Here is a 54,440-nt window from a genome sequence, read left to right as displayed (position 1 = left end):
ACGACGCGCGGCGTCGGGTACGCCCTGCGGTGAGCGACTGACTCACCTTGCTCTCGGAGGGTCACGGTGCGAACATACGTTCGTGTCCACTGTGGCATCGATCCTCCACGCCGACCTCGATGCCTTCTTCGCGGCCGTCGAGCAGCGAGACGATCCGGGGTTGCGTGGCCGGCCGGTGATCGTCGGGTCGGGAGTGGTGCTGGCGGCCAGCTACGAAGCGCGGGCGCACGGCGTGCGGTCGGCGATGGGTGGCGCCCGCGCGCGACGGCTGTGCCCGGAGGCGATCGTCGTCTCGCCGCGGTTCTCGGCCTACGTGCAGGCCAGCCGTGACGTCTTTGCGATCTTCGAGCGCACCGCGCCGGTGGTCGAGGCGGTCTCGATCGACGAGGCGTTCCTCGATGTCAGCGGGCTGGAGCGGATCAGCGGGACGCCGGAGGTCATCGCGCGGCGGCTGCGGCGCGAGATTCGTGAGCAGGTCGGCCTGCCGATCAGCGTCGGCGTCGCGACGACCAAGCACCTGGCCAAGGTTGCCAGCAGCGCGGCCAAGCCCGACGGGCTGTTGATGGTCGCACCGGGCGAGGAGCTGGCGTTCCTGCATCCGCTGCCGGTCGGGCGGCTCTGGGGTGTCGGCGCGGCCACCGAGGCGCGGCTGCGCGAGCACGGCATCGTCACGGTCGGCCAGCTCGCGGGTCTGCCCGAGCGCGTGCTGATGACGATCCTCGGCCGTGCGGCGGGGCGCAAGCTCCACGCGATCGCCCACAACCGCGACCCGCGGAGAGTGCGGCGAACCCATCCCGCCCGCCCGCGCTCGATCGGCTCGCAGAGCGCCTTGGGCTCGCGCCGGCGCACGCCGGAGGAGCTCGACGCGGTGGCGATCGCGCTGGTCGATCGCGTCACGCGCCGGCTGCGTCGCGGCGAGCGCGTCGGGCGCACGGTCGTCCTGCGGATGCGGTTCTCGGACTTCAGCCGCGCAACACGTTCCAAGACGCTGCCCCGGCCCACGGCGGCGACCGCGACGGTGTTGATCACCCTGCGGGCGCTCTTGGCCGCCGAGCGCGAGACGATCCGCCGCCAGGGGCTCACGCTGCTCGGCGTCTCGATCACCAACCTGGAGCGCGCCGACGGCGGCGTCCAGCTCGAGCTGGCGGTCGACGGCCAGCCCCCGCCGGCGCTGGATGTGACGCTCGACGCGATCCGCGACCGCTACGGCACGACGGCCCTGCAGCGGGCCACGCTGCTGGGCAGAAACGACCGGATGTCGGCCTGGTTGATGCCCGGCGACGGCCCCGACGGCATGCCAGAACGCCGCTGATCCACGCCGGAAACCCGCTGACGGGCCGTCAAATCGGGCTTTTTTGCGTCGAATTGGGCGTTTCGAGGCCCGCACACTGACGGAAATAGCGCCTTAGACGGCCTCCGACACGCATTCCGGCCTCCCCGTCTGCGAGCCTGTCCAACTCGATTCCGGCATCACGCCGTCGCACAGACAGGAGAAGCCTCATGGCCAACATCACCAAGACGGACCTCACGACGCTTGTCGCCGAGCAGACCGAGTTGAGCGGCGCCGACGCCAAGCGCGCGGTCGAGGCGGTCTTCGACATCGTCTCCGCTCGTGTAGCGGCAGGCGACGAAGTCGCCATCGCCGGCTTCGGCAAGTTCACCGTCGCCCAGCGTTCCGCCCGTCAGGGCCGCAACCCGCAGACCGGCGAGACGATTGAGATCGCCGCCTCCCAGGCACCGAAGTTCAGCGCCGCGAGCGCCTTCAAGAACGCCGTCAAGGGCTAGCACCCTGGGCGTCGGCGGCAACGCCGGCGCCCAGCCTTGCGGTTCTTGCCGCTCGGCCCGGCCCGCGGTAGACGTCCTGGCCGTGATGCGGGGCGTGGCTGGCTGGTCGGCGTCTCCGTGATGATCGCCACCTCCGCTCCGCTCGCGCTCAGTCGTCGTGGTGCCGAGCGTTGGGTGAAAGTTGTGCACTGCGATCTGAGCTCGGTTCGTGTGGGCACCGAACACCGCGCTTCCGCTTCGCGTTCGGATGTCGACATCACGGATCGCCTCCTCGGTTCAACGCGCTCGCGCCGCCAACGAGCGTCGCGCGATTCGTGTCGGAACGGCGAGGAAGCTGTCACGAGACACCAACGCCGCCGGGGCCACGGCCGGCGATCGCGCGCGGTCGAGGTCCGGGTCGCCTCGTGATCAATAATTCACCACCAGACGTCCCGCATCACGGATGGCACTTAGACGTTGAACGTCAATGTCTAGATGCCAGCCGTCTGCCAAACGCACACCGAGCCGCCGACCCGGGCGCCGACGGATGACGAGCCAGCGCCGCGAGCCACCGATCCCGCTCGCCCCCTCGGTGCCAACAGACCACGCCGCACACCCCGACCCCGGTCGCGCTGAACGCCCAAACACCCTGCGCCCAGCGTTGTTGATGCTGTCGCTCACCGCACGCGCCACGCGCCATCAGCGCGTCAGCAGCTCGGCCAGCTTCCCCCGCAGCGACTGCTTCATGAACCGCGGCGCCGCCGGGTCGCCGGCGGCGATGGCGTGGGTGATGGCCTTGGCCTGCTCGAAAGAGATGTGTGGAGGCAGGGGCGGGACCTCCGGGTCGGTGAGCACATCGATGACCGCCGGCCGGCCGGCGGCCAGGGCGCGGTCCCAGGCTGGGCCGACCTCCTCCGGGGACTCGACGCGCTCGCCGTGCAACCCGAGCAACCGCGCGTAGCCGGCGTAGTCGACGTCGGGCAGCACCTGAGAGGCGTCGAGCTTCGGGTCGCCCGAGAGCACGCGCTGCTCCCAGGTGACCTGGTTCAAGTCATGGTTGTTGAGCACGCAGATGACGACGCGCTGGTCGGGCCACTTCTGCGCCTTGGCGTAGTGCGCGATGTCGATCAGCGCGTTCATCCCCAACATCTGCATCGCACCATCGCCGACGACGCTCACCACCGGCCGGTCCGGGAAGGCCATCTTGGCCGCCAGCGCGTAGGGCACGCCGGGCCCCATCGAGGCCAGCGTGCCGGAGACGATCGCGTCCATCCCCGCCCGCACCCTCAGATGGCGGGCCCACCAGTCGGTCGCCGAGCCGGTGTCGGCGGTGAGGACGACGCCGTCGGGCAAGCGCGGGCTCAGCTCGTGGAAGACCAACTGCGGGTTGATCGGGTCGGCCGGGATCTGCGCCTGCTCCTCCAGGATCCGCCACCAGCGGGCGACGCCCGCCTCGATCTGCTCGCGCCAGGAGCGATCAGGCTTGCGCTCCAGCAGCGGCAACAGCGCGCGCAGCGTCTGGGCGGCGTCGCCGACGAGGTTGACCTCCATCGGGTAACGCGTGCCGATCAGCCTCGCGTCGAGGTCGATCTGCACGCCGCGTGCTTTGCCGGGCTCAGGAAGCCACTCGCTGTACGGGAAGCTCGACCCCACCATCAACAGCGTGTCGCAGCCCTCCATCAGGTCATACGACGGTCGCGTCCCGAGCAGCCCGATCGAGCCGGTCACCCACGGCAGGTCGTCGGGCAGGACCGCGCGCCCGTTCAACGCACGCGCCGCGCCCGCGCCGAGCAGCTCCGCCGCCTCGGCGATCTCCGGGAAGGCCCGGCGCGCACCCGCGCCGACGAGGATCGCCACGCGCTCGCCGGCGTTGATCACCGCGGCGGCCTCCGCCAGCGCGATCGAGTCGGGCACGACGACCGGCTTGCGGATCGCCGCGCTGGAGGACGGCACCGCGCCGTGGGCACGCGGCGGCGCCACGTACTCCAGCTCCTGCACGTCGTTGGGCACGATGATGCAGGTCGGCGCGCGCGTCGCCTTGGCGATCCGCATCGCGCGGTCGATCAGGTGCGCCGCCTGCTCGGGCACCGTGCAGACCTGGACGAACGCGCCCGCGACGTCCTTGAAGAGCGAGACGAGGTCGACCTCCTGCTGATAGTCGGAGCCGAGCGACATCCGCGCCTGCTGGCCGACGATCGCGACGACCGGCTGGTGGTCGAGCTTGGCGTCATACAAGCCATTGAGCAGGTGGATCGCGCCCGGGCCGGAGGTCGCCAGGCAGACGCCGACCTCGCCGGTCAGCTTGGCGTGGGCGCAGGCCGCGAAGGCGGCGATCTCCTCGTGGCGGACCTGCGTGAACTCCAGACGGTCGCCGACGTGGTGAAAGGCGCCGGTGAGGCCGCCGATCCCGTCGCCCGGATAGCCGAACACGCGCCGGACGCCCCAATCGTCGGCCAGTCGTTCCAGCATGAACTGCGCGGTGGTCTTCGCCATGGCGCAGGCCTACCCGGGGCCGCGGGCGGGTAGACGGCGGCGGATGCGCTTCGCCGCCCACGTCACCGCCGTCGTCCTCTTCGCCGCTGCCCTCGCGCTGGCGGTGACCACCACCGCGCCCGGCTGGATCGCCGTCGCGGCCGTGCTCGCCGTGCCGGTGCTCGTCGGCGCCTACGACCTGCTCCAGCGCCGCCACAGCGTCCTGCGCAACTACCCCATCATCGGCCACCTGCGCTTCGCGATGGAGACCATCCGGCCCGAGTTGCAGCAGTACTTCATCGAGCGCAACTACGACGGGCGCCCCTACGACCGCGACACGCGCACCGCGATCTACGAGCGCGCCAAGGGCCTGAAGGACGAGCAGGCCTACGGCACCGAGCGCGACGTCGCCGAACCCGGCTACGAGTGGCTGCTGCACTCCACCGCGCCGCTCGACCCGCCCAAGGAGCCGCCGCGCGTGCGCATCGGCGGGCCGGACTGCACCAAGCCCTATGACATGGCGTTGTTGAACGTGTCGGGCATGAGCTTCGGCGCGCTGTCGGGCAACGCGATCACCGCGCTCAACCGCGGCGCGGCCGCCGGCGGCTTCGCCCACGACACGGGCGAGGGCGGTCTGACCGAGCACCACCTCCACGGCGGCGACCTCGTCTGGGAGATCGGGACCGGGTACTTCGGCGCGCGCACCAAGGACGGCGACTTCGACGAAGCCCAGTTCCGGGACAAGGCCGCACACGACCAGGTCAAGTTGGTGTCCTTGAAGCTGAGCCAGGGCGCCAAGCCCGGCATCGGCGGCGTCCTGCCCGGCCCGAAGGTCACGACCGAGATCGCGCACGCACGCGACGTCCCGGAAGGCGAGACCTGCGTGAGCCCGCCGGGCCATCGCACCTTCTCCACCCCACGCGAGCTGATCCGCTTCATCGCCCACCTGCGCGAGCTCGCCGGCGGCAAGCCCACGGGCTTCAAGCTCTGCGTCGGCGCACGCCACGAGCTGCTGGCGATCTGCAAGGCCATGCTCGAGGAGGGCACGGCACCGGACTTCATCATCGTCGACGGCTCCGAGGGCGGCACGGGCGCGGCGCCCGCCGAGTACGAGGACCACATGGGCACGCCGCTGACCGAGGGGCTCATCATGGTGCACAACGCGCTGGTCGGCACCGGCCTGCGCGACCGCATCCGGATCGGCGCCAGCGGCAAGGTCGCCACGGGCTCCGACATCGTCAAGCGCCTGGCCCAAGGCGCCGATTACACCAACGCCGCGCGGGCGATGATGATGGCCACCGGCTGCATCATGTCCCAGCGCTGCCACACCAACCAGTGCCCGGTCGGCGTCGCCACGCAGGATCCCAAGCGGGCCCGCGCGCTCGACGTGGAGGACAAGTCCAAGCGCGTGGAGCGCTACCAGCGCGCGACGGTCGCCGAGGCGCAGCGCATGTTGGGGTCCATGGGTCTGCGTGATCCCGGCGCCGTCACCCCGCACAACCTGATGCGGCGCGTCGACCACATCACCTCGCGCAGCTACGCCGAGTTGTACGAGTGGCTCGCGCCCGACCAGTTGCTCGACGAGCCGCCCGCCGAGTGGGCGGTGGACTGGGAGCGCGCCGACCCCGATCACTTTGCCCCGCGCAATTCGTGAATTCCAGGCGCCGGCTTCGGGTAGCGCCAATGGCATACCCCGCCGATTCGCGCTCACCTTCGATGATGGTCCGGATCCGCGGTGGACGCCCGCGGTTCTCGACGCGCTGCGCGCCACCAACGCCCGTGCGACCTTCTTCGTCCTCGGTCCCTGCGCCGCCGCGCACCCCGAGTTGATCGTGCGCACCCGCGCCGAAGGCCATGCGGTCGGCGTGCACGCCTATGAGCACGTGCGCCACACCGAGCTCGACGCCAAGGCGGGGGCTGCAGATCTCGACCGGGCGCTGAGCGTCCTGGAGCGGCTCGACGTGCGACCGGAGATCTGGCGGACGCCTTGGGGCGTCGAGGCGGCATGGACCCGTCCGACCGCCGCGGCGCGCGGGCTGCGCCTCGTCGGCTGGAACGCCGACACGCACGACTGGCGCGGCGATGCGGCCGACACGATGCTGGCCGCGGTCGCGCCCGCCATCGAGGATGGCGCGATCGTCCTGGCCCACGACGGCCTCGGCCCGGGCGCAACGCGCAGCGGCTGCGAGGAGACGGTGGCGCTGATCGATCCCTTGGTCGCCTTGGCCCGTAGCCGCGGCATGGAACCGGAGCTCCTGGCATGAGGACCGCAGGCAGGGCCGACCTCCACCTCGACCGCCTCAGCAGGCCCGACGCGCTGGCGCTCGTCGCCGCGGGCGCGGCCGACCGCGACCGCGACACCTCGGGGCGCTTCCCCGACGACACGTTCGGCGCGCTGGAGCGCGCGGGGTTGGCCAGCATCACCGCCGGACCCACCGTCGCCGGCTACCCCGACGAGCTGGCGCTGCTGCGCGAGGTCGCGCGCGCCGACGCGGGCGTGGCCCGCATCCTCGACGGCCACCTCAACGCGGTCGAGCGCCTGCGCGTCCAGGCGCCCGCCGCGCTGCGCCACCGGGAGCTGACCGCCATCGCCGCCGGCCGGCTGCGCGCCGGCGTCTGGGGCGCCGACCCCGGGCCCGACGAGGGCACGCCCGCGCGCCTGGACGGCGAGACGATCTCCGGGACCAAGCTCTTCTGCTCGGGCGCCGGCGGCCTGGATCGCGCGCTCGTGCTCGTCGCCGATCCCGATGGCGCCGAGCCGCCGTCGGCCGCGTGGGTGGACCTCACGGCGCCCGGCACCGTCGAGGTCGACCGGCGCTGGTTTCGCGGCGCCGGCATGCACTCGTCCGCCAGCCACCGCGTCACCTTCCACCGCGCGCCGGTGCTCGCGGTGCTCGGGCCGCCCGGCGCGCTGGCCCAGCAGCCGTGGTTCGCACGCGACGCGGTGCGGACCGCAGCGACCTGGGCGGGCGCCGCCGACGCCGCAGTGGAGGATGCGCTGCGCCACCTCGCCGCCCGGCCGCAGAGCTCTGAGCTCGAGGCGCTGGCCGCCGGACGGCTGTTGACCTGGCAGCACGGCATCGACCTGTGGCTGCAGGACGCCGCGGCGGCGCTGGCCCACGCGCCGAGTGTGGTTGAAGCCGCGCGCACCGCCACGCAGACGCGGGCCGCGATCGCCGATGCCGCGCGCGCGATCCTCGACGAGGCCGAGCGCGCGACCGGCTCACGCCCCGCGGCCGCCGCCGCGCCCCTGGATCGCGCCGCGCGCGATCTGCGGCTCTTCCTGCTGCAGCACCGGCTGGAGCCGATCGTCGCGCGCGCTGGGCGCGCGGCGTTGGAGGAGCGGCGGTGACCGCGGACTTCGAGGAGCGCTACCAGGCGGATCCCGACCCCTGGGACACGCTGACCGACCCCTATGAGTCCGACAAGCGCGAGCGGACGCTGGCGGCCTGCGGTGAGGGACCGTTCACCGCGGTCTGCGACCTCGGCGCCGGGACCGGCCTGCTCGCCGCCGCGCTCGCCCGCCACTGCGAGCGGCTGCTCGCCCTTGATGGCGCGCCGACCGCGGTCGCCGAGGCGCAGCGACGGCTCGCGCCGTTCCCCGGCGCCGAGGCGCGTGTCGCCACGCTGCCCGACGGTCTGCCGGACGGGCCTCTCGATCTCGTCGTCGCCAGCGAGATCTTGTACTACTTGGACGGCGCTGCCTTTCACGCTGTCCTCGATTGGCTGCCGCGCACGCTGGTGCCCACCGGTCGCTGCGTGGCCGTGCACTGGACCGGCACCGCGCCGGACCTGTGCCGCAGCGCCGCCGACGTCGGGGCCGCGCTGGCCGCGGTGCCGACGCTGCGACGGCTCGATGTGGCCCCGACCGAGGGCTTCCGGCTGGACGTCATGGAGCGCGTGCCATGAGCACCTGCGCGCTGCTCGTCGTCGGCGGTGGCCCTGCCGGACATAGCGCCGCGACCGCGTATCGCGCGGCCGACGGCACCGGCGCGGTGATCCTGCTGGCCGGCGAGGGTCGCGCACCCTACGAGCGCCCGCCGCTCTCCAAGGAGCTGCTGCGCGGTAAGTTGGAGCCCGAAGCGCTACCGCTCGCCGAGCACCCCGCGTACTACGACGAGCGGGAGATCACGGTCCGCCACGACATCGCGCGCTCCCTGCATCCCGAGGACCGACGGGTCAGCCTCGCGGATGGAGCCGGCGAGATCACCTACGACCACTGCATCCTGGCCACCGGTGCGCAGCCCGTGCGACCGCCGATCCCCGGCGCCGACCGCGACGGCGTGCACCTGCTGCGCACCGTCACCGATGCGCTCGCGCTGCGCGCCGCCGCCGCGCCCGCGAAGCATGTCCTCGTCCTTGGTTCCGGCTTCATCGGCTGCGAGGCCGCCGCGTCGCTGCGGCTACGCGGCTGCGCCGTCACGCTCGTCAGCCAGGAGCCCGCACCGCAGGCGCAGCGGCTCGGCGACGAGGTGGCGGCGCGCCTCGCCAGGTGGCTGGCCGAGGCCGGGGTCGAGACGCAGTACGGGTGCGAGCTCACCGTCATCGACCCCGACCTGCGCGCGCAGGTCTCCGATGGATCGACCGTCGACGCCGACCTCATCCTGCTCGCGGGCGGCGTCGCGCCCGACACGACCCTCGCCCGCGAGGCGGGACTCACCCTTGCCGACGGCGGCGAGATCGCGGTCGACACGGCCATGCGCACGAGCGCCCCGGGCGTCCTGGCCTGCGGCGACTGCTGCCATGCCGAGCACGCCATCGCCGGCCGGCCGCTGCACGTCGAGCACTGGGGCGACGCGCTCGCCCAAGGCGAGATCGCGGGCGCCAGCGCCGCCGGACGTGAAGCGGTCTGGGACACCGTCCCCGGCTTCTGGTCGACGATCGGGACCGACACCATCAAGTACGCCGCGTGGGGCGACGGCTACAAGACGACGCACCTCGTCGACCACGGCGGCGGGGCGTTCACCGCCTGGTACGCGGATGCACAGGGCAGGTGCGTCGGCGTTCTCACCCATGACCGCGATCCCGACTACGAGACCGGTCAGCGGCTCATCGCGCAGGGAGCGTCAGCGCCGTGAGCCACCTCCGCGCCGTCGTCGTCATCCCCGCCCGCGACGAAGCCGGGCACATCGAGCGCTGCCTGCGCGCGCTGGCGGCCCAGCGCGGCCTCCACCCCGCTGTCACCTTCGAGGTCATCCTCGTGCTGGATCGCTGCACCGACGCGACCGAGACGGTCGCTCGCACCACGGCGCGCGCCACCGGCCTCCCGCTGCACGTCGAGCACAGCCCCGCCCCCGGCGTCGGCGCCGCCCGCCGCCACGGGATGGACCTCGCCTGCGACCGGCTGTCGGAGATCGAGCCCGACGGGCTCATCGCCTGCACCGACGCCGACAGCGCGGTCGCGCCCGACTGGCTCGCCGCGCAGCTGGCGCTCGTCGACGCGGGCGCCGACGCCATCGGCGGGCGCATCGAGCTCGACCCCATCGACGCCGCCGCGCTGCCGGCCGCCGCGCTGCTGCGCCGCGAGCAGCGTGCGGGTGTCCGGCTGACCGCGGTGCTCGCTGATGACCCGAGCGCCGAGCACCACTTCTTCTCCGGCGCGTCGCTCGGTGTGACCGCGCGCGCCTACCGCGCCGTCGGTGGGATCGACCCCGTCACGGCGCTGGAGGACGAAGGCTTTGGTCAGCGGCTGACTGCCGGCGGCTGGCGCATCGTCCGCTCCGATGCCGTCTCCGTCCGCACCTCGGCGCGCACCCATGGCCGGGCGCCGCGCGGGCTGGCGCGCGACCTCCAGCTCGGCGACTGGCTCGCGCGCCGCCGCTACGACGGCCGCGCCTACACGGCACAGCGGTTGTTGGAGGCCAAGGGCGACACCACCATCTCGGTCGTCGTGCCCGCTCGCGACTGCGCCGCGACCGTCGGCGCCGTGCTGCGCCTGACGGTGATGCCGTTCGTCACGATGGGGTTGATCGACGAAGTGCTGGTGGTTGACGGTCGCTCGACCGACGCGACGATCGCCCGCGCCACGCACGCGGGTGCGTGCGCCGTCGCTCAAGACGACCTCCTCCCCGAGCACGGCCCGGCCCAGGGCAAGGGCGATGCGATGTGGCGTGGCCTGCACGCGACCACCGGCGACGTCGTCGCGTTCCTCGACGCCGACACCGAGGACCCCGACCCGCGCCACCTGCTCGGCCTGCTCGGGCCGCTGCTCGAAGACCAGGATGTTCATCTTGTGAAGGGCGCCTTCGCGCGGCCGTTCCGTGATGGCGAGACCGTTCGCGACGGAGAGGGCGGCCGCGTCACCGAGCTGATGGCCCGGCCGCTGCTCAACCTCCATGTGCCGGAGCTGGCGGGCTTCGAGCAGCCGCTGGCCGGCGAGACCGCCGCCCGCCGGACGTTGTTGGAGGCCTTGCCGTTCCCGGTCGGCTACGGAATCGAGATCGCGCTGCTGATCGACGCGCTGCGCCACGTGGGTCTCGAAGGTCTCGCCGAGGCGCAGCTCGGCACACGCCAGAACCGACACCAGCCGCTGCGCGAGCTCGGCGCGATGGCCTTCGCCGTGCTCTGCGCGGTCCAGGCGCGGATCGCGCCCGGCAGTTCTGAAGCCGTGCCGGCAGGACTCGTCCAGCCGTGGGACGGTGGCGCGGTGCGCGACGTCCCGGTGCTCGAGCGCCCGCCGCTGCGTCAGCTCGGCGAGGAGGAGAGAAACCTCGGCATCGCCGGCGCCGCGTAGGTCAGCTCCAGCGCCGCGCCGTTGGGCGTGCCCGGCCCGAGGATGGCGGCGACGTCGGGCGCGTCGGCGGCGATCGCCGCGAGCATGCGCAGGACGCCGGAGTGCGCGCAGAGCAGGACGCGCAGCGGCCGGCCTTCACGCAGCGCGTCGGCGCGCAGCGCATCGAGCGCCGCTAGGACCCGCAGCCCGATGGTGCGGTAGCTCTCCCCACCCGGCGGCGCGGCGTCGAGGTCGGCCGGCTGCGTCCAGCCGCCGGCCGGCTCGCCCTCGAGGATCCCGAACGAGCGCTCGCGCCAGCACGGGTCGGCGACCAGCTCGATGCCGTGCAGTCCTGCCGCGTCGCAGGCGATCCGCAGCGTGTCGGCAGCGCGCTGCGCGCCCGAGTGCAGGCGCCGGTCGAAGGCACCCGCAACCAGCGGCGCCAGCGCGACGGCCTGCGCACGCCCGCGCGCCGTCAGCGGCGGATCGAGCTGGCCGGTGTAGCGCCCGGCGGCGTTGAGCGTCGTCTCGCCGTGGCGGATCACGACCATCGAGAGCAGCGCGTCGGCCATCGCGGAAGACGATGACAGCCGTCGGTAGTGCATGACCTGCTGGCCCGGTGGGAACGGTGCGGGCGTGACCGACCTCTTCCGCGATCTCGCCGACGGTGCGACGCCGCGGGCGCTCAGCCGTGGCCTCTGGGCGCGGCGAGCGGCCATGACGGTGCTGGCCCTGATCGCGCTGCTCGGGTTGTTGGACATCTTCGGCCAACGCACCAGCCGGTCGGCGGCCGCCGGCGAGGCGGCCACGCTGGCAGTCCGCGCGCCGGCGACGGTGCGCGGCGGCCTGCTGTTTCAGTCCACGATCCAGATCACGGCACGCCGGGCGATCGACCACCCCCGTCTCGTGCTCGCCGACGGCTGGATCGATGGCATGCAGGTCAACTCGATCACGCCCGACGCCGACGGCCAGACGGTCCGCGGCGGCGACCTCGTGCTGAGCTACCCAGCGCTGAGCGCCGGAGAACGGATGACGATCCGGATGCAGTTCCAGGTCAACCCCACCAACGTCGGGCACCGCTCCTACGACCTCGAGCTCGACGACGCCGAGCAACCGCTCACCCGCGTCGACCGAACGATCACCGTCCTGCCCTGACGCCATGGATCTCGTCCTCCGCACCGCCTTCGTCTTCTTCCTCATCCTGATCGTCACGCGCGCGGTCGGGCGCCGTGAGCTGAACTCGATGGAGCCGTTTGACATCATCTTGCTCGTCGTCATCGGCGACCTCGTCCAGCAGGGCGTGACCCAGAGCGACTACTCGCTGACGGGCACGACGACCGTCATCGCAACCCTCGCGATCCTGACGGTCTCGACCGGCTACCTCAGCTTCCGCGTGCGCCGACTGCGCCCGCTGCTGGAGGGCGAGCCGATCGTGCTGATCGCCAACGGTGAGATCCGCCGGGAGGCGTTGCGCCGCCAGCGGATCACCGTCGAGGAGCTCGGTGCCGAGGCGCGCCAGTCGCAGATCGGCTCGCTGTCCGAGATCCGGTTCGCGGTCCTGGAGACCAGCGGCCGGATCTCGTTCGTGACGGACTCCTAGCGGGGAACGTCAGACCCTGCGTCGCCCGCCCCACCGAGCAGCACGCGCAGGTTCAGCATCGACTTGGTGTGGATCTGGCTGATGCGTGACTCGGTGACGTCGAAGACCTCGCCGATCTCGGCGTAGGTCAGGTCCTCGTGGTAGCGCAGCGCCAGGATCGTCTGCTCGCGCCCACTCAGCTGCAACACCGCCGCGGAGACCTGGTTCTCGAGATCGGCGCGGTCGGAGATGTCGGCCGGATCGCCGGCGCTGGGATCGGGGAGGAAGTCGAGCATCGTGGTCGGCGCCGTGTCCGAGCCGTTGAAGCCCCACGGCTGGTCGAGCGCGACCAGCTGGGCGTTGGCGGCGCGCTGCATGCGCGCGTCGAGCTCGTCGTCGTCGATGTCCAGCGCGACGGCCAGCTCGGCGTCGGTGGGCAGCCGCTGCAGCCGGACCAGGAGGTCGGCGCTCGTGCGCTCGAACTCGCGCGCCTCGTCGCGGACCGCGCGCGGCACCCAGTCCAGCGAGCGCATCGCGTCGATGATCGCCCCGCGGATGCGCAGGCCGGCGAAGGACTCGAACTTGACCCCGCGGGAAGGGTCGTAGCGCTCAACGGCCTCGATCAGGCCGGCGAGGCCGTAGGCGACGAGGTCGGCGAGGTCAACGTGTGGCGGCATCCGCGAGGCGATGCGTCCCGCGACGTGCTTGACGATCGGGCTGTAGGCCAACACGAGCTGATCGCGGACGACCCGCTCACCGTCGCGGCGGTAGCGGCGCCACTGCTCGGCGAGCACGATCGCCTTCGGCGCCTGGGACCTGCTGACGGTGGACAGCACTCCGGACCCTATCGGCAAAAAGCTGAGGAACCTTGATCCATACACCACGAAGGAGCCTGCCGTCCAGACACTTCCATTGGTCAGCCCTCTGCCACCGACCTACAGGTCGAACCGTTCGGTACCGATAGAGTGGGACGAAGGTTGCATGTCCGCTGGGAGACGCGACGGACAGCAGCCCGCCCGCTTCCGGGCGCACGATGACCGAGGAGTCGCCATGACCCACCGTCGGACCACGGCACCCTCCAACGGCTCCTCCGCGGTCATCGACCCCCGGGTCGTCCCGCGCCGCGGCGTCGACAGCTTCTGGGAGCTGGCGACCGACCTCTTTGCCATCTGCGGCGCCGACGGCCTGCTCTACGCCTTGAACCCCGCCTGGGAGCGGCTGCTGGGCTGGTCCCGGGAAGAGCTCACCGCCCAACCGTTCACCGCGTTCGTCCATCCCGACGACCTCGAGGCCACCGTCAACGTGCTCGCGCGCACGCACATCGCCGGCGCCCAGATCGACAAGCTCGTCAACCGCTGGCGGCGCCGGGACGGCAGCTACGCCACGTTCGCCTGGAGTGGCGCCTCCGACGGCGACGTGTGGTGCGTGGTTGGGCGCGACCTGACCGGCCACACGCAACTGCGCCTCGCCGCCCGCGAGCATGTCACCGAGCGGCGCACGATGGAGGCCGACGCCCTCAACGCGCGCAACCACCTCGCCGCGGTCACCGACAGCATGGGTGAGGGCCTCTTGGTGCTCGACAGCACCGGCCGCGTGACGCTGATGAACCAGGCGGCCGAGGAGATGCTCGGCTGGACGTTGAAGGACTTGCGCGGTCGCGTGCTGCACGACCTCGTCCACTACCGCCGGCCCGACGGCTCGCCGCAGCCCGCCGCCGCGAGCACGATCCTGCAGACGCTGGAGCTCCGCGCGACGATCCGCGCCGAGGACGAGATCTTCATGCGCCGTGACGGCACCGAGCTGCCCACGTCTTACACCGCCGCGCCGCTGGTCACCTCCGAGGGTCTGGAGGGCTGCGTCATCGTCTTCACCGACGCGACGGTCCGCCAGGCCGAGCAGCGCGAGCTGCGCCGCAAGCTCGAGGCGCTCTCCTGGGCCGGCCGCGTGCAGGACGCGCTGCGCGAGGAGCGCTTCGTGCTCTACGCCCAGCCGATCCTGGACCTTGCCACCGACGAGATCGTCCAGCACGAGCTGCTGCTGCGGATGCGCGAGCCCAACGGCGAGATCGTCGGCCCGGCCTCCTACCTGCAGATCGCCGAAGAGCACAACCTGATCGGGGACATCGATCGTTGGGTGATCCAGAGGGCGTCGCGCCTGGCCGCCCGCGGCTTGCCGGTCGAGCTCAACGTCTCCGGCGGCTCGATCAGCGACCCCGAGCTGATCACCCACATCGAAGCCTGCCTGCGGGAGACGGGCGCCGACCCGGCGCTGATGGTCTTCGAGATCACCGAGACTGCCCTGGTCTCCGACGAGGAGGCCGGACGGCACTTCGTCCAACGCGTCCACGAGCTGGGCTGCAAGCTGGCGCTCGACGACTTCGGCACCGGCTACGGCGGCTTCACCTACCTCAAGCAGCTACCGGTCGACTACCTCAAGATCGACATCGAGTTCGTGCGCGACCTGCGCACCAGCGACGCCAGCCTCCATGTCGTCGAGGCCGTCGTCAACCTCGCCCGCGGCTTCGGGCTGCAGACCGTGGCCGAGGGCGTCGAGGATGTCGAGACGCTCACCTTGCTCAAGACCCTGGGCGTCGACTACGCGCAGGGCTACTACATCGCACGCCCGGGACCGCTCGAAGACGTCTTCACCGATGACACCCTCAGGAGCAACGCACGATCATGACCGACGACCTCATCACCTCCCAGCAGCGCGAGCTTGACCGGGAGCAGGCGGTCGCCGATCTCGATCAGTCGATCGCCTACCGCGAGCAGGCGCTCTCCGATCGCGAGCAGCAGCGCCTCGACGCCAGCCAGACGCAGGTCGACCTCGAGCGTGCCGAGACGCCGGTGGGCGCCTTCGCGGCGCACCTCGCCCTCGAGCACCGCCAGGCCGAGCTGACGCGCACGCAGGACCGCCGCGACGCCTACCAGAACCAGATCGACGACACCCAGGGCGGGCATGACCGCCTGCAGGACACGCTGGAGCTGGGCCAGGATGCGCTCGAGCTGCCGACCTCGGCGCTGGCGCCGAGCACCGAGGACATCATCGAGGCGGCGCGCCGGCGCCAGCAGTCGGCCGCCGAGCGCGCGCAGGCCGCCGTCGATCGCGCGGCCGCGGCGGTGCGGCGGGCCGATGCGGCGATGCGCAGGACCCGCGGCGCGCCACCGGCGTAGTCGGTTCGCGAAAAGGGGGTGCGAGGGCACTAAGCTTGAATCCCTACCCCTTTTAAGGCCATTACCCCAAGGAGCTCTCCATGGCGTTGACCATCGGCGACACCGCACCCGACTTCGAGGCCGACACGACCGAGGGTCGCATCAGCTTCCACGACTGGATCGGCGACGGCTGGGCCGTTCTCTTCTCCCACCCGCGGAACTTCACGCCGGTCTGCACGACCGAGCTCGGCTACATGGCCTCGATCAAGCCGGACTTCGACGCCCGCGGCGTGAAGATCATCGGCCTGTCGGTCGACCCGCTGGAGAACCACGAGAAGTGGGCCCAGGACATCGCCGAGACGCAGGGCACGGCGCCGAACTACCCGTTGATCGCCGACAGCGACTTCAACGTGTCCAAGTTGTACGGGATGCTCGGCGCCGACGTCGAGGGCGACCCGACGCAGCGCACGCCCGCCCAGAACGGCACGCTGCGCAACGTCTTCGTCATCGGCCCGGACAAGAAGATCAAGTTGGTGCTCATCTACCCGATGACCACCGGCCGCAACTTCGACGAGGTCCTGCGCGTCATCGACTCGCTGCAGCTGACGGCCAACCACGCCGTCGCCACCCCGGCGCAGTGGCAGCCAGGCGAGGACGTCATCATCGCGGGCTCCGTCAGCGACGACGCCGCCAAGGAGAAGTACCCCGACGGGTGGGACGCGCCGCGGCCGTGGCTGCGGATCGTCCCCGCGCCGTAGTCAGATTCAGTGAGACGTCCTACGGGGTCGGCGTGAGCACGACCTCGTAGGGCGAGTCGCCGTAGTCGACGGCGAGCCGGAAGCGCCCGTCGGCGCGGATGGTGGTGGTGCCGGTTGCGGCGGCCCGCTTGAACAAGCGGATCGTTCGCGCTGGTCCTGTGCTGACCGCGGTCTCCAGGTGCGCGGTGAAGGGCACCTCGTCGGCCCAGTCCACGCCTGCGCCGTGTTGGGTGAAGCGCACGCGATAGGCGCCGTGCAGCGTGAAGGGGCCGTGCTCGTCGGGCGCGTAGTCACCGCGGACGGTGATGGCGCCGGCGTCCTGCACCGAGCGCTGGCCTGCCGGCGTCGTGCGCACCGTCGCTGTCGGCGATGAGGCGCCACCACAGCCGGCGAGCGCGATTGCGACCGCGATCACGGGTGTGGTTAGATGCCGCCAATGCATAGGTTTATCCTAGGCACGAGTCGGCGCCAGCTCCTGGCCGCCGGCGCCACCGCCGCCGCGGGCCTCGCGGCGACCGCCGCCGTGCCCCAGGCGCGTGCGGCGCTCCCGCCGGCCACGCCGGCGGGCGACGACCTCGGCTTCCTGGCCTTCGGCGCCGTCGCCGAGGGCGTCCTCGTCGCCTTCTTCGATGCGGCGCTGGCGATCTCCGGCGCCTGGTCGGCCGCCGAGCGGCGCGTGCTGACCGAGGCGCGCGCCAGCCATCGCGCCAACATCGATCGCCTCAACACCGCGCTGGGTCCGGACAACGCCGTCACCCCGGGGGACTTCGCCCATCAGGTCACCGTGGGCTCACGCCCCGGCGCGCTGCGGGTCGGCCGCGAGCTGGAGACGCTGGTGGGCGGCACCTACCTCGGCGGCGTGGCCGCATCAGCCGACTACGGCACCCGCCTCCTGCTCGGTCGGCTGCTCGCGCTGTCGAGCAGCCACAACGCGATCCTCACCCGTTGGGCCGGCAAGGCCGCAGGCGGCCTGCCCTCCCCCGTCGACCTCGACGCGGCCGGCCTCAAGCTCGACGCCTATCTCAAGGAGCCAAGGTCGTGAAGCGCCTCCTGCTCAGTGGCACCGCGGCCGCGGCGCTGATGCTCGCCGCCGCCCCGACGGGCGCCAGCGCCCTCAACGTGTCGGCAGCGACCTCGCTGACCAACGTGATGCCGGAGATCAAGCGCGATGTCTCGTACTCCTTCGGCGGCTCCAACACGCTGCAGTTGCAGATCGAGCGCGGCGCGCCCGCGGATCTGTTCCTCTCGGCCGAGCCCAACGAGGCCCAGGCCTTGTACCGCGAAGGCCGCTGCCAGCGGCCCGTGACGTTCGCCACCAACAAGCTCGTGCTGATCGTGCGCCAGGGCGACCCGCAGCAGATCGGCTCGATCTACGGGCTGCGCAAGGGCGGCTTCAACCTCTCGATCGGCAACGCGGCGGTGCCGATCGGCGACTACACCCGCCGGCTGCTGCATCGCCTGCGGATGAGCAGCGTGTTGACCACCAACAAGGTCTCCCAGCAGTCCAACGTCGGTCAGGTGCTCTCGCAGGTGGCCTTCGGCGGTGCGGATGCAGGGTTCGTCTACGTGACCGACGCCCGCACGCAGCCGGACCGGATCGACTCCTTGTATGTCCCCCAGTGGGCGCAGCCGGCCGTGCGCTACCAGGGCTGCGTGGTCGTCCGCGACGGGGCCGACACGGCCGGCGCCCAAGCGCTGCTGGACAGCATCCGGTCCTCGCGCGGCCGCGGCTTGTTGCAGCACTTCGGGTTCGGGCTGCCGCCGAAGGCATGATCCGGCGCGCCGGAACGGCGATGGCGCTCGGCATCGTCGTCGCGTTCCTCGCGGTGCCGCTGATCGCCCTGTTCGTCCAGGCGCCGCTGAGCGATCTCCCGTCGCTGCTGCGCCGCCCGGAGGTGCGCGACGCGATCTGGGTGACGGTCAAGACCAACGTCGCGGCCAACGTGTTGATCTTGCTCTTCGGGACGCCGGCGGCCTGGGTGCTGGCCACGCGGCGCTTCCCGGGGCGCGCCGCGATCTTGACGCTCTGCGAACTGCCGCTCGTGCTCCCGCCGGCCGTCGCAGGCATCGCGCTGCTGGCCGCCTACGCGCAGGGCGGGCTGTTCGGCGATGCGCTGGACGCGATCGGGGTCGTCCTGCCGTTCGGGCCGTGGGCGGTGGTCCTGGCGATCACGTTCGTCGCCTCGCCCTTTTACCTGCGCCAGGCGGTGGCGACGTTCAGCGAGGTCGACGGGGACTTGACCGATGTGGCGCGGACGTTGGGCGCGTCGCCGACGAGGACGTTCTGGCGCGTCGTCCTGCCGCTGGCCTTCAGCGGCCTCGTCGCCGGCTGGGTCCTGGCCTTCGCGCGCGGCGTCGGTGAGTTCGGCGCCACGATCATCTTCGCCGGCAACGTGCAGGGGCGCACCACCACGCTGACCCTCGCGGTCTACCAGGAGCTCGACAGCAGCCTCGACGTGGCGCTCGCGCTCGGCGTTCTGCTGGTGGCGCTCAGCGCGACCGTGCTGCTTTCCTACAAGCTGCTGGGCGCATGGCGGTCCTCGACCTCGACATCACCAGCGAGCTTCGCTCCTTCCGTCTCGCGCTGAGGCTCGCGGTCGGCGATGAGGTCGTCGCCTTGGTGGGGCCGTCGGGTGCGGGCAAGACGACGGTGCTGCGGGCGGTGGCGGGGCTGCACCGTTCTGACCGTGGGCGGATCGCCTGCGGTGGGGACGTCTGGTTCGATCGCGGTGAGGGCGAGCGGACGGTCGACCTGGCGCCGGAGCGGCGGTCAGTGGGCTATGTGCCCCAGCACCACGCGTTGTTCCCGCACTTGACGGTGCGCGAGAACGTCGCCTTCTCGGGTGCTGAGGACGCGACGGTCGATTCGCTGCTGACCCGCCTGGGCATCATCGGTCTCGCCGCCGAGCGACCGGCGCGGCTCAGCGGCGGCGAGCGCCAGCGGGTGGCGCTGGCACGGGCGCTGGCACGGGCGCCGGAGGTGCTGCTGCTCGACGAGCCGTTGGCGGCGCTCGATGCCCACACGCGACGGATCGTCCGCGACGAGCTGGCGAGCGAGCTGCGCGGCTTCGGCATCCCAACGCTCCTGGTCACCCACGATTTCGCGGATGCGTCCGCGCTGGCCGACCGCGTCGCGGTGATCGTCGACGGCACGCTGCGCCAGATGGCCCCGCCGGCCGAGCTGCTCGCCGCGCCGGCCGATCGCTTCGTGGTCGCGCTGACCGGCGGCAGCGTGGTCCGCGGCTCGCGACAGGTTGACGGGCGCGTGTATGTAGCTGCCGGCGGCGAGATCGACGTCGCGGTCTATCCATGGGACGTCGAGGTGCGTCCCGGCACGGGACCGCCGGGCGCGCTGAGCGGGACCGTCGCTGCGACCACGGTTGAGGCGGGCCGCCTACGCGTGCGCGTCGATGGCTGGATCGGCGAGGCCGAGAGCGCCGCGGGGCTCGAGCCGGGCGCCGTTGCGCATGGGGTCGTCCGCCGGCTCCATCCGCTCGGCGGCTGACGGCGCCGAGGCACCAGCGAGCGCGCTGCGCCATCATCGTCGCGTGTCCGCGGCCGACAGCACGCAGCGCGAAGAGCCGCCCGGCCTCATGGAGGCCGTGGGCGGCCCGCTCGGCATCGCCGAGACGTCGCTACCGCCGGTCGCCTTCGCCGCCGTCTACGGGTTCACGGACACCAACACCGCCGCGATCGTCGCGGTCGCCGTCGGCGTGGTCTTCGCGCTCGCGCGGTTGGTGCGGCGCGAGACGCCGCGCCATGCTCTCACCGGTCTGGTCGGCATCGGCTTCGCCGCGTTCGTCGCGGCACGCAGCGGCAAGGCCGAGAACTTCTTCTTGCCCGGCCTGCTGGCCAACGCCGCCTATGCGACGGCCCTGCTGGTCTCGGTCGTGATCCGCCGCCCGCTGATCGGCTACGTCGTCGGCCAGCTCGACGGGGAGGGCCTCGCCTGGCGCGAGGACCCGCTGCGCGTCCGCGCCTTCATGCGCGCGAGCCTGATGTGGGCCGCGCTCTTCGCCTTGCGGTTGGCGGTCCAGCTCCCGCTCTACCTCGCCGGCGCGGTCGGCGCCCTCGGCGTGGCCCGCACCGCGATGGGCCTCCCGCTCTTCGCGCTCGGCCTCTGGCTGACGTACCGCTTGGTTCGGCCGGCGTCAGCCGACGACGACGCGGCCGGCTGAGGCCCACTCGGCCGCGCGCGTGCGGGGCCGGCCGATCATCACGGCGGTGCCGTCATCGAGGATCGGCCGCTGGAGGAGCGCCGGATGCTCCAGCAGGGTCGCGACGACCTGCTCGATGTCCCAGCCGTCTGCTTCGAGCCCGAGCGTCGCGTACTGCTTGTCGCGGCGAATCAACGCATCGACGGGATCGCCGGTGAGCCGTTGTGCGAGGGAGCGCAACTCGTCCTCGTTGAGGCGCTCGGCGACGAGCAGGTACTTGCGCACGGTCACTTCGTGGCCGGCGCCTTCGAGGGCGTCGAGGGCGTGGACGGAGGTGGGGCAGTGGGGGTTGTGCAGGAGGGTGAGGGTCACGGGGCGGGATTTTAGGTCGTGCCGCGCGACGGAGGTCGGCTGAGCCGTTGCCTTGGTGGGGCTGCGAGGCGGTGGGGCGTGGTGCGGGGTGTGGCTGGCTGGTCGGCGTCTCCGTGACATCGCCACCTCCGCTCCGCTCGCGCTCAGTTCGCGTTGCCTGCGGGGTTGGGTGAAAGTTATGCACTGCCTGATGCGTTCGGTTCGTGTGGGCACCGACCACCGCGCTTCCGCTTCGCGTTCGGATGTCGACATCACGGATCGCCTCCACGGTTCAACGTGCTCGCGCCGCCAACGAGCCGCCGCGCGGGTTGTGTCGGAAGGCAACCAGCGTCCCGTTCGTTGCGACTTCTCCACTTTGTGGCAAGTCTTGGGCCCGTCGCGGGGCGTGTTCGTCGATCGCACCTAACCCGCGTATATCGCGGGTTACGTGCGTTCCATTTTGCTGCGCAAACGGACCCATCACGAAATTGCGACCGACGGTCACCAACCACCGACGTCACTCAGCCGTGATCGTCACGGGCCAGCAGGCGACCAGGACGCCGACGACCGAGGTGCTCGATCACGCCGCCGGGTGGGTGGGTGGGTGGGCCCGCAGAGCGACGCATGACGGCCGCAGACAGGGCCCACCGCCCGCGAAGTGCCGGCGAGGAGCGACGTGGGCCTGTACACAGACGCACACCGTCCGCAAACAGGCCCACCCACCCGAGCCAAAGCGGACGACGAGCCAGCGCCGAGCGGTGCCGGTCCCGCTCGCTCCCCTCGGTGACGACAGACCACGTTGCGCACGACGAATACGGTTGCGCTGAGCGCTCTGGCGTCAGCACCCGGAGTTGTTGGTGTGGTCGATCAGCAACGAGAGTGCCAAGAACTACAACAACTCTGCGCAACCCACCAATGCCGTCCGACCCACCGACTAGGCTCCGCCTTCATCCAAATCAAAGACCCCCGCGCCGCGCGAACGGCCGGGGGCATGACCCAAGGAGAGATGAACTCCATGAGTACCCCGCAGCGTACCCACGCTCGCACGATGGTCGTCGTCGACCGTGAGACCGCAGACGTCCTGCGCCTCGAAGCCAAGAAGGTGATGGACCTGGGCCATGAGCTGTTCGAGGACTTCCTCCTCTACGGCCCTGAGGCGCAATACGCGCTCGCGATGCGCTTCTGTGACGCGACCACGCTCATCACCGCCGTCGGCTGGGACCCCGACAACGTCGACGCAGACACCGAAACGTTCGAGGTCCCCTTGACCGACGACCTGATCGAGCAGCTGCGCCACCGCCGCTACGACCTGGCGCTCTGCAACAACGACCGACTCGACGGCCTGCCGGTCGACAAGCCGATCGATCCCGACCTGCTGGCCGAGATCACGCACGACCGCCTGGCGGCCCAGACGCTGGATCGCCTCTTCGGCACCTACGCCCGAGCCACGAAGGCCTGAGGGCCGCCTCGCGATTCCGGGTCGCTCAGAGCTGCCACATGCAGCTCGAAGCGACCCGGATCGGGAGCCGCACGCAGCTCACTCTTCCTCCCCCATCGCCGCGCCGCGATAGCGGCGCAGCGGGCTCGGCGCCGAAGGCACAACGACGGCCGCCGGCGCCGCATCCCGTTCACGCCGCCCCGTCCGCACCACGCGCGAGCCCACGTCGTCGCACGCCTCGCGCGTCCCGACCACTGAGATCGCTGCCCCGGCCTGCACGACCAGATCCTCCCGCGGACGCCACCGCCCATCGAGCGCCAGCACGCGCAGGTCGCGCCGATGATGCAGCGCGCTGATCGTCTCCCCCACGATCTCCGACCCCACGCCCACCGACGTCTCCAGCACCCGCAACGCGACGTTCGACAGCGGCAGCGGCTCGGCCACGTTGCGCCGCAGCAGCGCGGCCGTGAACGCCGGCGCCGCCAGGGCCGACACCGACCGCGTCAGGTCGAGCTCGACGCTGCGGTCCAGCCTCTCAGCGAGGTGCGGGTCGAAGATCCGCAGCACCACGCGCACGTCCGGGTTGAGCTCACGCGCGGTCAGGCCGCACTGCAAATTGGCCAAGTCATCACTGGTGACCGCCATCACCGCGCGCGCCTGGTCGACGTGCAGCGCCGCCATCGTGCCCGGCGTGCGCCCGTCTGCGAAGACGACCGGGACCTCCAGCGTGCGGGCGACGGCGACGCCGATCGCGCCCTCGTCCTGCTCCACCCCGATGCACGGCACGTCCAACGCGCGCAACCCCATCAAGATGCGCGAGCCCGCCTTGCCCAGCCCGCAGACGATCACGTGATCGCGATCGGGGCGCGGGAAGCGCCCCAGCGCACGATCGATCCTGGTCCGGACCAACATGTCCGTGATGAGCGCCAGCACGGAGGCCAGCAGGACGGCCGAGACGGCCATCAGCCCGATGTCATAGATCTTGAGCCAGTCGGGCGCGCCGAGGAGGTTGATGTCGCCGTAGCCGACGGTCGCCATCGTCGTCGCCGTGAAGTACATGGCATCCAACAACGGCAGGTGGTCGCTCACCACGAACACGGTGGTACTGGTGACACCAACGGTCAGGATCGCCGCCACCAGCGCCAGCACCCGGCCGGGGATGAGCCGCAGCCCCGCCGCCACCCGCGCGCGCCGTGAGTGGCGCGGGCGCGAGGCCGCCCGGCGGCGCTCGCGCTGCTGGCGGTGCAACGCGACGGTCGGCGGGAACGCGCCGCGCGCCCCGAGCACCAAGCCGTCGGGGTCGATCAACCCCAACACCATGCGGTCGAGCGCCGCCCGCGGCGGCAACACGTCGGTCGGGGTCGAGGCGTTGCACAAAGCGACGACCAGCCGCGGGTCCTCGGCGTCGACCTCGGCAACTTCCAGCACTTGTCCCGCGATCGTCACGCGTTGACCGGTGTTGCCCGACAGCGCCGCCTGCAGGAAGGCGGGCGCGGCGACCTCGGTCTCCGACATCACCGTCGCGCGCTCCCCGAGCACGCGCGAGATCCCGCCGGCCAGCTCCGCGGAGAACATCCGCACGACCACCTGCGTTTCCGGCGTTTCCTGCGCCACGAGCAACGCGGCGCTCAGGTTCTGCAAGTCGTCGGCGCCGAGCAGGCCGACCGCGCGGGCCTCGCGCAGGCCGGCCCGCTCCCAGACGTCGGCCTCGCCCGCGTTGCCGATGACCAGCCGCGTGCCGGCCGCTGTCGCGGCGAGCGCGGCGCTGCAGTCGGGCCGCGAGCACACCACGACGACGTCGACGCCCGCGCCGGTCAGCTCTTCACGCACGCGCGTGGGCACGCCGTCGTCGCCGGCCAGCAGGACCGGGCCGTCCGTCTCGCCGCTGTCACCTTCGCTGGTCAGGTCGTGATCGTGTCAGGCGCGCGGCCCGCTGGATGTGGCCCGCCGGGCGGAGCCGGTACGCCCGACGGTCCGGTCCTCAACGGAGACCCCCGCACGCAGATGCCCGCCCGCCCGGCGCGGGCAGGGCATCCGCTGTGATGCGCGTCTTTCAGCGCAACGTGTGCACCGTCTCGGCGTGCTTGACGTGACGGCGCTCGTTGGTGTTGATGCGCACCGTGTCGCGGCCGCTGCCGCCGTCGATGATCGCGGCGGGTCCGGCGGTCGCGGCGTTGATCGCGTCCTTGCCGGTGCCGCCGCTGACGCGGTCGGCGCCGTAGGACGTGTTGATGGTGTCGTTGCCGGCCCCACCGTTCAGGACGTCGGTTCCCGGCCCGCCGTTGAGGTGGTCGTTGCCGCTGCCGCCGATGAGATCGTCGGCGCCGTCGCCACCGGTCAGCGTGTCGCTGCCGGTGCCGCCGTCGATGCAATCGGCACCGCGGCCGCCGCCGACCTCGTCGTTGCCGCCCAGGGCCAGGATCCGGTCGTCGCCGTTGGTGCCGGTGAGGCGGTCGCTGCCGCTCGTGGTGCCGAGGATGGCGTAGTCGGGGCCCTTGCCGTGCAGGCACGGGCTGTCGGCGAGCTTGCCCGCCTTGACGAGACCCTGAGCCGCCACGAGGCTGATCACCGAGCCGCCGCCGAAGCCGGCATAGGGCGCGCCGACGATCGTCACGTCGTTGCCGTCACCGGAGCCCGAGCCGTCACCGTCGACGATGACGCAGCGGTTGTCCTTGACGCGGTAGGTGCTGCCCTTCGGGCAGATGCGCGAGCCAGAGGTCGCACCCGCGCCGCCGCCGGCGCCACGGCCATCGCCGCCGGTCGTGCCATCGCCATCACCGTCGCCGCCATTGCCGTCACCGCTCAACGTCGCGCACGCGTCACCAGAAGCTTGGGCCTCGCCAAGGACGACCTCAACACCGCCCGCGTCCAGCACCAACCCCCGGCGGGTATCGCCATCAAGCTGGTTGGTGCGCACGCGCACCGCGCCAAGGTTGAGATCGAGCGTCTGCCCGGCGATCACCGGGACCGGCGTACCGCCCACGCTCAGCGCGTCGACGTGCGAGGAGCCCGTCGTGGCGGTGCTGCCCTCAGCACAGCTCGCCGTCTGGTCGGCGGCCACCGCGCCCACGGCGATCGGCACGCCGCCGAGGTCCAAGGTGGCACCCTCGACGCCTGCCGCGGCGGCGATCACGCCGAGCGCCGACCGCGTCATCGCGTGCGGCGCCGTGACCGACAGCGGGCCGGCCGGCGCGACGCCGGCGACCTGCTGCGCGTCACCGGCGCACGGAGCGCCGGCCGCGTTGGCGACGGTCGGCTCAGCGGTGGCCGCCGGCGGCGCGGCGACGCGTGCGGCGCTGGCGCGGCAGACCGAGGGCGACGCGGCCTCAGCCGACGCGGCCGTCCCGAGAGCAAGGACCACGGCGCCCGCGGCGAGCACGGTCCCGCCACGACGCCGCACGGACGATGAGAGAGCAAGCATGCTGAGCCTTTCGCTGCGAGGAAGGGACATCTCGGCTAGTAACCGAGGGTGCGGTGGCTGACGGTCTCGCAGCCCTTGATGCGGTAATGGCGCTGCGCCTTGCGGCTGACGTAGAGGACGTCGCGTCCTGCGCCGCAGTCGATCGTGCCGTGGCCGTAATGAGCCTTGATGTAGTCGTTGCCTGGCCCGGCGACGATGTCGTTGGTGCCGTGGCTGGCGTAGATGAAGTCATTGCCCGCGCCGCCCGCGATGCGGTCGTGCTGGCTGGCCGGCTGCCCGGAGGGCTTGTAATCGCCCCACAGCACGTCGCCGTTGGGGCCGGCGAAGAGCGTGTCGTTGCCGTGGCCGCCCAGCAGCTCGTTGTGGCGGCCGCTGGCCTTGACCACGAACCCGTTGTCGGTGCGGTCGGTGGTCGCGCTGAGGCACGCCTGGCTCTTGTGCGTGCCGTCGCAGCGGTAAGCCGGGTCCTGCCCGCCGAACGGATCGTGGCCCGGAATGGCATCGAGCGGACGACTCTGATCGAGCTTGTTGATCAGCAACATGCCGTTGATGCGCGGCCAGCCGTCGTGGCTGGTGTTGGCGCCCGCGGGGCCGACGCTCGTCCCGGCAGCGAGGAGTGCGAGGCCGGCGCCGGTCGCTGCCGCACGGCGACGCCACGTCGATCGGTGAGAAGTGGACATAGGTGTCGGGCTGCCCACCCAACCAGCGACTTACCGGAATGTGGACGGGTGATGGACATCGAACCCTCCTTAACGCTCAACCGGCCTTCTCATTGAACCTCTCGGTCTGTATCGCAACAGACGTCCAGCTCCGATTGCGCCACCTCCGTAACGAGCACCCTGCGGCGCATGGGGATCGTGATCCGCCGGCCGGCGCAGGCCGTCCGCGAAGTGCCGATGGTCCTGGCGGCCACCGCAGCGGTGACGGTGCTGCCAGCGCTCCTGGCCACCTGGATGCTGCCGGCCCGCCACGCGCCGGCGCTCATCCTCTCGACGGTCGTCGCGATGGCGCTCGCGGCCGTCATCACGCGGCTCGGCGCCGCAGCATGGTCGCGCAAGCCCGGCGCGCAGGACCTGCTCTTCGCCGACCTCATGCTCTGGAGCTGGTTGCGCCGGCGCTGGACCGAGCGCCGCTTGGCCACCGCGCAGCGTCAGATCCTGGCGCGCGACGCGCAGACGACGGCGATGCCGCTCGGCGCGCTGACCCGGATGGGGCGCCTGCTCGAGGCGCGCGACATGTACACCTACGGGCACAGCCGTCGCGTCGCCCGCCACGCGGCGACCATCGCGCGCGCCATGCGCCTCGATGCCGAGACGGTCAAGTGCGTTCGCCGCGCCGCGTTGGTGCACGACGTCGGCAAGATCTACACCCCGCGCGAGATCCTGGATAAGCCCGGACGACTGACCGACGCGGAGTTCGCGATCATCAAGCGTCACGCCAACGATGGCGCCGACCTCCTGGGCCACCTCGGCGAGCCCGAGGTCGTCGCGATCGTCCGTCATCACCACGAGCGACTCGACGGCGGCGGCTATCCGGCCGGCCTGGCGGGAACCAAGATCCCGCTCGGCGCCCGCATCATCGCGGTTGCCGACACCTTCGACGCGCTGACCTCCACGCGCTCCTATCGTCGCTCGACCAGCCACAAGCAGGCGCTGGCGATCCTCACCGCCGAGGCCGGCACCCAGCTGGACGCCGACGCGGTGGCCGCGTTCGTGCGCCACTACTCCGCCAGCCGTCCTGCCGCACTGGCTGCCGCGGCGACCAGCGGCGGCGAGCGTCTGCTCGGCTGGCTCGGCGGCGCATCCGCAGGACTGAGTTCCGGCGCAGGCGCGCTCGGCGCCGCCGCCTCCGCGGCCGCGGTGCTCGCGCTCGGACCCGCGCTGGCGCCGATCTCCTCACGGGCGGTCCCGGAGCGCGCGGCGACGCCGGCGATCACCGCGGCGCTGCCGGCGGTGCCTGCGGGTCCGGCCAAGCACCGGGCGGCGACGCGCGCACCGGCAACCTCCAAACCCACCACCCGGCGCAAGCCGGCAGCGCGCGGCGACGGCGAGCCCACGCCCCGCCCATCCCGCGCGCCCGCCCCGCACCACGCCCCGGCCACCGCCAACGAACCCTCCGCCGAACCAGCCGGATCGACCACCCACACGGGCGGGACGGTCGCGATCGGCGCGCCGGAGGCGGGCCTGCCGGCGGTCACCACCCCAGCGGTCAGCACCCCGGTCGCGACCGTCGCACCCGTGCGCGTTCCCGCGACGCCCGCCGCCGGCCCACCCGCGCAGATCCGCCTACCCGAGGTCACCGTGCCGGCGATCACCACACCGGTCGCGACCATTCCGGCCGTGACCGTCGCCGCCACCGAGATCGCCGTCCCCACCGTCAGCCTCCCCACCGTGCCGCACGGCTGATGTCGTGAGCATCCTGACGCACTGCCAGAACATGAGAACAGTCACGTGTATCGTTGCCCCATGGCTGACGGACTCGTGTTCACCACGCCACGGGGGGAAGTGCTGGCGGCGACCGCCCGCGTCATCGACCGCCGCGGCTACCGCGCGACGACCGTGGCCGAGATCGCGCTGGAGGCGGGCGTGCGCAGCCCGGAGGTCCGGCGCCTCGTCGGCGACGAGGAGGCTTGCTTCTACGCGCTGTTCGGCGCCTTCTTTCACCAGACGTTCACCATCGTGTTGGAGCGGACCCAGAGCGTGCCGTGGCCGCGCAGCGCGCGCGAGGGGCTGGCGGCGCTCCTGGAGCTCCTGAGTTCCGAGCCGGTCTACGTGCGCGCCGCGCTTGACGGCGTCTGGGCGCTCGGCGCCGACGGCGGCGTGCGGCTGGAGACGGCCGTCGAGGCCTTCACCGCGTTCCTCACCCCCGGCTACGAGGCGCTCGGCGAGCCCGGCGTGTCGGTCTTCCACGGCCAGCTCATCGGTTCCGCGGTCCTCCACGTCATCACCCGGCACGCCACCGAGGACCGCATCGCCGACCTGCCGCGTGCGCTGCCCGAGGTGCTCGCCATCGCGCTCGCTCCGTTCTGTGCCGCGCAGGACATTGATGCGCTTTTGATTGCCCGCTGAGCAGACAAACGCGTTCGGCACAGCTATGTTTTCTTTGTGGCCGCACCCCGCAAGAAGGATGCACCGAAGCCCCAGCAGCTCCCCTCGGGCCGCCACGGTCTGCCGCCACAGTTCGTCGCCTCCAACCAGCGCGAGCGGATCATCGTCGCCGTCGCCGAGGTCTGCAGCACCGCGGGCTATGCGGCGATGAGCGTCGAGGATGTCGTGGTCGCCTCCGGCGTCTCGCGGCGCACGTTCTACGACAACTTCCAGGACAAAGAGGACGCGTTTCTCGCCGCCTACGACGAGGTGACCTCGCGGCTGCTGGCGCGCGTCAAGACGGCCTATGAGACCAACGACGGCATCGTCGCCCGCGCACGCGAAGGGCTGTCGGCGCTGCTGGGGTTCCTCGCCGCCGAGCCCGCGTTCGCCGACATGTGCGTCGTGGAGGCGCTGGCGGCCGGCCCGATGGTCGTCGAGCGTCGCACCGCGAACCTGCGCATGCTCAGCGACCTCATCGACGAGACCGCCGCCGCCGCGATGCCGGCGGATGCCACGCCGCCGTCACCGATCATCGCCCAGGCCCTGGTCGGCGGAATCTTCGAGGTCGTCTACTCGCGCGTGCTCGCCGGCCGGCACGACGAGCTTCCCGGCTTGCTCCCGGGCTTGATCTTCACGTTGCTGCTGCCCTACGCGGGCCACGACGTCGCGACCCAGGTCCTCAAGAAGGAGCGACGCCGGATGGCGCGGACGGCGCGGATCGCCGGCTCTCGCGCGGCACCGACGGCGTAGACCGTCCGGCTGTCCGGTAACGGATGCCGGCTCAGCCGTTGAACCAGCGCGCGCGGCGGCTGGAGCCGAAGTGCTCCTTCTGGGCGACGAGCGCGGCGGACGGCGCGTGATAGACGCCGGTCCGCTCGGGACCCGACAGGAAGTCGATGTCCACGCTGCCGACGTTGCCCTGGCCGAACTCGATGTAGCAGGTGCCGCGTCCGAGGTGGCGTTCGGAGGACTGCTCGCCGCGCAGCTGCGCGATCAAGGCGGCCGCCACGACACGCGCGGCGCCCTCGGCGAAGATCCCGGCCTTCGGCACGCCCGCGGTCGCGACATCGCCCACCGCGTAGACGTCGGCAAAGCGCGTCTGCAGCGTGGCGGAGTCGACCGGCACGTATCCGTCCTCGGTCATCCCGCTGGCGATGACCACATCCGGCGCGCGGTGCTTGGGCACGCCGAGGAACAGGTCAAAGGCCAGCTCGGTGCCATCGTCGAGGATCGCCACGCTGCGCGCCGGATCCAGCGCGCTGATGCGGCGGCCGCAGATCAGCGTGATGTCGCGCTCGGCGAAGGCCTGCTGGAGCGCCGCTGAGGTCTCGGGCGACGGCGGCACCGGCGTGCCCAGCGGGATGACGAACGAGATCTGGCAGTCGTCGCGCACGCCGCGCGCGGTGAGCTCGTCATGGAGCAGCAGCGCGCACTCGCTCGGTGCCGGCGGGCATTTGAACGGCGCGCCGCAGACGCCGATGATCGCGTGGCCGCTGGAGAAGGTCGGGATGATCCCGGCCAGCCGCTGCGCCCCGGCCACCGAGTAGAACTCGTTGCCGCCCTCGGCCAGACCGGGCGTGCCGGCGATGTCGTAGTCGGCGCCGAGCGCGATCACCAGGACGTCGGCCTCGTGGACGCCGGCGTCGGTGGTCACCCGGCACGTCTCGGGATCGATCGCCGTGATCGTCTCGCGCAGCACGCGCACGCCGGGCTTGACGACGTCGCGGTAGGGCAGCTTGACCGCCTCGGCGGTTGTGCGCCCGAACATGACGTCGAGCTTGGAGAAGCCGAAGACGAACGCATCGCTCTTGTCGATCAGCGTCACGTCGAAGTCCTCGCCCGACTCCGACAGCACCGAGCAGAGCTCGAGGCCGCCGAATCCCGCTCCCAGCACCAGCACGCGCTTGCTCATGGCGCGATCTTAGCCGGACGATGGTCCGCGGGCAGACGTTGTTGCGAGGCGTCGGATGCGACATCTGCCGCGTGAACGCGGCACATCCCCGTCCGTTCTTCTGCTGTGGGCATGGCCTCTTCAGCGCGCACCACCCTCTGCATCCTGGCCGCCATCGGCGCGCTGAGCGGCGGGGTCGCGGGAGCGGTCATTGCCGGCCGGCTCTCCACCGGCGACGCGACGCCGACCGCCGCGGCGCGTGACGAGCCGGCGGTCGCAGTGGCCGATCGCCTTGCGGCCGTGGCGGCCAACGCGAGCCGCAGCGCCTCGCGGCAGCCGACGCCGTGGCCGGTCGTCGCCGAGCGTGATGCGGCCATCGCGGTCCGTGATCAGCGGCACCGCGCAGCCGCGGTGCGCGCGACGCCGGTGGCCGTGCGCGACACCGCGACGCAAGTCGACGTGCCGACGAGGACCGTCGCAGCGCCGACCATGCAGACGAGCGCCCCGGCCGCCACCGACGACGGCGCCGCCGCCGCTCCAATCCGTCTTCCCGTCCGCGTTCAGCAGCCGTCGACGCCGGCGCGGTCGCCCGAGCCGGCGCCCACCCCCACGCCGCAGGCCGCGCCCCCGGCGCCGTCCCCCGAGCCAGCTCCGGCCAGCAGCGTCAACGACGCCAGATGAGCGCCCGGGCCACGCTGGCGGTCCTCGCCGCGCTCGTCGTGGCGTGGTCAGCGGCACCCGCAGCACCGGCCCGCCCCTGGATCCCGGCTCCGGGAACGTCCTGGCAGTGGCAGCTCAGCGGGCGCATCGACCTGTCCGTGCCGGCCAAGATGTATGACATCGACCTGTTCGACACCTCGGCCGCGACCGTGGCAAACCTGCATCGCCGCGATCGCCACGTCGTGTGTTACCTGGACGCCGGGACCTACGAGCCCGGTCGCCCGGACAGCGCTGCGTTTCCCGCCGCGGTCCTTGGCGCCCACGTCGAGGGCTGGCCGGACGAACGCTGGCTGGACATCCGGCGCCTGGACGTGCTCGAGCCCATCCTGAAGCGCCGCCTGGATCGCTGTCGCCGCAAGGGCTTTGACGGCGTCGAACCCGACAACGTCGACGCCTACGCTAACCACAGCGGCTTCCCGCTCAGCGCTGCTGATCAGCTGCGGTTCAACCGCTTCGTCGCGGCCGCCGCGCACGCTCGTGGCTTGTCGGTCGGCCTCAAGAACGACCTCGATCAGGCGGCCGCGCTGGAGCCGCACTTCGACTGGGCGCTTGACGAGCAGTGCTTCCAGTACCACGAGTGCGGTGCGCTGCGGCCGTTCGCGCGGGCCCGCAAGGCGGTGTTCATCGCCGAGTACGAGCTCGATCCTTCGGCGTTCTGCGCCCAGGCCCGCGCGGCCGGCTATGCGGCGATCCGCAAGCACCTCGAGCTCGACGCCTGGCGCCGAAGTTGTTGATGGTGTTGCTCAGTAGGTGCAGTACAACGCGCCTCCTCCGGCCGCCGCGGCACCGGTGGTGCCCGCGTTGACGTACTGCCACTGATAGTCGGGCTTGCCCCCGACCCAGTAGACGATCTCGTAGACCCCGACGGCGGTGATGCCCTGGCCGGCCGGCACCGAGACGGGCCCCTGGGTCCACGGCACCGGGGTCGCCGCGCCACCGGGATGGAACTGGACGATGCCGCTCACCGACGCGGTCCACGTGTCCCAGCGGCCCGCGTTCTCTCCGTTGACGCCGAGCCAGTGCCAGCCGCCGGCGGCCGTGTACCACGCGATCCAGCCACGCGTCGAGATCGGGGTCGGTGAGGCGGTCGTGAAGTCGGGCTCGACGAGGTAGGCCTGCGGCACGCCCGAGCCGTCGCTGCATTGCAGGTGGCCGTCGGTCCAGAAGGCCGTGGTCGCCTTGCCCCCGCTCCCGGCCCGCAACTGGAAATAGAGCTTGGAGGAGCGCCCGGCCTGGGTGACGCCCAGCGTCGCTGCCACCACCTTGCGCCGCACGAGCTGCTTGGCGACCTTGGCCGAAACGCGCAGGCGCGCGGTCGCGCGGTTGGCCGCGCAGCGGTAGCCGGCGCGTGCGAGCGGCCCCTTGGACACCACCTTCGCGGTGACCCGCACGCTCCCGCTCTGCTGGCAGGCCAGCGGGACCGAGAACGTTCGGCGGGCGCGGTTGAGCTTGATCGGCGCGTTGCCCAGCAGCCCAGGTCCGGTCGCCGCACCCGGGATCGCGCCGGGCGACCCGGGCGGGACGAACGACGGTGCCGTGCCCGGCGGGACCGGTAGGTCGCCGCCGTTGCCGGGCGGAGGCCCGGGTGGCGCCACGGGGGCCTGGGCCCACGCGCCGGCCGGCGACCACGCAGCAAGCCCCAGCAAGGCCACGGCCGCTGCCAGCGGCAAGGCTGATCGGCGCGCGCGGCGGCAGGACGACGTCATGGGGTTCCTTTCGAGGGCGGTCACGGGGGTGTCAGTCGGCGGGTGGTTCGGGAGCCTTGCTCCGCCGGCCGCCGATGGCCGAGCGCAGCGTCTCGACGCGGTCGAGCTGCTCGGCATAAGCGGCGTCGTAGACGGCCTGGTGACGGGCATGCGCGAGGATCGCGAGTGGCCTGGAGCGTGGCGACGGGTCGCCCGACGGCTCCTCGGCGGCCGCGAGGACGACGGGCGCGGGCTCGGCCGTCGGCGCCCGCTCGGCCGCGAACTCGATGAGCCGCGGCTCGAGGAGCACACCGCTCGCATCCCAGCGCCGCAACCGCGGCGGCGGCAGGTAGCCGAGCAGCACCGCCGCCACCAGCGCCGGAAGCACCCCCACGATCACGCCGACCGCCGCGCCAAGACCGACCAACAAGACGGTAAAGAGGGCTGAGCGATCGTCGTGCAGAGAGGTCTGAGCGAGGACGGCAGCCACAGCCCGCAAGGTCATCAACATGCCGCCAATGCCTCCTCTTCGTCGCGCAGGTACGCCGGCAGGATGCGCCACGGGTTGGGCATCGCGCCCGACGTCCCATACACGTAGCCCGCTGCCGCGCCGGCCACCGCATCCTGCGCCTGCGCGCGGGTCGCGCCGTAGACGAGGTGGGCGACGCGGTCGGGACGCATCCGGCGCAGCCACTCCGGCGTGGCCTGCATCGCATCCGCGTAGCCGGCGTGCGTGCCCTCGAACGTGACGACGACATCGGCAACGTCGAAGTAGCCCGAGGCCGGGGGCACGCCCGGGTTGAGGACCACGGTCGCACCGCCGGCGCCGCGGGCCGCCCGGCCCAGCGCGCGGTAATAGGGCAGGAGCGCCGCGTCTGAGGACGCCTCGTCGAAGAAGATCCCGTCGACGCGGTACCAGGACAGGTAGCGGCGAACGTCGGCGAGCACCTCGGTGAGCGGGCGGCCGCCGTAGCCCGTCGGCACGTAGCCCAGCACGCGTACACCCGCCGCCTGCAGCGCCCGGACGGCGTCGCCATAGGCGCGCGCCTCGTGCAACCCCGGCCCGCTGTCGGGGTTGACGATCACCATCCGCGGACGGTTCGGGCTGTGCACCAATGCGGCAAGCTCATGTGGTGCGACATAGGCGGGGATCAGCGCCGCACGGCAGGTCCCGCCACCGCGATCCGATCCGCGGCTCAGGAGCGTCACCACGACCGCGATCGCCACCCCGATCCCCAGCGAGGCCAGCGCGAGCACCGGATGCGACACGGCCGTCCTCATGGGATCCACAGGGCCGTGGCCAGGGTGCTTGCCGGATGGCGCAGCAGCGCCACGACGACCGGCAGCGCCAGGGTGACGACCACGCCACCGCCGATCACCAAGCCGGCGCCCGGAAAGGGATCCACGTCGCCGATCGCGACGAGCGCTTCGGCCGTCGCGCCACACCCGACCGCCACCAGCGCCCAGCGGCCACGCCCCAGCGACTCGAGCAAGCCGATCACCATGCTCGCCAGCGCGACGAGCGCGAAGCCGACCATCACGCCGCCCGCTCGCGCGCTCGCGCCGAGCCACGGCGACAACCAGAGCAGCCCGGCCGACAGCGCCCCGCTGACCACCACCAGCCACAGCAGCGCCCTGAGCAGCACGCGCGTCGGCGCCCGCCCCAGCCGCTTGGCGTGTGCGCCCGTCGCCGCCACGCCCGCCAGCGCCCGCGGGATAGCCCACTCCAGGCGGCGCAGGTGATAGCCGGCCAGCAGCGCGGCGACCGTCGACGGCACAAGCGCCAGCGCGGGCAAGGCGCCGTCGGTCCAGCTGACGGAGCGGTCCAACACCAGCAGGACGCCCAGGCCGACGCCGATCGCGCCGGCCATCGCGACCGGCTCGGCGGCCCCGAGCGACCGCCGGCTCGGCGAGGCCGGGGAGCGCAGCGCCAGTGCCACGGCCACCACCGTCGTGACCGCCGCGAGGGCCACGACGTCCAGCGCTTCGACCCCGGCCGCCATCGCCACGGTGGCCGCCAGGACGATCATCACGTACACGGCCGGCCAGCGGCGGCGGATCAGGATCGTCCCGCCGGTCCAGCTGATCGTCAGCAGGCCGGCCAGCGTCCCGCCCGCACCCAGCAAGAGCGCCGGGATCAGCAGCACCGCGGCCGCGCCCATCAGCAGCAGAGCACGGTGCAGGGCCAGCTGTGCAATCCCCTGGGGCCGATCGAGGAAGCGACTGCCGAGGATGCGCTGCAGCGCCAGCGTCAGGGGCAGGGCCAGCGTCAGCCCATGCTCGACCGCCGTGACGCCCATGCTCGACGACAGCGGGGCCGCCCAGCAGGCGATCGCCACGACGGTGATCAGGAACGCGACGCCGTCGGCGAGCACGCCCTCGCCCTCGCGATGCCGCGGGAGCCGGCCCACGCTGGGCTGAGGACGGGCCGGCTCCACGGGCATCGTGGCGCTTGCCGCGGCGAGCGCCGTCTGGGCCGGAACGCCTGCCCAAGCTTCAAGGACGACGGCGGCCTCGAGCATGTCCTGGGGCGCGCGGCCCAGGCGCGCCTCGACGAGCAGCCGCGCGTCGGTCGGCTCCATCGTGGGCGCCGTCATGCCCGCGCCCCGACGGCCGGCCGGCCGATGCCGACGCCCACGTTGCCGTTGCCGACCAGCGCATCCAGCAGCTCGCGGTAGCCGTCGATGCAGGCCGACTCGTTGAAGAGGCGACCGAGACGGCGGTGCCCGCGCCGGCCCAGGCGCCACGCCAGCTCGGGGTTGCGCAGCAGCATGACCACGGCGGTCGCCAGGCCGTGGTCGTCACCGGGCGCGCACACCATGCCGCAGCCACGCACGACCTCCGGGACGCCGCCGACGCCGGTCGAGACCACCGGCCGGGCCTGGCCCATCGCCTCGAGGATCGCCATCGGCAGCCCCTCGGAGATGCTGGTCATCAGGACCACGTCAGAAGCGCGCACCACGCCAGTTGGATCGCCCGTCGGGCCCATGAAGCGGAAGCGCTCGCCGAGCCCGAGCCGCTCGTGCAGCGCCACGCACGAGCGCCCGTAGATCTCCTCGCCGCGCGGCACCGGGCCGTAATGCAGGAACCGTGCCCCGGGCAGGTGCGCTGTGGTCTGCGCGGCCACCCGCAGCATCGTGTGAGCGTCCTTGAGCGGATCGAGGCGTCCGACCGACACCACCGTCTGGTTTCCCGGCGGCGGCGTCGGCTCGGCGGGCGGCTGCAGCCCGTTGTAGAGCACCAGGATCTTGTTGGGGTCGATCCCGAGGCCGAGCTCCCAGTGAGCATTGGCGTCGGTGACCGGTGAGACGACGTCAGCGACCGCATAGGCGGTCCGCGCCAGCCCGCGCGCCAGGCGCGTGGCGGCAAACCGGCTGCCGGGCGAGTCGCCGTTGCGCGCGGCGGCCAGGTAGGCCTCGCGGACATACACGCCATGCTCGGTCAGGACCATCGGCGTGCGGTGCATAGCCTTGTGGACGACGGCGGGAATCGCCGCCCACCCGGCCGCGGTGACGTGCAGGACGTCGGTCGGCGGTGTGGGCACGGCCGCGGTGCGGGCGACCCAGTACAGCGTCTGGTACAGCGTCGCCGCCTCGACCAGATCCAATGCCGGCGGCGTGCCGGCCTCGGGAATGCGCTCGGCGAGCACCTCGCTCAGTCCGGCCAGGAATGAGGCCCAGCCGCGCGTGGAGCGAAACGCCTGGCGCACGCTGCCGGGATGGCGACGACACCAGACCCAGGCGGCCACCACCGCGTCGGTGCTGCCCTCCCACCCCAACAGGTTGCGCACCAGGATCGACGGCAGCTCGACGCCCGAGCGCCGGTCGCCCCGGCGCCCGTGCTTGGCCTTGGGGAGCTCTTCTGACCAGACCTCGACGGGCCCGATCTCGCTCGCGTGCGCGGGCAGGGTGAACGTCGGCGGCCGGCCATGCGGCGCGACGATCGGCAGGACCTGCCAGTCGAACTCGGTGAGGCTGTTGACCAGCAGATCGCACCACGAGCTGACGCCGCCCATGACATAGGGGTAGGTGCCCTCCGTCGTCAGCAGGACCTTGGGCCGCGGCTCAGACGACACCGGAACGGTAGTCATCTCCCTGCTCGATATCGGGGTCGGCGTCGTTCACGGCGATCAAGGCATTCAACTTGCCTTCGAAGGCGACCATCGACCGCTCGACCTCCTGGCAGATCTCCAGGAGCGACTCGCGAATCAGCAGCCCTTCCACCAGCAGTTGCTCGACGTCGTCGCTGACGCTGTCGCGGTCGGGCTCGGCCGCGGCCAGCGACCGGGCGCGCCCGATCAGCCGGCTGACGTCGGCGCGCTGATGCTGGGCGGCCTTCAGCCTGGCGTTTTCCTCGCGCAGCAGGAGCAGTTCGGCTCGCAGGCCGGCGAAGCTCTCGGCATCGGCGGCCATCGCCTCATCGCGATCGGTCCGGCGGCGGAAGCGCCGACGTGGCTCGTCGGGACCCTCAGCGGCCGCGCGATCGATCATCTCGCCGCTCATCGCGCACGCTCCACGCGGAACTGCACGCGCTTGGGCGCCGACGTCTGGCGCCCGGCCTTCGCCGTGACCGTCAGGCGATAGGTGCGGGGTGCCATCGGCTTGGCGCCGAAGCGGCCGGTGAAGCGCACGACGCCCGTGCCCTTCGCCGCCGAGCGGCGGATCGTGCCGACGGTGATCCACCGTCGGTGGTGCTTGGAGCCGACCTGCCGCTGGAAGACGAGCCGCACCGTCGCTCGTTTGTTGAGCTTCCAGGTGATGCGCGATCCGTCCAGGCGCGTGCCACGCTGCCGGCGACGGTGAGCGACGGCGAAGCGCTTCGGGCTCATCGACAGCTTGGTCAGCTGCAGCTTCGCTACCGGCGCACCCTGCTTGGTGCCCTTGCCCGAGACGCCCTGGGCGCCCGACTGGCCGCCGGCCGCTCCGGGCGGCTTGGCCCCGCTCGCGACCGGCGCGAGCTCGAGCGGATGCTCAGGCGTGAGCACGACCTCGGCGCCGGCGACGATCGTCTTCCACCCGGAAAGCTGCCCGGCGTACGGATCGCCGAACGTGGTGCCGGTCAGCGGCACCTCGACCGCGGCCGCGCTCGCGTTCTTGACGTGCAGCTTGCCGTCTTGCAGCCAGGCGGTGACGTCGCCGGCGGCGAGGTGGGCCTCCCAGCTGTTCTGCCGTGCGAGCGTCGCCGCGACCTGCGTGCTGGTAAGCTGCACCAGCGGCGCCTTGGCGCGGTCGATGGTCGTGTCATACCGCGCCAACAGACCGTCGAGCACCGGATAGAGGACGCCGCCCTGGTTGGGGTCGGTCTCGGGCAGCGCCGGGTTGTAGTCGGCGAGGTTGCTCTGATGCATGAAGTGCGGCCGCGGGTCGTTGCCCATGAGGTGGCGGAACATGATGGTGTTCTCGCTGGCCACGTAATCGGCCCAGGTCGCCGGCGTGGTGCGGCAGGTGGTCACCTGGGGAATGGCCACGCAGCCGCCGCCGTTGGCGGGCGCGACGTAGATCCAGTTGTACTCGTCGAGCTGCTGACCCTGGCGCGAGACGTTGTAGTACACGTTGCTCGGATAGCGCGGGACGGCCTGGAAGCCGGCGGCCGGCGGCGTGCCTTCGGTGAAGGTCGCGCCCAGCGGCCACTGGGCGCCCGCCACGTTGGCCGGATCGACCGGGTAGGTCTTGGAGGCGTCGGTGGCGACGGTCCCGACGCCGGCGGCGACCAGTCCTGCCAGGTAGTTGGGGTTCTGTCCGTAGGGTGCGAGCGCAGCGCCGTTGGCCGTCGGCGGGGCGCCGGCGGTCGCCGTCGCGCCGTCGTCGGTGATCGACAGGTTGACGGGGTTGGCTCCGTCGTCGGTCGCCGCATCTGCCGAGCGGTTCAGCGAGCCGACCAGGCTCCACGCACCCGCCGATGACGTGCGCCGGTAGAGGTTGTAGGTGACGGCGTGGCAGACGGCGTTGAACGTGACGGCCACGGTGTTGCCGGTCGTGCCCGTCGTGCCGACGACCACGGCGTCGACCTCCGAGGCCGTCGACTCGCCGGCGGTCGAGCGCGCGGTGAGGGCGTAGTCATAGGTGCCCGAGGGCACGCCACCGGCGGTGCCGGTGCCGTCCGTCGGCTCGACGTCGTCGAGCGACGGCGGGTCGATCGTCCCCGGGTTGCCCGGCCGGGAGTTGGCCAGGCCGGAGTGCTCGCCGGTGACGACCTCGGTCTTGTCGATCGGGATCCCGTGGGCGTTGGCCCACGCGACGTTGTCGTTGACCTCCTTGGTGATGAACGGCGCCGTCGAGCAATCCATGTTGGGGTGGTCGAAGGTGTGGTTGATGAACCCGAACGAGGACGCGTTGCCCTGGATGGCGCCGACCAAGGGGTCAGACGTCGTGCTCGTCTGGTCCTGCCACAGCGCGCTGCCGCCGCCGTTGAAGGCGAAGTCGAGCCTCAGGTTGTGTGACCCGGACCAACTCACCGCACGCGCGACGTCACCGGACGTCATGCGGCTGGCGGCCGCCGGGTCGTAGTTGGTGGTGTGGGTCGCCGGGTCCCAGGCGTCGTCGCCGAGGAACAGGTCATCGACCTGCAGCTCGAGGTAATTGCGTTGGTAACCGAGGAAGACGCCGCGCGTGACCCAGTTGAGCATCCCGTGGCGCAGCAGCTGGGCGTGGCTCTGGTTCTCGTTGCCGGCCACCGTCATGACCATCTCCTCGCGCCCATCATCGGGGTGCGTGAAGATGCCGAGGTAGGCGCCGCCGCCCGGCGCGCTGACGAGCGTCTGCCAGTTCTGCGGGTCGACGGGCGTCCCCGCGTAGCCGAAGGCCTCGCTCGCGGCCGGGTCGGGGTCGTCGTTGGGGATCGGGATCGGCCCCTTCAGATAGGGGAAGAGCGTTGTGCCCGCAGCGGTGAGCGTCCCGACCTTGCCGTCCTGGCTGGCGCCGCCCACGGCGACGAGCCCGTGCGTCGGGCTGGGCGCGGTGTAGTCGCTGAGCTGGCGGACCCCGAACGTCTGCTCGAACTTGGCCAGCGTGGCCCACTCAGCGTCGGTGAGCGCGGAGAGGTAGGACGTCGTGCCATCAGGGTTGGCCACCTGATGACCGAGGTCGCCGCTGGACAGGATCACCGCGTCGTACTTCGCGTGCTGAGCACCGCCGTAGTCGGCCAGGCGCGCATCGGTCAGCGTGCTGGTCTTGGCGGCGCCCGTGTAGGACACCACGGTGTCAAACGGCACGCCCTCACGCGTCAGCTCGTACTTCCAGGCCGCGAACCCAGGCTCGGTGCCGTCGGCCGACAGCAGCAGCACCTTCGCATCCAGCCGCTGGCCCGGGCGCATCTGGTTCGGCGTGGCGGCGAGCACCACCGGAACGGCCACGCCGATCACCGCCAGCACCAAGAGCACGACCATGCGCCACCTCATGCCGACAGCTCCAACAGGTCGTCGCCGTCCTGCTGGCGATGTGCCATGCCCACGACGGCCGGTGCCGAGCCCAGATCGGTGAGCGTCACGCGCACCGCGATGCGCCCGCGGTAGTGCAGGCCGTGGACGGCGCGCACGCTGCAGCCGAGGACCGCGGCGATCTCGTGCGGCGACAGGCCGACCAGGTGCGTGAGCAGCAGCACGTCGCGCTGGCCCTGGGGTAGCAGCGCCAGCGCCGCGCGCAGCGAGGCCCGCACCTCTTCGGCGCCGCGCTCGTCGCGCATACGGGCGTCGCCGACCGCGTCGATCGGCAGGACGCGTGCGCGGCGCAGGTGATCGAGCGCCGTGTTGCGTGCGACGCGCAGCACCCACGCGAGAAAGGGCGCCTCCCCGGGCCGGTAGCGGTCGAGGCTGGTCAGGAGCTTGGCGAAGACCTGCTGGGTGACGTCATCGGCATCGTCCAGATTCCGGACGACCCCCAGCACATGGGCATGCACGGCCGGGGCGTGCAGGACGTACAGCTCCCCCATCGCCTCCCGATCCCCGGCCCTGGCCGCACCGACGACACGCCGTGTGCGGGCCTCCTCGGTGTCAGTGAGGAACCTTCTGGCATCCGTGCAGCGGTGAGTGACGACACGCGGCGACCGCGTGGGGTACGACGTCAACATCTGGCATCCCCTAGTCCGTTGATCGCGACGTTAGAGGGCGTGTGCCCGCCTGAAATACGGAGGGCGGTTAAGAGGATGTTGGTCGCCTAGTCGAAAGAAGAGACTCGTGAATGTGGCGTTTTCGGGCCAAGAATGTGGCAGTTCACGCCAAGTCCCCGGTGCCACCCGCTCCACACGGGTAATACAGGGCAAGCGAAGCCAGAAACGGAGATCGAGTGGGACGGCAGGGACTGAGCGCCATCAACGGCCACGCCATCGACGCGGATCTTGCGGCGGAGCTTGTCGAGCACCATCCCGCCGCCATCGTGGTCCAAGATGCCGGCGGCCATGTCGTCGCCGCCAACCGCGCTGCGGTGCAGCTGCTCGGCGCAGCGGTGTCCCTCGACGTAGGCGCGCCCGTGGGCTGCGCCATCCTCGGATGCCGCGGGCCCGGCACCCGGCTGGAGGGCATCTGCGTCCATGAGCTCGCCTTGGGCCACGAGGGGCCGCTGCCCCCGCTGCGCGTCGACCTTCCCGCCGGCGCCCAGCTCGACGTCGCGTCCGCGACGATCCAGGCGCTGCCGCCCTCGGGGCGGCTCGTCGTCACCGAGCTGCGCCGCGAAGTCGGCCATCTGGCACGCGAGCGTCCCGGCTCTCCCTCGTGGTCGTCAGCGCCGCAGCTGCGGCTCTTCGTGTTGGGCCGAACCTGTGTGACAAACGGCGACGAGGTCCTGGAGGGGCGGTGGATCAACAACCGTCCGGGCCAGATCCTCAAGCTGCTCGTCGCCGAACGCCACCGCAACGTCTTCAGCGACGAGATCATCAGCCTGCTCTGGCCGCCGAGCTCCTCGCCCGACACCCGCGGCGTGCGCTACTTCGTCCACGAGCTCCGCGAGCAGCTCGAGCCCGGTGGTGCCGTGCGGCCCCCGTCGTCGTTCGTGGTCGCCACGCGTGGCGGCTACGCGCTCGACCACGACAACGTGTGGATCGACGCGGATGCCTTCGAGCAGCTCGTCACGGAGGGTTGCGCCGTCGCCGGCCAGGATGACGCCTGCGCGATGTCCTTGATCCGGCAGGGCGTGGCGATGTACCGCGGAGATCTCCTGGCCGATGAGCCTTACGCCGAATGGGCGCTGCACGAGCGCGACCGCCTGCGCGACCTCGTCGCCGGTGCCCTGCGCACGCTCGCCGAGATCGAGACTCGCGACGACGACCTGTCCGCCGCGACGGCGACGTTGAGCCGTCTGGCCGAGCTCGAGCCGTTTGACATCGACGTGCACCGCGAGCTCTTCAGCCTGCTGCTGCGGCGAGGGCGGCGCAGCGAGACGATGCGCCGCTACGAGACGCTGCGCCGGCGCATGCTCAGCACCTTCGACGAGCCGCTGGATTTCTCGTTGTCACAGCTGATCTGACGCCGCGGCGACGTCACTCGGTCACTTGCACACGTGCGCGCTGCCGCCGTGGGTGGCGGTGAAGACCACCTTGGCCACGCGGTTGCTGCGGTAGCGGACGACCATCGCCTTGCGAGCGCTCAGCATCGTTCCGTAGGTGCCGGCCAGCTGGCCGCCGCGACGGCAGTCCATGACCGTCCGGCCGTCCTGGCGGGCGACGCGACAGCCCATCGGCTGGCCGTCGACCACCACGCGGTCGCCGACCTTCAGCACCGTGGGCTGCGCGCTGCCTGCCGCGTTGGCGCCGTCGCGCGGTGCGATCGCCAGCGTCGCCGCCACCCCCGCGAGGGCGGCGACGATCGCCGTCGAGAGCCGCCTCATGCCCGGGTGCTCCACCGCGGGCGGACGAGGAAGAGCCACAGCGTCAGGATCGCGGCGTACAGCAGTCCGACGACCAGGCCGATACCCAGGAAGAACATGTCGCTCCCGCTGCCGCCGTTGCCCGGGGCGTTGCCGGTGGCACGCGCGACCCCTTCGCGGAAGGGATCGACCACGTGCTCGGCCAGGTCCTTGCGCGCCGTCTCTGCGACCTTCGACGCGCGGTGGTTGACGCCGTCGATCCCGGCACGGACCGTCGTGGAGGTGGAGCCGGCCACGTGCTGGACGCCGGAGCCGAGGCCGGCCAACGTTGTGGCACCCGACGCCATTCCGCTCCTGACGAGGCAGGGGATCAACCGGACATTGCTGAGGATGATGCCCGGGTCACCGCCGGCCACCGAGCTCGCGCCGCGCGCGGCGACGTAGACCGTGCCGGCCAGGGCCGTGACGCCGGTGACCACCAGGAAGCGCGGGTCGGTGGCGACGTGGGCGACCGCGTCGGCGGCCGTGCTGTGCGCGGCGCCGCCGCCGGGCGTGGACGTTGGCGAGACGACCGCCGTGTGCGCGAGCAGCGATGAGGTCGTGGGAGCCGGCGCGGGAGGCGCGGCGAGGATGCCGGGGTCAGCGCCCGGCGTGCCCGCCAGGGTGTCGACCAGACCCGTGCGCGGAGCCGCCACCCCGTGGGAGGCGATGTCGGTGACCGATGGCCGGACACCGGTGCCGGCGGCGACGTCGGTGACCGGCGGCCGGACGCCGGCGGCGGAAGCGACGCTGTCGCGGGCGGCTTGGGTGGCCTGGGTCGCTTGGCTGAGGGGCGCGCCGGGGATCGTGTCGACCACGCGGGCCGCCGTCGTGCCCGGCGCGACCGGCCCGGATGCGGCGACGGCGTCGGCGGTGCGCGCAGCGCCCGAGGAGGCCGCGGAGACGGTGTCGACCACCGGCCGCGCGGGCCCGGCGACCTGAGCGGCCGTCGACGTGACGGTGTCGACGGTCTGCTTCACCGCCGGGCCGGCGCCACCGGTGGCCGCGCCGGCGGCCGGAAGCACCGGATCGGTGGCATGCGAGACGGTCGTGGTGGTGGCGTCGACGACAGGCGCAGCCGCCTGGGTCACCGTCGTGGTGGTGTGGACCACCGGCTCGGCCGCCTGCGTGACCGTCCCCACGGTCCCCTTGACCACCGGATCCGTCGCCTGCGTGATGGTCCCCACGGTCCCCTTGACCACGGGATCCGTCGCCTGCGTGACCGTTCCCACCGCGCTGTTGACCACCGGATCAGCCGCCTGGCCGGCCGCGCCCACGGCGCTGTTGACCACCGGATCGGCGACATGGGTGACCGCTCCGGCAGGAGCCGCGACGGCGGCGGTCGCGCCGTCGACCGCCCCGGTCGCCGTGTCGGCCACCGACTTGGCGCTGGAGAGGTCCACCGTTGACGCAGCATGCGGTGCGATCGCATCGCTCACCGTCGCCGTCGCCTGGTCGGTGACCGACTTGACGGCGGGTGCCGCGGTGACGTGGGCGACCGCATCGACGACCTGCGCCGGCTTGGGAGCGGGCGAGGTGGCGGGCGGAACGGCATCGGCCACCGGCTGGGCGACCTTCGCCGTCGGAACCGACGCGACCGCATCGGCCACCGGCTGGGCAGCCTTTGGGGTGGGAACCGATGCGACCGCATCGGCCACCGGCTGAGCGACCTTCGGCGTCGGAACCGACGCGGCCGCGTCGGCCACCGGCTGAGCGACCTTCGGCGTCGGGACCGGGGCCGCCTCGGCCGCAGGCGCCGCGGGCTTAGGCGCCGGCGCCGGATCGGGCGGAGCCGGAGCCGGATCGGGCGGAGCCGGAGCCGGATCAGGCGGCGGAGCCGGGGTCGGCACCGCGGCAGCCGCGCTGGTCACCGTTCCCGCGGCGGCATCGACCGCTCCGGACGCTGCATTCGCGATGGCACTCGTCTGTGGCGTCGCTGAAATGTCCGGCATGGTCTTGACCTCGCGTAGCTGGATGAATGAGTAGGCGCTTCCCTCAGCGTCTCCAATGGAGATTTCGCACAACCTCCGCAGCACGACCGACCTTTTCCGGGTACGACCTAGGTGATCACGGACTGAGAGGGCGCATCTGGCGTCTAGTGGCACGAGCCGTCCCGTTTCGAGGGCTGACCAAGGAGGGATTGAAATCGCCGACGCGGTACTCATCGCGGATCCGGATGTCGAGGCGAGAACGCCGCTCGTCGACGTCCTCGTCGACGCCGGCTTCCGGGTCTTCGAGGTCTCAGATGGCGCCGAAGCGCTCACCAAAGCGCGCGAGATCTGGCCGGTCGCCGTGATCCTCGAGATCCCGCTCGGCACGCTCTGCGGCTACGAGGTCTGCCGCACGCTCAAGAACGACCTTGGGCCGGAGCTCGCCGTCATCTTCCTCTCGGGCACCCGCACCGAGACCTACGATCGCGTGGCCGGCCTGCTCATGGGCGCCGATGACTACGTCACCAAGCCCTCGGCACCCGACGAAGTCCTGGCGCGCCTGCGCATCGCGACGCGCCGAGCGGCGCCCGAGCCGGTCTCGACGACGAGCGGTCGTCTCACGCGACGCGAGCACGAGGTCCTCAACCTGCTCGCTGAGGGCCTCAAATGGGTGCAGATCGCCGAGCGGCTCGTGATCAGCCCGAAGACCGTGGCGACCCATGTCGGCAACATCCGCCGCAAGCTCGGCGTCACCAGCCGCGCCGAGGCGATCGCGGTCGCCTACCGCGACCAGCTGCTCACCCCGCCGGGCCCGCCTCCTCCGGCGCCCTGACATCGCGCAGTGACTGCAGCACGCGCTCGGCCACGAGCCGGCCGATGGCCAGCGAGGCGGTCGCGGCGGGCGACGGCGCGTTGAGCACGTTGACCACCTGCGGCCCCTCCTCGACGAGGAAGTCGTCGACCAGCGCGCCGTCACTCGCCACGCACTGGGCCCGCACACCGCTGCCGCCGCGCCGCAGGTCGCCGGCGCGCAGCTCCGGCAGATAGCGGCGCATCTCGCGCACCGCCGCTGGCTTAACGATGTCGCGCCAGAGCTCGGCCGCGCCGACGCGCGCGTAGGTCCGAGCCAGGCGCGCCGAACCGGGGAAGGTGATGGTGTCGCGGATGTCGGTCCAGCTGGCGCCCCGGGCGCCGGTGCCGTTGCGCCCCAATGCGACGAGCGCGTTGGGGCCGACGTGCACGGTCCCGTCGATGCCCCGCGTGAAGTGGACGCCGAGGAACGGCAGCCGCGGATCGGGCACGGGGTAGATCATGGCGTTGACGAGATGGCTCGCGCGATCGAGCATCTTGTAGTAGTTGCCGCGAAACGGCACGATCGCGTGCCGCCGCGGGCGGGCGGGATCGGTATCGGTCATGCGCAGCAGGCGGTCGGCGAACAGCCCGCCGCAGCAGAGCACCGTGCGCGCCCGCAGCAGCCGCCCGTCGGACTCCAGGCTCCAGCCGCCCCCCGCGCGCTGCGCCGAGGTCACCGGCCACCCCACGCGCAGCTCGGCGCCCAGGCCCTCGAGCTCGCGCCGGCAGGCGAGCGCCACCTGACCGAAGTCGATCACGCCGCTCTCGGGCACGTGCAGGGCACGTTCGCCCGCGACATGGGGCTCGATCTCGCGCAGCTCCGGCCCGCTCAGCAACCGCACGTCGCGCAGGCCGTTGGCCCGCGCGCGGTCGTGGAGATCGTCCAGGCGACCATGCTCCGACGGACGGCTCGCGACGATCAGCTTGCCGTCCTGCCGGAACGGGATCGCGTGGTCTTGGGCGAAGGCGATCAGCTCCTGGCGCCCCTCCCGGCACAGCCGCGCCTTCAGCGAGCCCGGCTGGTAGTAGACGCCAGCGTGGACCACCCCGGAGTTGTGGCCGCTCTGATGCGTGGCCACCTGCGTCTCGGCCTCGACCACCACGACGTCCAGCGACGGCTCGCGCCGCAGCAACTGCAGCGCGCTGGCCAGACCGACGAGGCCCGCACCGACCACCGCGACGTCGCAGTCATCGACGCCCACTGTTCAGCGTCTTCCTGGCGTGGGCCGCATCGTCTGCAGTCTATTGCCGCGGAGACGGCCCCTTCCGCTCGCGCCCCCGGTGCCATGCAGGCCACCGGGCGCGTCGAGCGATCCTGCTAGACCGCAGCCGGCTCGGTGGAGCGCGGCGTGCCGGCGACGGTGCGGCGGCGCAGGCCCTCGGGGCCGAGCAGCCCGGCGGCGAGGACGATGAAGCCGACACCGCTGAGCAGCAGCGCGAGACCCATGACGATGGCAAAGAGGCCGACGCTCGAGGCGAAGAACGAGGTGTTGAGCGCGGTGGTCAGCGCGGTCTCGCTGATCCAGACCTGGCGGGCGGGGTTGCTCTGCGGCTGCCCGGTCTTCGGATCCTTGGCGGCTTGGGCCGGAACGTTGGTGCCCTTGCCGTCGACGGTCGCGTACTGGGGCATCTGGGCGTAGGTCTTGCCGCCCGTGGCCTCAAGCGCGTGGATGCGCATGTAGCTGGCAAAGCACTTGGCCTGGCTGCCGTTGGTGATGGCCTTGCCGGCGACATCACAGGTCGGCAGCGTGACGTTGCTCAGCCCGGCCTCCTTGGCGGCGACGGCGATCAGCGACGGCTTCATGTCGGGCGTGCCGACGATCTGCTCGCGCTTGACGTCGGTGCTGACCTCATGACGGCCGGAGATGCCGATGACGATCGCTCCGATGCCGAAGGCGACGAGGACGAGGCCGGCGATGATGCCGGCGAGGCGGAATGGACGGGGCATGCGATGGGCTCCTTAGGACGGACGGGACGGGCTGCTCATCAGCATCGATGCCGGCCGCCGGCGTGACATCGGCAGAGATCCACACGGCCGCTGCGGGTTTCCCGCGGGGGCGGGTGGGCCGTCATGATGGGCCGTCATGGCCGACGACGAGATCACCATCGTGCTGGCCGACGACCACGCTGTTGTGCGCAGCGGGCTGCGGATGCTCCTCGACGCCGAAGACGGGTTACGCGTGATCGCCGAGGCGGGCACGGTCGACGACGCCGTCCGGCTGACCAAGGCCCATCGACCGGCGATCCTCGTCTTGGACCTCAACATGCCAGGCACCGACAGCGCCTCCAGTCTCGACGCCCTTCCGGCGCTCGCCGACGGTGCGCCCGCAACGCGCGTGGTGATCCTGACCATGCAGGAGAACCCGGAGTACGCGCGCACCGCGTTGCAGGCCGGTGCCAAGGCCTACGTGTTGAAGGAAGCTGCCGACAGCGAGCTCGTCGACGCCGTCCGCTGCGCCGCCCGCGGCGAGGTCTACCTCCACCCACGTCTGGGCGCCCAGATCGCCGCCGCGCCGGCGGCCGCCCCCGCGCCGGCAGACGATCTGACCGATCGCGAGGTCGAGATCCTGCGGCTCATCGCGCTCGGCCACACCAACAACGACATCGCCCAGCAGCTGTTCCTCTCGGTGCGGACCGTGGAGTCCCACCGGGCGCACATCCAGCAGAAGCTGCGCCGCACCACGCGGGCCGACCTCGTCCGCTACGCGCTGGACCGCGGGCTGCTCGACACGACCTGACCGTAGTTCCCGCCCGCAGCGGCGCGGATGATCCCGGATGTTCGGCCCGCGCCACGCCCCTAAGCTCGGCCGGTGGACCAGCACCAACGAGCCGGCGACGACCCGATCCGGGTCGTCATCGCCCACGGCGCTCCCTCCGGACGCTTCGCGCTCCGGATGCTGATCGACGGCGAGCCCGGCGTCGAGGTCGTGGCTGCTGCGACGCTGGCCACCGAGGCCGGACGCCTCGCCCGCGAGCACCACGCCGACTTCCTCGTCCTCTACGAGGGCTTGCTGGCGGTCGGCCGCCCCGGCGTCCTGCCCACCTCTTGCGCGCTGGTCATCCTCGGACTCGAGGACCATCCCGCGGCAGCGGCGGCCGCGAAGGCACGCGGCGCACGCGACTACGTGCTCTGGGACCGTGCCGCCGAGGACCTGCCGCCGCTGTTGCGCGGCGCCACCGTTCAGCCGTTCGCCGCCTGAGCGGCCACGGTCTCCCGGACGGGAAGCCAGACCTCCAGGACCGTCCCTGCGTCGGCCGCCGAGCGCACCTCCAGGGTGCCTTCAGCGAGCATCGTGCGCTCCCGCATGCCGACGAGCCCGAAGCCCTTGGCCGCGCCATCCGGGTCAAAGCCCTGGCCGTCGTCGCCGACGACGATCGCGACCGACCCGTCGGTCTCACGCACCTCGATCCACACCTGCTGGGCGTCGGCGTGCTTGATCGCGTTGGTGAGCGCTTCCTGGACGATGCGGTAAATCGCCTCCTCCAACTCGGGCACGTGGCGGCTCGCCACGCGTCCGGCCTCGAAGGCCAGGTCGACCGTCAGCGCGATCGGCAGCCCGCTCGTCGCACGGACCCGCTCGACCAGCCCGCTGAGCGCGGCGCCGGTGCCGATGTCGTCCAGCGCAGCCGGCCGCAGGTCGGCGATCAGCGCCCGCAGGTTGGCGATCCCGCCGGTGACGAGGTCGAGGGCCTGGCCGAGCGCCTCGTCCAGCCGCTCCGGGTCGTCGCTGCGCCGGGCCGCCGACAGCAGGACTCGCAGGCCACCGAGCTCCTGGAGCGTCTCGTCGTGCAGCTCGCGCGCCCACCGGCGGCGCTCGGCCTCCGAAGCGCGGATGCTGCCCTCCATCGAGTGCGACATGACGTTCTGCCCGGTCGCGACCGCGGTCGCGGCGGTGGCGGCGAAGGCCTGCAGCAGGCGCTCGTCGTCGACGCTGAACTCGGGGCCGTCCTCCAGGCGATCGAACGCGGCCATGAGGCCTATCGCGCGCCCGCGGTGCAGCAGCGGGACCAGGATCCCGGCGGTGGCGTCCAGCTCGGCGGCGAACATCCGGCCCGCACGACGATCAAGGTCATTGAGTCGCTCTGGGCGGTTGGAGCGCAGCACGGCGCCCAACGCCCACTCTTCGCTGCTGGCCCGGCGGCCGACGAGGCCGTCGGGCACGATGCCGGCCGCGGCCGCCACCTCCAACTGGCCGCCGCTGACCAGGATGATCACGGCGGTCCGCGCCGCGACGAGCGCACGGCCGCGCTTGGCCAGCAGCTCGAGGATGCGGTCGAGCTCGATCTCGCCGCCAATGGCGCTGGAGATCTCAGCGGTGGTGTCCAGCGCACGCACCGTGCGCTCCAGCTGGTCACGTCGCGCCGCGACGTCGGAGTACAGCCGCGCGTTGGCGACAGCGATCGCCGCCCAATCGGCGAGCACGACCATGGCCTTCTCGTCGCTGTCGGTGAAGTCGCCGTTGGACTTGCCCGTGAGGTACAGGTTGCCCCACGCCACGCCGCGGACGACGATCGGCACGCCGAGGAAGTTGCCCATCGGCGGATGGCTCAGCGGGAAGCCGTAGGAGCGCGGATGGGCGCCGACGTCGGCCAGCCGCAGCGGGTGCGGGTCCTCGATGAGGAGCCCGAGGACCCCGTGGCCGCGCGGAAGGTCGCCGATCGCCGCACGCTCGGACGCCGGGATGCCGCTGGTCAAGAACCGCTCCAGCCCCTCGCGCCGCTCGTCCATGATGCCGACCGCGGCGTACTGCGCGCCGGTCAGCTCGCGCGCCACCTCGAGCATCCGTGCCAGGAGCGCGTCGAGGTCCAGCTCGGAGAGCAGCCCCCGACCGACGTCGATGAGCCGGGTGAGGGTCTTGGCATCCATGGAGTTGTCCTGCATCGAGGATAGCCCTGCCGCCACGCCACGTCCGTAGTTCTCCGGTCGCGATCGGCGGGGACGACCCGATGCCCACGTGGTTGTGCCCTGCCACGGTGGATCCATGCCTACGACCGAGAGCCCGGCCCACGTCGTCATCGCCGGTGGCGGCGTCGCCGCCGTCGAGCTCGCCCTCGCGCTGCACGACCTCGCCGGACCGCGCGTGCGCCTGACGCTCGTCGCGCCCCAGCCCGACTTCGAGCTGCGCGCGCTGCGGACCGCCGAGCCGTTCTCGGCCGACCACGCGCGCCGCCACTCGCTGGCTGATCTGGCCGGGCGCATCGGCGCACGGCTCGTCGCCGACCGCGTCCTGGCCGTCGACGGCGACCGCCACGAGCTGCGCCTCGCCGCGTCCGGGATCCTCGGCTACGGCACGCTCGTCCTGGCGACGGGCGCGCGCCACCGCACGGCCTACTCCCGCGCCATCACCTTCACCGGCGACACCGAGAGTCAGGACTACCAGGGGCTGCTCGCCGATCTCGACGGCCATTGGACCCGCTCGGTCGCCTTCGTCGTGCCCCCGGGCACCACCTGGCCGCTGCCGCTCTACGAGCTCGCGCTCATGACCGCACGCGAGACCCACGCGATGGGCATCGACGACGCGCGCCTGCAGCTCGTCTCGCCCGAGGCGACCCCGCTCGCGCTCTTCGGCCCGGAGGCCAGCCAAGCCGTCGCCGACCTGCTCGCCCGCGCGAACGTGACCTTCACCGGTAACACGTACGCCCGCCCGGACGCCGAGGGCCGCCTCCAGCTGCTGCCCGGCGGCGAGCGGCTCGACGCCGAGCGCGTCGTCGCGCTGCCGACCATCGAAGGCATCCCCATCGGTGGCGTCCCCGGCGACGACCGCGGCTTCATCCCGGTCGACCCAGACGGCCGCGTCCGCGGTTTGGCGGACGTCTACGCCGCCGGCGACGGCACGACCTTCCCGGTCAAGCAGGGCGGACTGGCCTGCCAGCAGGCCGACGCGATCGCCGAGCTGCTCGCGGCCGCCGCCGGCGCCGACGTCACGCCAACGCCGTTCCGGCCCGTCCTGCGCGGACGGCTGCTGACCGGTCGCGGTGCGCAGTTCCTCGAGCATCCGCTGGCCGGCGGCGCCGGCGCCGGCGCGCGTCCGGAGCTGCGCCTCTGGTCGGCGCACCGCAAGGTCGACGGTCGCTACCTCTCGCCCTGGCTCGCCGAGCTCGATGGTGCGATCGCCGTCGACGACCTCGACGATCTTGACGACCAGGAGCCGGCCGTCGACATCGAGGTCCCGCTCAGCGTCGGTCGCGACGCGATGCGCCTGGACCCGTACTCGCCGCTCTCGCCGCGCTGACCGCGCCGGCATGGCGGGCGGCGATGCGGGCACGCGCCAACGGCGTCAGCGTCGCGTCCAGCTCCACGTGCAGCGTGCCGTCCCGCAGCCGGGTCGATTCGGCGAGACCGACGTCGGCGAAGACCTCGATCATCTTGTGGTTGGTGGGATCGACCTCCGCGGTCAGCGTCACGAGCCCGCTGCGCGCGGCCTCATCGACCAAGTGCTCCAACAACAACGTCGCGACGCCGCGGTGCTGATCGACGTCGGCGACCGCAAAGGCCACCTCAGCGATCCCCGGTGCGCTCGGGATCAACACGCCGTGACCGAGCACGTGCGCCCCCGACGTCGCGAGCAGCCCGACGACGTCGTCGGCTACGAGCGAACGCGCCGCCGCCCGCATGTCGAGGCCGCCGCAGAGGAAGCGCAGCGCCCGGCTCCCGGGCGAAAGCGCCGCGTAGAAGCCCTCGAGCAGCGGGGCATCGGCGCGTGTGGTCGGGCGCACATCGACCTCGGCTCCGTCGCGCAGCAGCTCGGGCGCCACGGTCACGACGCCACCGGGTGCCGCGGCCGCGCGACGTGGTCGAGCGTGTACTCGTCCAGCTCGTCACGGCGGTAGGACAGCCAGCGGGCCAGCCGCCATGCGCAGACGACGCCGGGGGGCTCCCACAACCGCTCGGCGGAGGCCTCCCCCGCATCAGCGCCGTCCAGCGCTCGACGCAGGAAGAGCTCCTCATCGTCGGCGCTGGTCAGCTTGCCGCGCAGGACCGGCTCGTAGGCGACCATCGGCGGCTCGCCGCCGCAGGAGCGCACGATGCCGGCCACGGCGGTGTCGGCCTGCTGCCCGGCCAGGCCGCCCTGCTTGACCGGACCGTCGGTTGCGTCACCGGCGGCGTGGACGTGCTCGGTCGCCAGAACCGCCATTGCCGCGTCGACCTGCACGAACCCGTGACGATCCTGCGGGACGCCGGCGATCGCCGGGCCCTCGAGCAATGGCAGCGCGATCACCGTGTCGGCGAGATCGCTGACGTCGGCGCCGATCTCGGGCGCACGCCCGGCCTCGACCACGACGCCGCACCGATGCAACAGGGCCCGGATCGCCGACTGCGCAGCGGGGCCGAAGAGCGTCAGCGGCGCCGTCTCGGCCGTGACGACGCGGACGTCGCGGCGCCCGCGCGCCGCGGTGAGGAGCGCCAGCTCGTAGGCCGGCAGCGTCCAACTCGTCCCGGGCGGCACGACGATCGCCACGCTGCCCGCGCTCTCCGAGGTCAGCTCGTGTGGCAAGGGACCGAATCCGAGCACGTGTGCCGCCGCGTAGGGCAACGCCGGCCGCGCGCCCGGCGCCAGCAGCAGCCGGTCATATGGGAGCGTCGTGCCGTCCGTGAGGCCGACGCGGTGCTCGTCGGCATCCACCGCGTCAACCGTCCCGGCGGTGAAGTCCGCGCCGAACGCGCGACACAGCCGTGCGAGGTCGATGTGCAACGGGTCGCCACCCCAAGGCTCGCCAAGGATCTGCGGTCGCAACACGAACGACGGGTTGGCGGCGACGATGCGCAGTCGCAGCCGGCTCTCCCCCAGGTCGGCAAGGGCCATCAGCGCCTCGACGCCGGCAATCCCTCCGCCGACGACGAGCACCTCCAAGGGCTTCACCTTGGAGTGGTGCCACAGCGTGCCGCTGGATGCCTGGCCCGGGGAGGTCATGCGACGCTCGCGGAGTCGTCGACGTGGCGCACCCAGCCGCGCCGGTGCTCGGCCAGGCCGGCGGACGGCACGACCAGCACCGCGCGATCGGCGTGCTGGGTGACCTCATGCGACACGCTGCCCAACAAATAGGACTTCACGCCTCCGCGGCCGCGCGTTCCCAACACCACCACGTCGGCCTCGATGTCAGCCGCGACGCTGAGGATCGTGAAGGCGACACCCGCCTGCCGGCTGGCGATATGCGGCCGAGCGACGAGCCCAGCCGCTGTCGCACGCTCCGCGCCGTCGCGGGCGATCTCCAATGTCGACTCCCGGCACGCGGCATCGACCGCCTCACCGTCCTCGAGCGAGCCGACCATCCCGAAGCCGCCGGCCCCCATCGCGCCGCTGCGGGCGATCGTGTCGAGGTACGCCTCCCAGACGCTCAGCACCGTCGTCTCGGCGCCGGGCATGAGCCTCGCCGCACTGTCGATGGCGCTCTGCGCGTCAGTCGATCCGTCGTAGCAGACCAAGATCATGATGATGGCTCCTTGTAGGTGGGGAGCCACCGAGTCTGGGGCCTGCGCAAGCGGCCGTCATCGGCACCGGACCGCACCCTGCCTACGGGTTTGCCGTAGACCACCAGGACGCGGCTCGCAGCCGCCGGGTGTTTCCCCGCACCGTCTCGGCGGCGCTTCACGGATGTCACGGCCCGTGCGCGGTGGGACCTTCTCCCTATGTCC

56 protein-coding genes (2 of these 56 cut by a window edge) are annotated in these 54,440 nt (G+C 72.1%); 31 read left to right on the top strand and 25 right to left on the bottom strand.

Features of this window, described 5'->3' with window-relative positions:
* The 3 genes from VGO10_RS08010 to VGO10_RS08000 all read left to right on the top strand — a co-directional run.
* Positions 1–33, top strand: partial view of a response regulator transcription factor gene (locus VGO10_RS08010; RefSeq protein ID WP_327466983.1) — the end only. Its footprint begins 657 nt before the window's first position; 33 of the gene's 690 nt are visible here — the last part of the coding sequence; its start codon lies beyond the left edge, outside the window; it ends in the stop codon at positions 31–33.
* Between the two features lie 49 nt (positions 34–82).
* Positions 83–1,312, top strand: a complete 1,230-nt coding sequence (gene dinB, locus VGO10_RS08005) for a DNA polymerase IV (protein ID WP_327466981.1) — start codon at positions 83–85, stop codon at positions 1,310–1,312.
* A 197-nt stretch (positions 1,313–1,509) separates the two neighbouring features.
* Positions 1,510–1,785 (top strand): HU family DNA-binding protein, encoded by a 276-nt coding sequence (locus tag VGO10_RS08000; protein ID WP_327467051.1) that lies wholly within the window; start codon positions 1,510–1,512, stop codon positions 1,783–1,785.
* A gap of 678 nt (positions 1,786–2,463) precedes the next feature.
* Here VGO10_RS08000 and VGO10_RS07995 read toward each other — a convergent pair.
* Positions 2,464–4,257: a thiamine pyrophosphate-requiring protein gene (locus VGO10_RS07995; RefSeq protein ID WP_327466979.1), complete on the bottom strand. Its 1,794-nt coding sequence runs from the start codon at positions 4,255–4,257 to the stop codon at positions 2,464–2,466.
* Between the two features lie 43 nt (positions 4,258–4,300).
* Between VGO10_RS07995 and VGO10_RS07990 the strand changes: the two genes are divergently transcribed.
* The 6 genes from VGO10_RS07990 to VGO10_RS07965 are packed head-to-tail and all read left to right on the top strand — an operon-like array spanning position 4,301 to position 10,969.
* Entirely contained in the window at positions 4,301–5,890 is a 1,590-nt protein-coding gene (locus VGO10_RS07990; RefSeq protein WP_327466977.1) for an FMN-binding glutamate synthase family protein, read from the top strand.
* Positions 5,871–6,500: a polysaccharide deacetylase family protein gene (locus tag VGO10_RS07985; RefSeq protein WP_327466975.1), complete on the top strand. Its 630-nt coding sequence runs from the start codon at positions 5,871–5,873 to the stop codon at positions 6,498–6,500. Before VGO10_RS07990 ends, VGO10_RS07985 begins: the two co-directional genes overlap by 20 nt.
* On the top strand, positions 6,497–7,588 hold the full coding sequence (locus VGO10_RS07980; protein WP_327466973.1) for a hypothetical protein: 1,092 nt from the start codon (positions 6,497–6,499) through the stop codon (positions 7,586–7,588). The genes VGO10_RS07985 and VGO10_RS07980 overlap by 4 nt, the downstream gene beginning before the upstream one ends.
* The gene (locus VGO10_RS07975; protein WP_327466971.1) at positions 7,585–8,145 is read left to right on the top strand and encodes a class I SAM-dependent methyltransferase; all 561 of its coding nucleotides are present in this window, start codon (positions 7,585–7,587) and stop codon (positions 8,143–8,145) included. The genes VGO10_RS07980 and VGO10_RS07975 overlap by 4 nt, the downstream gene beginning before the upstream one ends.
* Entirely contained in the window at positions 8,142–9,314 is a 1,173-nt protein-coding gene (locus VGO10_RS07970) for an NAD(P)/FAD-dependent oxidoreductase (RefSeq protein WP_327466969.1), read from the top strand. The genes VGO10_RS07975 and VGO10_RS07970 overlap by 4 nt, the downstream gene beginning before the upstream one ends.
* Positions 9,311–10,969: a glucosyl-3-phosphoglycerate synthase gene (locus VGO10_RS07965; protein WP_327466967.1), complete on the top strand. Its 1,659-nt coding sequence runs from the start codon at positions 9,311–9,313 to the stop codon at positions 10,967–10,969. The genes VGO10_RS07970 and VGO10_RS07965 overlap by 4 nt, the downstream gene beginning before the upstream one ends.
* Here the strand turns inward: VGO10_RS07965 and VGO10_RS07960 are convergent.
* Entirely contained in the window at positions 10,921–11,520 is a 600-nt protein-coding gene (locus tag VGO10_RS07960; protein WP_327466965.1) for a histidine phosphatase family protein, read from the bottom strand. The genes VGO10_RS07965 and VGO10_RS07960 overlap by 49 nt on opposite strands.
* Positions 11,521–11,584: 64 nt before the next feature.
* On the opposite strand from VGO10_RS07960, the gene VGO10_RS07955 reads away from it, so the two are divergent.
* The gene (locus VGO10_RS07955; RefSeq protein ID WP_327466963.1) at positions 11,585–12,103 is read left to right on the top strand and encodes a hypothetical protein; all 519 of its coding nucleotides are present in this window, start codon (positions 11,585–11,587) and stop codon (positions 12,101–12,103) included.
* Between the two features lie 4 nt (positions 12,104–12,107).
* On the top strand, positions 12,108–12,548 hold the full coding sequence (locus VGO10_RS07950; RefSeq protein ID WP_327466961.1) for a DUF421 domain-containing protein: 441 nt from the start codon (positions 12,108–12,110) through the stop codon (positions 12,546–12,548).
* Here the strand turns inward: VGO10_RS07950 and VGO10_RS07945 are convergent.
* On the bottom strand, positions 12,545–13,363 hold the full coding sequence (locus VGO10_RS07945) for a FliA/WhiG family RNA polymerase sigma factor (protein WP_327466959.1): 819 nt from the start codon (positions 13,361–13,363) through the stop codon (positions 12,545–12,547). The two genes, VGO10_RS07950 and VGO10_RS07945, sit on opposite strands and share 4 nt — an antisense overlap.
* 214 nt (positions 13,364–13,577) lie before the next feature.
* On the opposite strand from VGO10_RS07945, the gene VGO10_RS07940 reads away from it, so the two are divergent.
* From VGO10_RS07940 to VGO10_RS07930, 3 genes are all read left to right on the top strand, one after another.
* The gene (locus VGO10_RS07940) at positions 13,578–15,209 is read left to right on the top strand and encodes an EAL domain-containing protein (RefSeq protein ID WP_327466957.1); all 1,632 of its coding nucleotides are present in this window, start codon (positions 13,578–13,580) and stop codon (positions 15,207–15,209) included.
* On the top strand, positions 15,206–15,700 hold the full coding sequence (locus tag VGO10_RS07935) for a hypothetical protein (protein ID WP_327466955.1): 495 nt from the start codon (positions 15,206–15,208) through the stop codon (positions 15,698–15,700). The genes VGO10_RS07940 and VGO10_RS07935 overlap by 4 nt, the downstream gene beginning before the upstream one ends.
* Before the next feature lie 80 nt (positions 15,701–15,780).
* On the top strand, positions 15,781–16,437 hold the full coding sequence (locus VGO10_RS07930; protein WP_327466953.1) for a peroxiredoxin: 657 nt from the start codon (positions 15,781–15,783) through the stop codon (positions 16,435–16,437).
* 19 nt (positions 16,438–16,456) lie between these two features.
* Here VGO10_RS07930 and VGO10_RS07925 read toward each other — a convergent pair whose 3' ends face one another.
* Complete coding sequence (locus tag VGO10_RS07925; RefSeq protein ID WP_327466951.1) at positions 16,457–16,852, bottom strand: hypothetical protein; 396 nt, start codon at positions 16,850–16,852, stop codon at positions 16,457–16,459.
* Between the two features lie 21 nt (positions 16,853–16,873).
* Between VGO10_RS07925 and VGO10_RS07920 the strand changes: the two genes are divergently transcribed.
* Genes VGO10_RS07920 through VGO10_RS07900 form a run of 5 tightly spaced genes read left to right on the top strand, consistent with a single transcriptional unit; the run spans position 16,874 to position 20,615 of the window.
* Entirely contained in the window at positions 16,874–17,479 is a 606-nt protein-coding gene (locus VGO10_RS07920) for a hypothetical protein (protein WP_327466949.1), read from the top strand.
* A complete protein-coding gene (modA, locus tag VGO10_RS07915) occupies positions 17,476–18,210 on the top strand; it encodes a molybdate ABC transporter substrate-binding protein (RefSeq protein WP_327466947.1) in 735 nt (244 codons plus the stop codon). The genes VGO10_RS07920 and modA overlap by 4 nt, the downstream gene beginning before the upstream one ends.
* Positions 18,207–19,025: an ABC transporter permease gene (locus VGO10_RS07910; RefSeq protein WP_327466945.1), complete on the top strand. Its 819-nt coding sequence runs from the start codon at positions 18,207–18,209 to the stop codon at positions 19,023–19,025. The genes modA and VGO10_RS07910 overlap by 4 nt, the downstream gene beginning before the upstream one ends.
* Entirely contained in the window at positions 18,968–19,942 is a 975-nt protein-coding gene (locus VGO10_RS07905) for an ABC transporter ATP-binding protein (RefSeq protein ID WP_327466943.1), read from the top strand. Before VGO10_RS07910 ends, VGO10_RS07905 begins: the two co-directional genes overlap by 58 nt.
* Before the next feature lie 43 nt (positions 19,943–19,985).
* On the top strand, positions 19,986–20,615 hold the full coding sequence (locus VGO10_RS07900; RefSeq protein WP_327466941.1) for a DUF3159 domain-containing protein: 630 nt from the start codon (positions 19,986–19,988) through the stop codon (positions 20,613–20,615).
* On the opposite strand, the gene VGO10_RS07895 is transcribed toward VGO10_RS07900, so the two are convergent.
* On the bottom strand, positions 20,589–20,966 hold the full coding sequence (locus tag VGO10_RS07895) for an ArsC/Spx/MgsR family protein (RefSeq protein ID WP_327466939.1): 378 nt from the start codon (positions 20,964–20,966) through the stop codon (positions 20,589–20,591). The genes VGO10_RS07900 and VGO10_RS07895 overlap by 27 nt on opposite strands.
* Positions 20,967–21,960: 994 nt before the next feature.
* On the opposite strand from VGO10_RS07895, the gene VGO10_RS07890 reads away from it, so the two are divergent.
* The gene (locus VGO10_RS07890) at positions 21,961–22,404 is read left to right on the top strand and encodes a hypothetical protein (RefSeq protein WP_327466937.1); all 444 of its coding nucleotides are present in this window, start codon (positions 21,961–21,963) and stop codon (positions 22,402–22,404) included.
* 78 nt (positions 22,405–22,482) lie between these two features.
* On the opposite strand, the gene VGO10_RS07885 is transcribed toward VGO10_RS07890, so the two are convergent.
* The 3 genes from VGO10_RS07885 to VGO10_RS07875 all read right to left on the bottom strand — a co-directional run bounded on the left by VGO10_RS07885 (position 22,483) and on the right by VGO10_RS07875 (position 26,484).
* Positions 22,483–24,225 (bottom strand): NAD-binding protein, encoded by a 1,743-nt coding sequence (locus VGO10_RS07885; RefSeq protein WP_327466935.1) that lies wholly within the window; start codon positions 24,223–24,225, stop codon positions 22,483–22,485.
* 211 nt (positions 24,226–24,436) lie between these two features.
* Positions 24,437–25,804: a hypothetical protein gene (locus VGO10_RS07880; RefSeq protein ID WP_327466933.1), complete on the bottom strand. Its 1,368-nt coding sequence runs from the start codon at positions 25,802–25,804 to the stop codon at positions 24,437–24,439.
* Positions 25,805–25,839: 35 nt separating this feature from the next.
* Positions 25,840–26,484: a calcium-binding protein gene (locus VGO10_RS07875; RefSeq protein ID WP_327466932.1), complete on the bottom strand. Its 645-nt coding sequence runs from the start codon at positions 26,482–26,484 to the stop codon at positions 25,840–25,842.
* A gap of 168 nt (positions 26,485–26,652) precedes the next feature.
* On the opposite strand from VGO10_RS07875, the gene VGO10_RS07870 reads away from it, so the two are divergent.
* From VGO10_RS07870 to VGO10_RS07860, 3 genes are read left to right on the top strand one after another with little or no spacing between them, the layout of a single operon-like run.
* Positions 26,653–28,209: an HD domain-containing phosphohydrolase gene (locus tag VGO10_RS07870; protein ID WP_327466930.1), complete on the top strand. Its 1,557-nt coding sequence runs from the start codon at positions 26,653–26,655 to the stop codon at positions 28,207–28,209.
* Positions 28,210–28,269: 60 nt separating this feature from the next.
* Positions 28,270–28,872, top strand: coding sequence for a TetR/AcrR family transcriptional regulator (locus tag VGO10_RS07865; RefSeq protein WP_327466928.1), 603 nt, complete (start codon positions 28,270–28,272; stop codon positions 28,870–28,872).
* A 36-nt stretch (positions 28,873–28,908) separates the two neighbouring features.
* On the top strand, positions 28,909–29,643 hold the full coding sequence (locus VGO10_RS07860) for a TetR/AcrR family transcriptional regulator (RefSeq protein ID WP_327466926.1): 735 nt from the start codon (positions 28,909–28,911) through the stop codon (positions 29,641–29,643).
* 31 nt (positions 29,644–29,674) lie between these two features.
* Here VGO10_RS07860 and VGO10_RS07855 read toward each other — a convergent pair whose 3' ends face one another.
* Positions 29,675–30,805 (bottom strand): NAD(P)/FAD-dependent oxidoreductase, encoded by a 1,131-nt coding sequence (locus tag VGO10_RS07855; RefSeq protein WP_327466924.1) that lies wholly within the window; start codon positions 30,803–30,805, stop codon positions 29,675–29,677.
* Between the two features lie 111 nt (positions 30,806–30,916).
* Between VGO10_RS07855 and VGO10_RS07850 the strand changes: the two genes are divergently transcribed.
* Entirely contained in the window at positions 30,917–31,465 is a 549-nt protein-coding gene (locus tag VGO10_RS07850; RefSeq protein WP_327466922.1) for a hypothetical protein, read from the top strand.
* Positions 31,462–32,238: an endo alpha-1,4 polygalactosaminidase gene (locus VGO10_RS07845; protein WP_327466920.1), complete on the top strand. Its 777-nt coding sequence runs from the start codon at positions 31,462–31,464 to the stop codon at positions 32,236–32,238. The genes VGO10_RS07850 and VGO10_RS07845 overlap by 4 nt, the downstream gene beginning before the upstream one ends.
* Positions 32,239–32,247: 9 nt before the next feature.
* On the opposite strand, the gene VGO10_RS07840 is transcribed toward VGO10_RS07845, so the two are convergent.
* The 8 genes from VGO10_RS07840 to VGO10_RS07805 form a co-directional block, all read right to left on the bottom strand.
* A complete protein-coding gene (locus VGO10_RS07840) occupies positions 32,248–33,156 on the bottom strand; it encodes a hypothetical protein (protein WP_327466918.1) in 909 nt (302 codons plus the stop codon).
* Between the two features lie 85 nt (positions 33,157–33,241).
* A complete protein-coding gene (locus VGO10_RS07835) occupies positions 33,242–33,700 on the bottom strand; it encodes a hypothetical protein (protein ID WP_327466916.1) in 459 nt (152 codons plus the stop codon).
* On the bottom strand, positions 33,694–34,470 hold the full coding sequence (locus VGO10_RS07830) for a spherulation-specific family 4 protein (protein ID WP_327466914.1): 777 nt from the start codon (positions 34,468–34,470) through the stop codon (positions 33,694–33,696). The genes VGO10_RS07835 and VGO10_RS07830 overlap by 7 nt, the downstream gene beginning before the upstream one ends.
* Positions 34,467–35,786, bottom strand: coding sequence for a hypothetical protein (locus VGO10_RS07825; RefSeq protein ID WP_327466912.1), 1,320 nt, complete (start codon positions 35,784–35,786; stop codon positions 34,467–34,469). The genes VGO10_RS07830 and VGO10_RS07825 overlap by 4 nt, the downstream gene beginning before the upstream one ends.
* Positions 35,783–37,279 (bottom strand): DUF3492 domain-containing protein, encoded by a 1,497-nt coding sequence (locus VGO10_RS07820; protein WP_327466910.1) that lies wholly within the window; start codon positions 37,277–37,279, stop codon positions 35,783–35,785. The genes VGO10_RS07825 and VGO10_RS07820 overlap by 4 nt, the downstream gene beginning before the upstream one ends.
* A complete protein-coding gene (locus VGO10_RS07815) occupies positions 37,254–37,601 on the bottom strand; it encodes a hypothetical protein (protein WP_327466908.1) in 348 nt (115 codons plus the stop codon). The genes VGO10_RS07820 and VGO10_RS07815 overlap by 26 nt, the downstream gene beginning before the upstream one ends.
* 86 nt (positions 37,602–37,687) lie before the next feature.
* A complete protein-coding gene (locus VGO10_RS07810) occupies positions 37,688–40,585 on the bottom strand; it encodes a hypothetical protein (protein WP_327466906.1) in 2,898 nt (965 codons plus the stop codon).
* Positions 40,582–41,115 (bottom strand): sigma-70 family RNA polymerase sigma factor, encoded by a 534-nt coding sequence (locus tag VGO10_RS07805; protein ID WP_327466904.1) that lies wholly within the window; start codon positions 41,113–41,115, stop codon positions 40,582–40,584. The genes VGO10_RS07810 and VGO10_RS07805 overlap by 4 nt, the downstream gene beginning before the upstream one ends.
* Before the next feature lie 353 nt (positions 41,116–41,468).
* Here VGO10_RS07805 and VGO10_RS07800 point away from each other — a divergent pair, with 353 nt between their 5' ends.
* The gene (locus tag VGO10_RS07800; RefSeq protein ID WP_327466902.1) at positions 41,469–42,644 is read left to right on the top strand and encodes a BTAD domain-containing putative transcriptional regulator; all 1,176 of its coding nucleotides are present in this window, start codon (positions 41,469–41,471) and stop codon (positions 42,642–42,644) included.
* Positions 42,645–42,665: 21 nt separating this feature from the next.
* On the opposite strand, the gene VGO10_RS07795 is transcribed toward VGO10_RS07800, so the two are convergent.
* Both VGO10_RS07795 and VGO10_RS07790 read right to left on the bottom strand, forming a co-directional pair.
* The gene (locus VGO10_RS07795; RefSeq protein ID WP_327466900.1) at positions 42,666–43,004 is read right to left on the bottom strand and encodes a hypothetical protein; all 339 of its coding nucleotides are present in this window, start codon (positions 43,002–43,004) and stop codon (positions 42,666–42,668) included.
* Positions 43,001–44,974 (bottom strand): hypothetical protein, encoded by a 1,974-nt coding sequence (locus tag VGO10_RS07790; RefSeq protein ID WP_327466898.1) that lies wholly within the window; start codon positions 44,972–44,974, stop codon positions 43,001–43,003. The genes VGO10_RS07795 and VGO10_RS07790 overlap by 4 nt, the downstream gene beginning before the upstream one ends.
* Before the next feature lie 136 nt (positions 44,975–45,110).
* Here VGO10_RS07790 and VGO10_RS07785 point away from each other — a divergent pair, with 136 nt between their 5' ends.
* Positions 45,111–45,785, top strand: a complete 675-nt coding sequence (locus VGO10_RS07785; protein WP_327467049.1) for a response regulator transcription factor — start codon at positions 45,111–45,113, stop codon at positions 45,783–45,785.
* On the opposite strand, the gene lhgO is transcribed toward VGO10_RS07785, so the two are convergent.
* Positions 45,751–47,007 (bottom strand): L-2-hydroxyglutarate oxidase, encoded by a 1,257-nt coding sequence (gene lhgO, locus VGO10_RS07780; protein ID WP_327466896.1) that lies wholly within the window; start codon positions 47,005–47,007, stop codon positions 45,751–45,753. The two genes, VGO10_RS07785 and lhgO, sit on opposite strands and share 35 nt — an antisense overlap.
* Positions 47,008–47,123: 116 nt before the next feature.
* Positions 47,124–47,753, bottom strand: coding sequence for a hypothetical protein (locus tag VGO10_RS07775; protein WP_327466894.1), 630 nt, complete (start codon positions 47,751–47,753; stop codon positions 47,124–47,126).
* A 136-nt stretch (positions 47,754–47,889) separates the two neighbouring features.
* Between VGO10_RS07775 and VGO10_RS07770 the strand changes: the two genes are divergently transcribed.
* Both VGO10_RS07770 and VGO10_RS07765 read left to right on the top strand, forming a co-directional pair.
* On the top strand, positions 47,890–48,543 hold the full coding sequence (locus tag VGO10_RS07770) for a response regulator transcription factor (RefSeq protein WP_327466892.1): 654 nt from the start codon (positions 47,890–47,892) through the stop codon (positions 48,541–48,543).
* A gap of 72 nt (positions 48,544–48,615) precedes the next feature.
* Positions 48,616–49,005 (top strand): hypothetical protein, encoded by a 390-nt coding sequence (locus tag VGO10_RS07765; RefSeq protein ID WP_327466890.1) that lies wholly within the window; start codon positions 48,616–48,618, stop codon positions 49,003–49,005.
* Here VGO10_RS07765 and VGO10_RS07760 read toward each other — a convergent pair.
* The gene (locus VGO10_RS07760; protein WP_327466888.1) at positions 48,987–50,672 is read right to left on the bottom strand and encodes a GAF domain-containing sensor histidine kinase; all 1,686 of its coding nucleotides are present in this window, start codon (positions 50,670–50,672) and stop codon (positions 48,987–48,989) included. The two genes, VGO10_RS07765 and VGO10_RS07760, sit on opposite strands and share 19 nt — an antisense overlap.
* Positions 50,673–50,787: 115 nt before the next feature.
* On the opposite strand from VGO10_RS07760, the gene VGO10_RS07755 reads away from it, so the two are divergent.
* Positions 50,788–52,038, top strand: a complete 1,251-nt coding sequence (locus VGO10_RS07755) for a hypothetical protein (RefSeq protein ID WP_327466886.1) — start codon at positions 50,788–50,790, stop codon at positions 52,036–52,038.
* On the opposite strand, the gene VGO10_RS07750 is transcribed toward VGO10_RS07755, so the two are convergent.
* Genes VGO10_RS07750 through VGO10_RS07740 form a run of 3 tightly spaced genes read right to left on the bottom strand, consistent with a single transcriptional unit; the run spans position 51,980 to position 54,236 of the window.
* On the bottom strand, positions 51,980–52,567 hold the full coding sequence (locus tag VGO10_RS07750; protein WP_327466884.1) for a GNAT family N-acetyltransferase: 588 nt from the start codon (positions 52,565–52,567) through the stop codon (positions 51,980–51,982). The genes VGO10_RS07755 and VGO10_RS07750 overlap by 59 nt on opposite strands.
* Positions 52,564–53,718 carry an FAD-dependent oxidoreductase gene (locus tag VGO10_RS07745; RefSeq protein WP_327466882.1) on the bottom strand — a complete coding sequence of 385 codons (1,155 nt, stop codon included), beginning with the start codon at positions 53,716–53,718 and terminating at the stop codon, positions 52,564–52,566. Before VGO10_RS07745 ends, VGO10_RS07750 begins: the two co-directional genes overlap by 4 nt.
* Positions 53,715–54,236 (bottom strand): universal stress protein, encoded by a 522-nt coding sequence (locus VGO10_RS07740; protein ID WP_327466880.1) that lies wholly within the window; start codon positions 54,234–54,236, stop codon positions 53,715–53,717. The genes VGO10_RS07745 and VGO10_RS07740 overlap by 4 nt, the downstream gene beginning before the upstream one ends.
* Before the next feature lie 198 nt (positions 54,237–54,434).
* Between VGO10_RS07740 and VGO10_RS07735 the strand changes: the two genes are divergently transcribed.
* Positions 54,435–54,440, top strand: partial view of a DUF1003 domain-containing protein gene (locus VGO10_RS07735; protein ID WP_327466878.1) — the beginning only. The gene runs 495 nt beyond the window's last position; 6 of the gene's 501 nt are visible here — the first part of the coding sequence; the start codon lies at positions 54,435–54,437; its stop codon lies off the right edge, out of view.

Origin of the sequence: Baekduia sp. (genome assembly GCF_035996765.1) — a bacterium.
Classification (GTDB): domain Bacteria; phylum Actinomycetota; class Thermoleophilia; order Solirubrobacterales; family Solirubrobacteraceae; genus Baekduia.
The sequence above is the reverse complement of the archived record's forward strand: the minus strand, read 5'-3'. Positions and strand labels throughout refer to the sequence as shown.

What these genes read in the sequence shown, in the direction of transcription:
- VGO10_RS07995 (WP_327466979.1), bottom strand. Translation starts at nt 4,257, where the DNA reads ATGGCGAAGACCACCGCGCAGTTCATGCTGGAACGACTGGCCGACGAT.
- VGO10_RS07990 (WP_327466977.1), top strand. Translation starts at nt 4,301, where the DNA reads ATGCGCTTCGCCGCCCACGTCACCGCCGTCGTCCTCTTCGCCGCTGCC.
- VGO10_RS07980 (WP_327466973.1), top strand. Translation starts at nt 6,497, where the DNA reads ATGAGGACCGCAGGCAGGGCCGACCTCCACCTCGACCGCCTCAGCAGG.
- VGO10_RS07970 (WP_327466969.1), top strand. Translation starts at nt 8,142, where the DNA reads ATGAGCACCTGCGCGCTGCTCGTCGTCGGCGGTGGCCCTGCCGGACAT.
- VGO10_RS07960 (WP_327466965.1), bottom strand. Translation starts at nt 11,520, where the DNA reads ATGGCCGACGCGCTGCTCTCGATGGTCGTGATCCGCCACGGCGAGACG.
- VGO10_RS07950 (WP_327466961.1), top strand. Translation starts at nt 12,108, where the DNA reads ATGGATCTCGTCCTCCGCACCGCCTTCGTCTTCTTCCTCATCCTGATC.
- VGO10_RS07940 (WP_327466957.1), top strand. Translation starts at nt 13,578, where the DNA reads ATGACCCACCGTCGGACCACGGCACCCTCCAACGGCTCCTCCGCGGTC.
- VGO10_RS07935 (WP_327466955.1), top strand. Translation starts at nt 15,206, where the DNA reads ATGACCGACGACCTCATCACCTCCCAGCAGCGCGAGCTTGACCGGGAG.
- VGO10_RS07930 (WP_327466953.1), top strand. Translation starts at nt 15,781, where the DNA reads ATGGCGTTGACCATCGGCGACACCGCACCCGACTTCGAGGCCGACACG.
- VGO10_RS07920 (WP_327466949.1), top strand. Translation starts at nt 16,874, where the DNA reads ATGCATAGGTTTATCCTAGGCACGAGTCGGCGCCAGCTCCTGGCCGCC.
- VGO10_RS07910 (WP_327466945.1), top strand. Translation starts at nt 18,207, where the DNA reads ATGATCCGGCGCGCCGGAACGGCGATGGCGCTCGGCATCGTCGTCGCG.
- VGO10_RS07905 (WP_327466943.1), top strand. Translation starts at nt 18,968, where the DNA reads ATGGCGGTCCTCGACCTCGACATCACCAGCGAGCTTCGCTCCTTCCGT.
- VGO10_RS07890 (WP_327466937.1), top strand. Translation starts at nt 21,961, where the DNA reads ATGAGTACCCCGCAGCGTACCCACGCTCGCACGATGGTCGTCGTCGAC.
- VGO10_RS07880 (WP_327466933.1), bottom strand. Translation starts at nt 25,804, where the DNA reads ATGCTTGCTCTCTCATCGTCCGTGCGGCGTCGTGGCGGGACCGTGCTC.
- VGO10_RS07875 (WP_327466932.1), bottom strand. Translation starts at nt 26,484, where the DNA reads ATGTCCACTTCTCACCGATCGACGTGGCGTCGCCGTGCGGCAGCGACC.
- VGO10_RS07870 (WP_327466930.1), top strand. Translation starts at nt 26,653, where the DNA reads ATGGGGATCGTGATCCGCCGGCCGGCGCAGGCCGTCCGCGAAGTGCCG.
- VGO10_RS07865 (WP_327466928.1), top strand. Translation starts at nt 28,270, where the DNA reads ATGGCTGACGGACTCGTGTTCACCACGCCACGGGGGGAAGTGCTGGCG.
- VGO10_RS07855 (WP_327466924.1), bottom strand. Translation starts at nt 30,805, where the DNA reads ATGAGCAAGCGCGTGCTGGTGCTGGGAGCGGGATTCGGCGGCCTCGAG.
- VGO10_RS07850 (WP_327466922.1), top strand. Translation starts at nt 30,917, where the DNA reads ATGGCCTCTTCAGCGCGCACCACCCTCTGCATCCTGGCCGCCATCGGC.
- VGO10_RS07845 (WP_327466920.1), top strand. Translation starts at nt 31,462, where the DNA reads ATGAGCGCCCGGGCCACGCTGGCGGTCCTCGCCGCGCTCGTCGTGGCG.
- VGO10_RS07835 (WP_327466916.1), bottom strand. Translation starts at nt 33,700, where the DNA reads ATGTTGATGACCTTGCGGGCTGTGGCTGCCGTCCTCGCTCAGACCTCT.
- VGO10_RS07830 (WP_327466914.1), bottom strand. Translation starts at nt 34,470, where the DNA reads ATGAGGACGGCCGTGTCGCATCCGGTGCTCGCGCTGGCCTCGCTGGGG.
- VGO10_RS07825 (WP_327466912.1), bottom strand. Translation starts at nt 35,786, where the DNA reads ATGACGGCGCCCACGATGGAGCCGACCGACGCGCGGCTGCTCGTCGAG.
- VGO10_RS07820 (WP_327466910.1), bottom strand. Translation starts at nt 37,279, where the DNA reads ATGACTACCGTTCCGGTGTCGTCTGAGCCGCGGCCCAAGGTCCTGCTG.
- VGO10_RS07815 (WP_327466908.1), bottom strand. Translation starts at nt 37,601, where the DNA reads ATGGCCGCCGATGCCGAGAGCTTCGCCGGCCTGCGAGCCGAACTGCTC.
- VGO10_RS07810 (WP_327466906.1), bottom strand. Translation starts at nt 40,585, where the DNA reads ATGAGGTGGCGCATGGTCGTGCTCTTGGTGCTGGCGGTGATCGGCGTG.
- VGO10_RS07805 (WP_327466904.1), bottom strand. Translation starts at nt 41,115, where the DNA reads ATGGGGGAGCTGTACGTCCTGCACGCCCCGGCCGTGCATGCCCATGTG.
- VGO10_RS07795 (WP_327466900.1), bottom strand. Translation starts at nt 43,004, where the DNA reads ATGAGGCGGCTCTCGACGGCGATCGTCGCCGCCCTCGCGGGGGTGGCG.
- VGO10_RS07790 (WP_327466898.1), bottom strand. Translation starts at nt 44,974, where the DNA reads ATGCCGGACATTTCAGCGACGCCACAGACGAGTGCCATCGCGAATGCA.
- VGO10_RS07775 (WP_327466894.1), bottom strand. Translation starts at nt 47,753, where the DNA reads ATGCCCCGTCCATTCCGCCTCGCCGGCATCATCGCCGGCCTCGTCCTC.
- VGO10_RS07770 (WP_327466892.1), top strand. Translation starts at nt 47,890, where the DNA reads ATGGCCGACGACGAGATCACCATCGTGCTGGCCGACGACCACGCTGTT.
- VGO10_RS07760 (WP_327466888.1), bottom strand. Translation starts at nt 50,672, where the DNA reads ATGGATGCCAAGACCCTCACCCGGCTCATCGACGTCGGTCGGGGGCTG.
- VGO10_RS07755 (WP_327466886.1), top strand. Translation starts at nt 50,788, where the DNA reads ATGCCTACGACCGAGAGCCCGGCCCACGTCGTCATCGCCGGTGGCGGC.
- VGO10_RS07745 (WP_327466882.1), bottom strand. Translation starts at nt 53,718, where the DNA reads ATGACCTCCCCGGGCCAGGCATCCAGCGGCACGCTGTGGCACCACTCC.
- VGO10_RS07740 (WP_327466880.1), bottom strand. Translation starts at nt 54,236, where the DNA reads ATGATCTTGGTCTGCTACGACGGATCGACTGACGCGCAGAGCGCCATC.